At 40.6% G+C, this 51,321-nt stretch carries 50 protein-coding genes, 3 tRNA genes and 1 pseudogene; 21 read left to right on the forward strand and 33 right to left on the reverse strand.

The features are described 5' to 3' along the window. Nucleotides 1-196 precede the first annotated feature (196 nt). Entirely contained in the window at nt 197-487 is a 291-nt protein-coding gene (locus ACM0OP_RS10230) for a hypothetical protein (RefSeq protein WP_414528307.1), read from the forward strand. Nucleotides 488-718: 231 nt separating this feature from the next. Here the strand turns inward: ACM0OP_RS10230 and ACM0OP_RS10235 are convergent, their stop codons facing one another. The 3 genes from ACM0OP_RS10235 to ACM0OP_RS10245 form a co-directional block, all read right to left on the reverse strand. Then, a complete protein-coding gene (locus ACM0OP_RS10235; protein WP_414528308.1) occupies nt 719-841 on the reverse strand; it encodes a hypothetical protein in 123 nt (40 codons plus the stop codon). Nucleotides 842-861: 20 nt separating this feature from the next. Further along, entirely contained in the window at nt 862-1,725 is an 864-nt protein-coding gene (locus tag ACM0OP_RS10240) for a fructosamine kinase family protein (RefSeq protein WP_414528309.1), read from the reverse strand. A gap of 82 nt (nt 1,726-1,807) precedes the next feature. Beyond that, complete coding sequence (locus tag ACM0OP_RS10245) at nt 1,808-3,079, reverse strand: M16 family metallopeptidase (RefSeq protein ID WP_414528310.1); 1,272 nt, start codon at nt 3,077-3,079, stop codon at nt 1,808-1,810. A gap of 805 nt (nt 3,080-3,884) precedes the next feature. On the opposite strand from ACM0OP_RS10245, the gene ACM0OP_RS10250 reads away from it, so the two are divergent. The 5 genes from ACM0OP_RS10250 to ACM0OP_RS10270 all read left to right on the forward strand — a co-directional run bounded on the left by ACM0OP_RS10250 (nt 3,885) and on the right by ACM0OP_RS10270 (nt 10,208). Next, nucleotides 3,885-6,320 carry a dynamin family protein gene (locus tag ACM0OP_RS10250; protein WP_414528311.1) on the forward strand — a complete coding sequence of 812 codons (2,436 nt, stop codon included), beginning with the start codon at nt 3,885-3,887 and terminating at the stop codon, nt 6,318-6,320. Beyond that, nucleotides 6,313-6,792 (forward strand): hypothetical protein, encoded by a 480-nt coding sequence (locus ACM0OP_RS10255; protein WP_414528312.1) that lies wholly within the window; start codon nt 6,313-6,315, stop codon nt 6,790-6,792. Before ACM0OP_RS10250 ends, ACM0OP_RS10255 begins: the two co-directional genes overlap by 8 nt. A 14-nt stretch (nt 6,793-6,806) precedes the next feature. Next, nucleotides 6,807-7,979, forward strand: a complete 1,173-nt coding sequence (locus ACM0OP_RS10260; RefSeq protein WP_414528313.1) for a hypothetical protein — start codon at nt 6,807-6,809, stop codon at nt 7,977-7,979. Nucleotides 7,980-8,181: 202 nt separating this feature from the next. Further along, nucleotides 8,182-9,699, forward strand: a complete 1,518-nt coding sequence (crtD, locus tag ACM0OP_RS10265; protein WP_414528314.1) for a C-3',4' desaturase CrtD — start codon at nt 8,182-8,184, stop codon at nt 9,697-9,699. A 140-nt stretch (nt 9,700-9,839) separates the two neighbouring features. Beyond that, nucleotides 9,840-10,208, forward strand: coding sequence for a Dethiobiotin synthetase (locus ACM0OP_RS10270; RefSeq protein ID WP_414528315.1), 369 nt, complete (start codon nt 9,840-9,842; stop codon nt 10,206-10,208). Between the two features lie 52 nt (nt 10,209-10,260). Here ACM0OP_RS10270 and ACM0OP_RS10275 read toward each other — a convergent pair whose 3' ends face one another. From ACM0OP_RS10275 to ACM0OP_RS10285, 3 genes and pseudogenes are all read right to left on the reverse strand, one after another. Beyond that, nucleotides 10,261-10,872, reverse strand: a complete 612-nt coding sequence (locus ACM0OP_RS10275; protein ID WP_414528316.1) for a hypothetical protein — start codon at nt 10,870-10,872, stop codon at nt 10,261-10,263. An 81-nt stretch (nt 10,873-10,953) separates the two neighbouring features. After that, nucleotides 10,954-12,408 carry a class I SAM-dependent methyltransferase gene (locus ACM0OP_RS10280; RefSeq protein WP_414528317.1) on the reverse strand — a complete coding sequence of 485 codons (1,455 nt, stop codon included), beginning with the start codon at nt 12,406-12,408 and terminating at the stop codon, nt 10,954-10,956. Next, nucleotides 12,405-13,054: pseudogene (locus tag ACM0OP_RS10285) on the reverse strand (type II restriction-modification system restriction endonuclease). The gene ACM0OP_RS10280 and the pseudogene ACM0OP_RS10285 overlap by 4 nt, the downstream one beginning before the upstream one ends. A 119-nt stretch (nt 13,055-13,173) precedes the next feature. Here ACM0OP_RS10285 and ACM0OP_RS10290 point away from each other — a divergent pair. Continuing rightward, nucleotides 13,174-13,455 carry a hypothetical protein gene (locus ACM0OP_RS10290; protein ID WP_414528318.1) on the forward strand — a complete coding sequence of 94 codons (282 nt, stop codon included), beginning with the start codon at nt 13,174-13,176 and terminating at the stop codon, nt 13,453-13,455. After that, nucleotides 13,440-13,841 (forward strand): type II toxin-antitoxin system PemK/MazF family toxin, encoded by a 402-nt coding sequence (locus ACM0OP_RS10295; RefSeq protein WP_414528319.1) that lies wholly within the window; start codon nt 13,440-13,442, stop codon nt 13,839-13,841. The genes ACM0OP_RS10290 and ACM0OP_RS10295 overlap by 16 nt, the downstream gene beginning before the upstream one ends. 235 nt (nt 13,842-14,076) lie before the next feature. Here the strand turns inward: ACM0OP_RS10295 and ACM0OP_RS10300 are convergent, their stop codons facing one another. Both ACM0OP_RS10300 and ACM0OP_RS10305 read right to left on the reverse strand, forming a co-directional pair. Then, the gene (locus ACM0OP_RS10300; RefSeq protein ID WP_414528320.1) at nt 14,077-15,099 is read right to left on the reverse strand and encodes a zinc-dependent alcohol dehydrogenase; all 1,023 of its coding nucleotides are present in this window, start codon (nt 15,097-15,099) and stop codon (nt 14,077-14,079) included. 176 nt (nt 15,100-15,275) lie between these two features. Continuing rightward, a complete protein-coding gene (locus ACM0OP_RS10305) occupies nt 15,276-15,464 on the reverse strand; it encodes a hypothetical protein (protein ID WP_414528321.1) in 189 nt (62 codons plus the stop codon). Nucleotides 15,465-16,009: 545 nt separating this feature from the next. Between ACM0OP_RS10305 and xth the strand changes: the two genes are divergently transcribed. The 3 genes from xth to ACM0OP_RS10320 all read left to right on the forward strand — a co-directional run bounded on the left by xth (nt 16,010) and on the right by ACM0OP_RS10320 (nt 19,407). Beyond that, the gene (gene xth, locus ACM0OP_RS10310; RefSeq protein WP_414528322.1) at nt 16,010-16,792 is read left to right on the forward strand and encodes an exodeoxyribonuclease III; all 783 of its coding nucleotides are present in this window, start codon (nt 16,010-16,012) and stop codon (nt 16,790-16,792) included. A gap of 37 nt (nt 16,793-16,829) precedes the next feature. Continuing rightward, nucleotides 16,830-17,705 (forward strand): SDR family oxidoreductase, encoded by an 876-nt coding sequence (locus ACM0OP_RS10315; RefSeq protein ID WP_414528323.1) that lies wholly within the window; start codon nt 16,830-16,832, stop codon nt 17,703-17,705. A gap of 205 nt (nt 17,706-17,910) precedes the next feature. Continuing rightward, complete coding sequence (locus ACM0OP_RS10320; protein WP_414528324.1) at nt 17,911-19,407, forward strand: HlyD family efflux transporter periplasmic adaptor subunit; 1,497 nt, start codon at nt 17,911-17,913, stop codon at nt 19,405-19,407. A gap of 170 nt (nt 19,408-19,577) precedes the next feature. Here ACM0OP_RS10320 and ACM0OP_RS10325 read toward each other — a convergent pair whose 3' ends face one another. The 4 genes from ACM0OP_RS10325 to ACM0OP_RS10340 form a co-directional block, all read right to left on the reverse strand. Continuing rightward, nucleotides 19,578-21,038 carry a S8 family peptidase gene (locus ACM0OP_RS10325; RefSeq protein WP_414528325.1) on the reverse strand — a complete coding sequence of 487 codons (1,461 nt, stop codon included), beginning with the start codon at nt 21,036-21,038 and terminating at the stop codon, nt 19,578-19,580. Between the two features lie 295 nt (nt 21,039-21,333). Continuing rightward, nucleotides 21,334-23,961 (reverse strand): type I secretion system permease/ATPase, encoded by a 2,628-nt coding sequence (locus ACM0OP_RS10330; RefSeq protein WP_414528326.1) that lies wholly within the window; start codon nt 23,959-23,961, stop codon nt 21,334-21,336. Further along, complete coding sequence (locus ACM0OP_RS10335) at nt 23,910-24,668, reverse strand: peptidylprolyl isomerase (RefSeq protein ID WP_414528327.1); 759 nt, start codon at nt 24,666-24,668, stop codon at nt 23,910-23,912. Before ACM0OP_RS10335 ends, ACM0OP_RS10330 begins: the two co-directional genes overlap by 52 nt. Nucleotides 24,669-24,929: 261 nt before the next feature. Further along, entirely contained in the window at nt 24,930-25,739 is an 810-nt protein-coding gene (locus ACM0OP_RS10340; protein WP_414528328.1) for a TIGR00297 family protein, read from the reverse strand. A gap of 335 nt (nt 25,740-26,074) precedes the next feature. Here ACM0OP_RS10340 and ACM0OP_RS10345 point away from each other — a divergent pair, with 335 nt between their 5' ends. Next, nucleotides 26,075-26,506 (forward strand): VOC family protein, encoded by a 432-nt coding sequence (locus tag ACM0OP_RS10345; RefSeq protein WP_414528329.1) that lies wholly within the window; start codon nt 26,075-26,077, stop codon nt 26,504-26,506. Here the strand turns inward: ACM0OP_RS10345 and ACM0OP_RS10350 are convergent. Continuing rightward, the gene (locus ACM0OP_RS10350; protein WP_414528330.1) at nt 26,436-27,104 is read right to left on the reverse strand and encodes an esterase/lipase family protein; all 669 of its coding nucleotides are present in this window, start codon (nt 27,102-27,104) and stop codon (nt 26,436-26,438) included. The genes ACM0OP_RS10345 and ACM0OP_RS10350 overlap by 71 nt on opposite strands. A gap of 378 nt (nt 27,105-27,482) precedes the next feature. Here ACM0OP_RS10350 and ACM0OP_RS10355 point away from each other — a divergent pair, with 378 nt between their 5' ends. From ACM0OP_RS10355 to ACM0OP_RS10365, 3 genes are all read left to right on the forward strand, one after another. Further along, entirely contained in the window at nt 27,483-27,965 is a 483-nt protein-coding gene (locus ACM0OP_RS10355) for a hypothetical protein (protein ID WP_414528331.1), read from the forward strand. A gap of 342 nt (nt 27,966-28,307) precedes the next feature. Next, nucleotides 28,308-28,499: an IS200/IS605 family accessory protein TnpB-related protein gene (locus tag ACM0OP_RS10360; RefSeq protein ID WP_414528332.1), complete on the forward strand. Its 192-nt coding sequence runs from the start codon at nt 28,308-28,310 to the stop codon at nt 28,497-28,499. 88 nt (nt 28,500-28,587) lie between these two features. Next, a complete protein-coding gene (locus ACM0OP_RS10365) occupies nt 28,588-28,758 on the forward strand; it encodes a zinc ribbon domain-containing protein (RefSeq protein ID WP_414528354.1) in 171 nt (56 codons plus the stop codon). On the opposite strand, the gene ACM0OP_RS10370 is transcribed toward ACM0OP_RS10365, so the two are convergent. From ACM0OP_RS10370 to sir, 4 genes are all read right to left on the reverse strand, one after another. Next, a complete protein-coding gene (locus ACM0OP_RS10370) occupies nt 28,753-29,823 on the reverse strand; it encodes a tetratricopeptide repeat protein (RefSeq protein WP_414528355.1) in 1,071 nt (356 codons plus the stop codon). The two genes, ACM0OP_RS10365 and ACM0OP_RS10370, sit on opposite strands and share 6 nt — an antisense overlap. Nucleotides 29,824-30,095: 272 nt before the next feature. Beyond that, entirely contained in the window at nt 30,096-30,812 is a 717-nt protein-coding gene (locus tag ACM0OP_RS10375; protein WP_414528333.1) for a 16S rRNA (uracil(1498)-N(3))-methyltransferase, read from the reverse strand. Nucleotides 30,813-30,818: 6 nt separating this feature from the next. Continuing rightward, nucleotides 30,819-31,865: a TIGR00341 family protein gene (locus ACM0OP_RS10380; protein WP_414528334.1), complete on the reverse strand. Its 1,047-nt coding sequence runs from the start codon at nt 31,863-31,865 to the stop codon at nt 30,819-30,821. Between the two features lie 138 nt (nt 31,866-32,003). Continuing rightward, complete coding sequence (gene sir, locus ACM0OP_RS10385) at nt 32,004-33,920, reverse strand: sulfite reductase, ferredoxin dependent (RefSeq protein ID WP_414528335.1); 1,917 nt, start codon at nt 33,918-33,920, stop codon at nt 32,004-32,006. Nucleotides 33,921-34,010: 90 nt separating this feature from the next. Between sir and ACM0OP_RS10390 the strand changes: the two genes are divergently transcribed. Then, nucleotides 34,011-34,286: a hypothetical protein gene (locus tag ACM0OP_RS10390; protein WP_414528336.1), complete on the forward strand. Its 276-nt coding sequence runs from the start codon at nt 34,011-34,013 to the stop codon at nt 34,284-34,286. Nucleotides 34,287-34,351: 65 nt separating this feature from the next. Here the strand turns inward: ACM0OP_RS10390 and ACM0OP_RS10395 are convergent, their stop codons facing one another. Then, nucleotides 34,352-34,888 (reverse strand): outer membrane beta-barrel protein, encoded by a 537-nt coding sequence (locus tag ACM0OP_RS10395; RefSeq protein ID WP_414528337.1) that lies wholly within the window; start codon nt 34,886-34,888, stop codon nt 34,352-34,354. A 557-nt stretch (nt 34,889-35,445) separates the two neighbouring features. Between ACM0OP_RS10395 and ACM0OP_RS10400 the strand changes: the two genes are divergently transcribed. Next, entirely contained in the window at nt 35,446-36,393 is a 948-nt protein-coding gene (locus tag ACM0OP_RS10400; protein ID WP_414528338.1) for an ADP-ribosylglycohydrolase family protein, read from the forward strand. Nucleotides 36,394-36,471: 78 nt separating this feature from the next. Here the strand turns inward: ACM0OP_RS10400 and cutA are convergent, their stop codons facing one another. The 4 genes from cutA to ACM0OP_RS10420 form a co-directional block, all read right to left on the reverse strand. Then, the gene (cutA, locus tag ACM0OP_RS10405) at nt 36,472-36,798 is read right to left on the reverse strand and encodes a divalent-cation tolerance protein CutA (protein WP_414528339.1); all 327 of its coding nucleotides are present in this window, start codon (nt 36,796-36,798) and stop codon (nt 36,472-36,474) included. Between the two features lie 5 nt (nt 36,799-36,803). Beyond that, on the reverse strand, nt 36,804-37,805 hold the full coding sequence (locus ACM0OP_RS10410) for a transposase (RefSeq protein ID WP_414528356.1): 1,002 nt from the start codon (nt 37,803-37,805) through the stop codon (nt 36,804-36,806). A gap of 17 nt (nt 37,806-37,822) precedes the next feature. Further along, on the reverse strand, nt 37,823-38,674 hold the full coding sequence (locus ACM0OP_RS10415; RefSeq protein ID WP_414528340.1) for a hypothetical protein: 852 nt from the start codon (nt 38,672-38,674) through the stop codon (nt 37,823-37,825). Nucleotides 38,675-38,811: 137 nt separating this feature from the next. Beyond that, the gene (locus ACM0OP_RS10420; protein ID WP_414528341.1) at nt 38,812-39,471 is read right to left on the reverse strand and encodes an Npun_F0813 family protein; all 660 of its coding nucleotides are present in this window, start codon (nt 39,469-39,471) and stop codon (nt 38,812-38,814) included. Nucleotides 39,472-39,911: 440 nt separating this feature from the next. Between ACM0OP_RS10420 and ACM0OP_RS10425 the strand changes: the two genes are divergently transcribed. Then, a tRNA-Arg gene (locus ACM0OP_RS10425) sits at nt 39,912-39,984 on the forward strand. Nucleotides 39,985-40,321: 337 nt separating this feature from the next. Here the strand turns inward: ACM0OP_RS10425 and ACM0OP_RS10430 are convergent. The 10 genes from ACM0OP_RS10430 to ffh all read right to left on the reverse strand — a co-directional run bounded on the left by ACM0OP_RS10430 (nt 40,322) and on the right by ffh (nt 48,437). Beyond that, nucleotides 40,322-40,393 (reverse strand) — tRNA-Thr (locus ACM0OP_RS10430). 85 nt (nt 40,394-40,478) lie between these two features. Beyond that, a tRNA-Tyr gene (locus ACM0OP_RS10435) sits at nt 40,479-40,564 on the reverse strand. A 77-nt stretch (nt 40,565-40,641) separates the two neighbouring features. Continuing rightward, nucleotides 40,642-42,462, reverse strand: coding sequence for an ABC transporter ATP-binding protein (locus ACM0OP_RS10440; RefSeq protein ID WP_414528342.1), 1,821 nt, complete (start codon nt 42,460-42,462; stop codon nt 40,642-40,644). A gap of 86 nt (nt 42,463-42,548) precedes the next feature. Further along, nucleotides 42,549-43,328: a DUF6816 family protein gene (locus tag ACM0OP_RS10445; RefSeq protein WP_414528343.1), complete on the reverse strand. Its 780-nt coding sequence runs from the start codon at nt 43,326-43,328 to the stop codon at nt 42,549-42,551. Between the two features lie 48 nt (nt 43,329-43,376). Next, nucleotides 43,377-44,357, reverse strand: coding sequence for a hypothetical protein (locus ACM0OP_RS10450; protein WP_414528344.1), 981 nt, complete (start codon nt 44,355-44,357; stop codon nt 43,377-43,379). Nucleotides 44,358-44,586: 229 nt separating this feature from the next. Beyond that, complete coding sequence (locus ACM0OP_RS10455; protein ID WP_414528345.1) at nt 44,587-44,994, reverse strand: ChuX/HutX family heme-like substrate-binding protein; 408 nt, start codon at nt 44,992-44,994, stop codon at nt 44,587-44,589. A 108-nt stretch (nt 44,995-45,102) separates the two neighbouring features. Next, nucleotides 45,103-46,056 carry a PhoH family protein gene (locus ACM0OP_RS10460; protein ID WP_414528346.1) on the reverse strand — a complete coding sequence of 318 codons (954 nt, stop codon included), beginning with the start codon at nt 46,054-46,056 and terminating at the stop codon, nt 45,103-45,105. Nucleotides 46,057-46,211: 155 nt separating this feature from the next. Further along, nucleotides 46,212-46,670: a KH domain-containing protein gene (locus ACM0OP_RS10465; protein ID WP_414528347.1), complete on the reverse strand. Its 459-nt coding sequence runs from the start codon at nt 46,668-46,670 to the stop codon at nt 46,212-46,214. After that, nucleotides 46,633-46,893, reverse strand: coding sequence for a 30S ribosomal protein S16 (gene rpsP / locus ACM0OP_RS10470; RefSeq protein ID WP_414528348.1), 261 nt, complete (start codon nt 46,891-46,893; stop codon nt 46,633-46,635). The genes ACM0OP_RS10465 and rpsP overlap by 38 nt, the downstream gene beginning before the upstream one ends. 83 nt (nt 46,894-46,976) lie before the next feature. Further along, complete coding sequence (gene ffh, locus ACM0OP_RS10475) at nt 46,977-48,437, reverse strand: signal recognition particle protein (protein ID WP_414528349.1); 1,461 nt, start codon at nt 48,435-48,437, stop codon at nt 46,977-46,979. Between the two features lie 127 nt (nt 48,438-48,564). Here ffh and ACM0OP_RS10480 point away from each other — a divergent pair, with 127 nt between their 5' ends. Beyond that, nucleotides 48,565-48,687, forward strand: coding sequence for a hypothetical protein (locus ACM0OP_RS10480; protein WP_414528350.1), 123 nt, complete (start codon nt 48,565-48,567; stop codon nt 48,685-48,687). A 101-nt stretch (nt 48,688-48,788) separates the two neighbouring features. Further along, entirely contained in the window at nt 48,789-49,421 is a 633-nt protein-coding gene (locus ACM0OP_RS10485; protein ID WP_414528351.1) for a Uma2 family endonuclease, read from the forward strand. A gap of 23 nt (nt 49,422-49,444) precedes the next feature. Here the strand turns inward: ACM0OP_RS10485 and ACM0OP_RS10490 are convergent, their stop codons facing one another. Beyond that, entirely contained in the window at nt 49,445-49,912 is a 468-nt protein-coding gene (locus ACM0OP_RS10490) for a GNAT family N-acetyltransferase (RefSeq protein ID WP_414528352.1), read from the reverse strand. A gap of 295 nt (nt 49,913-50,207) precedes the next feature. Between ACM0OP_RS10490 and ACM0OP_RS10495 the strand changes: the two genes are divergently transcribed. Then, the gene (locus tag ACM0OP_RS10495; RefSeq protein ID WP_414528353.1) at nt 50,208-51,311 is read left to right on the forward strand and encodes an ATP-binding protein; all 1,104 of its coding nucleotides are present in this window, start codon (nt 50,208-50,210) and stop codon (nt 51,309-51,311) included. Nucleotides 51,312-51,321 lie beyond the last annotated feature (10 nt).

Raw genomic sequence — 51,321 nt, forward strand, 5'->3', positions numbered from 1 at the left:
TTGTTTCCGTAATTTCCCTGTCTGACAGCTAAGGGTGCGGAATGTGGGTTAAATATAATTCATTGAGTTTAACCAATCGACGTAGATTAAGTATTCTTATTAACAATAAGAATTAAAGTCTGGTCAACAAAGGGTGTTATTTACTACTGACTGCTTGAGTGAAGGGGTAAATTTACAGTCTCATTAAGCAAGTACAGTGAAAATACTAAGTATATTCCGAAATGAGCAATATCAAAAACTACTCTCACAACCTGACCACCACTCGGATTTTGAACGAGTAGTTTTACAGGAGATTTATCAACGGGGCTATAAACCTGATACCGCACAGGAATTAATTCCAGAGGCGAACTTTGACACTCCCCGCGATAAATCGACGGGGATTCTTGGTTCAACGAAACCACTTAACCTAGAGTCCTTGCGTCGTCTAAACCAGAGGTGGGATTCTCCCCAAGCGTTAATTCGGGTATGCCCTACCCTATTTGCATGAGTGCAAGTCCTGTTTTGTTTGAAACAATTTGTTTCAAAATGCTGATTCGTCTAGTCCCTATAAATCTTTTGCCTACTGCTAGGAGGAAACTAGAATAATGCAGTAGAACCGCATAGATGAGGCAGTGCGGTCTTGGGGTTTCCCCAATTAGAGCAACTGCCGTTTAATTATCAAGGTTCAGTGCTTTCTCTTTCGACGGCTAGGTTTTTTAAGTGGTTGATTACCTTTCCACTATGCTAAATATAGCAGCATACTGGTACAATAATGAATAAAAGCCGTCGTTCTACGACGGGGCTTTAAACCCAATTTTTCGGTAATAATTTGCAGCAGTGAATCAACCAATCGTGTGTTCATGCGTTTCTGCAATCCTCTACTTAGCGCAAAATCTGCTCAATCATCCGATTGGCTTGGGAACCGTAACCACCGCCAAATAAATTAAAGTGATTGAGAATGTGATACAGGTTATACAGGGTTTTTCTCTGCTCATAACCTGCATCTAAAGGAAATACTTCGTTATAACCTTGGTAAAACCCAACAGGGAACCCACCGAATAATTCTGTCATAGCAATATCAACTTCTTTATCCCCAAAATAGGTTGCTGGATCAAATATTACCGGTTCACCTGACACAGTATACCCAGCATTTCCACCCCATAAATCACCATGCACTAAAGATGGTTGCACTTGATGATTAGCTAATAATTCCGGAATAGCTGCAAGTAATTCCTCTTGTTTGGGAAAACTCCCCCCTCGTCGTCTAGCTAATTGGAACTGATAACTTAGCCGATGTTGAGTATAAAATTCTGCCCAGTCTGCTGTCCAGGTATTAATTTGGGGTGTGGAACCAATCGTATTATTAATTTGCCATCCAAAACCTTTGTTGCTAGTAACTTTGTGCATCGCTGCTAACTTGCGTCCCATTTCTGGGGAAGATTTGCTGTTACTACCTCCCATTTCCAGCCATTCCAAGACGATATAACTAGAATTACCAGCCGTACCCCAGCAAATCGGTTTGGGTACACGAATGGTATTTGTCGCCAGCATTTGGTTTAAACCCAGCGCCTCAGCTTCAAACATCGCAACTTTAGAGGCTTGATTGATCTTGACAAAGTAAGTCAAATTACCATCAGCAACAGCATAACCTTGATTAATACAGCCACCACTCACACTGCGTTTGTGCTGAGGTTGAAATTTTTCGCCAGTGACTTGGCTTATGTGAGTATCAATTTCAGTCCACATTTTTCAATTCGGAAATAAGGATGAGGATATTTATCTATTTTCTCATGCCCCACTCCCCACTCCCTACTCCCCACTCCCTAATTTAGGGTTTCAACACAACTACACCGTAAGCATCTGGGGAAAGATACTGTTGTGCGGCTTGCATTAAGTCTGTTGCATCTTGGGATTGAATATGATCTGGGTAATTAAACGCAGGTTCTAAATCTCCCACCATAGATTGATAATAACCGTATAAACCAGCGCGATCGCTTGGTGTTTCATTGCCAAATATAAACCTATTGGCTACCCGTCGCCGCACACGAGCAATTTCTGGTTCTGACACTAACTCTGTATGTAGTATACGGATATGTTGGGCGATCGCCTCTTCCACAGCCTGTAAATTTTCCACCGCACATTTAGCCGAAATATAAAACGTCCCTTGTAACTGATTAGTCATATTACTCACACCAATAGAAGTCACCAGTTCTCGTTCTTCCTGCAAATCTCGCACCAGTCTAGAAGTCCGTCCATGTGCCAAAACTCCCGCCAACACATCCAAAGCATAACTATCATCTAGCTGTTGCAACCCTGGAACCCGCCACACCATGACTAAACGAGCTTCTTGCAGACTATCATCCACAAATTCCCGCCGCACAACTTCTGTAAACGCAGGTTCAGGCTTAACCCCTAACTGTTGACTGTTAACTGTTGACTGGGGAATGTGACTAAATCCCTCAGCCACAGTTGCAATTAACTCTTCCACAGGTAAATTACCCACAGCTACAGCCGTAATTGACTGGGGTTGATACCAAGTACGATGAAAATCACGCATTTGCTGGGGTTGGAGTTGAGAAATTACCGCTTCTGGCCCCAACACCGGACGGCGATAAGGTAACTTTTCAAAAGCTGTCTCCATTGACCTTCTAAACGTTCTGCGCCGGGGGTTATCTTCCGAACGGCGAATTTCTTCCAAAACTACCAAACGTTCCCGTTCAAAGGCATCATCAGGAATGCTGGCATTACATACTACATCTATTTGCAGTGGTGCTAACTCAGCAAAATCCTTGGGAGCGGTATCTATATAGTATTGAGTATAGTCTTGGCTAGTAGCGGCATTAGTCACAGCACCCCGTTCTTCAATTTGACGCTCAAATTCACCGCTAGCTAAACGCTCGGTTCCTTTAAAAATCATGTGTTCTAAAAAATGAGCCATGCCATTAATCGCATCAGATTCCACAGCCGAGCCAATATTAACCCACAAGCTGAGATTTACAGCTTCTACTGGCATTTGTTCTGCAACTATGGTCAAGCCATTGGGCAATTTATGCACCGTGGGGGCATTTATCCGAGGAAATTTAAGCAGGGTTGAGGTCATGGGTAGTAGGGAGTGAATAGCTTTGTTATTCCTTTATTTTATAACTCTCTTGATGATGTGAACTTGAATAAACACGTTTAAAATAAGTCGGGTATATTTTTATCTGAATAATCCTAGAGAAATCAAACAGTCAAAAATTCATAGTTTTGAAAATTTAAAAACCTTGGCTGCGAATGCTTTACCAGTTTTGAGGTTGGAATAATTCATACTAATGGTAGATGTGACGAGTTGCTCTTTGTGAAAGTACCACAGTAATTAATTTGGCAGTATTGTTTTTATACTTAATGACTATCTGGGAAATCTCGAATTTATGCGGATACTCAACAGCGTTAATTAACGTATATATACTGACAATTATCGGCTGTTGCAGTGAAAGTTAAGTATTTGTACGTTTGTTAGCTATCAATTCTCGGTTGAAGAACCCCACCCCGCAAGGGAGTCTACGGCGCACAGACCAAGGCAAAGCTAGATAATGGCTAGGTGACAGGATAAATGATTAATATCGAAAATATGGTATTTTCTAGTAATTTTGCTCTGAATGCAGCCTACTAATTACAGTGATAATACGCAATTATCAAGAAGTGATATTGTGATTTGTTCAGGAATAACACTAATATAATTTATATAGATTTGTGCGTAAGATTAAAGTATATTTTGTATTTTTAGGCTGCCAAGGTGAAACATAAACTACTGAGTAGTATTATAACCACTACGGACGACAAGACTTGATGCTCAAAACTAGTTAATAAAAGTAGTTTAATTTCCAACCCCTTGCACATAACAACTGATAAATAGTAAAGCAAAAATGCAAATTGATATTGATTCTAGGTTAAATAATACCCGTAAGCTTTTAAATGAGTTAGGTAATTCAGTTTCTAACTTAGTTAACTCTTCTCCTGATATTTCTGAAGATCCAGGAATTAAATCTTGTTTAGCAGGATTTTTAACTGCGTATCAAGAAGCAGTCCAACGACTAGAAAATCCTAGTTTCCGCATTGCAACTATTGGGACAACCTCTTCTGGAAAATCAACTATAGTTAATGCGCTAATTGGTCGTAAAATTGCCCCAATTGAAAACGGCGAAATGAGTGGTGGTGTCCTTACCCTCAAACATTCACCCGCACAGAAATTAGTCATTGCAGAAACAGAGGATGCTGCTTGGGAGACTGGAGAATGGACAGGGTTAAATGATGAAGATTTATACCAGCGCATCAGTACAGTCATGCACTCCTATAACCATGCGCGTAAAAAGCGTGAGTATGTTGCACCACAAATAACGGCTTATGTTCCGCTTTTACCTGCTTGTGATCCTTCTTTGTTAGGTTTACCGGCAAGTATAGGAATAGAATTAATTGATTTACCAGGTTTGAAATCAATTCAAGACCGGACTAATTTAGCAACTATTCAACAGCAAGTGAATAAAGCTTTTAGTTTAGTGGCTTTGGACTATATGCAAGTGGATGATGACCACAGAAAAAGGCTGTTAGAAGAATTAAAAAAAGTTGTTGAATATTTACAGGGTCGCACAGACTCAATGATTTTTATTTTAAACCGGGTAGACCACCGAGGTGCAGATGATTTTCCTCTAGAAGTGCGAATTAATCAACTGAAAGCAGAAATTCAAGAAGTTTTATCACTTCCCGAACCTCCTGATGTTCTACCTTTTAATGCTCGTCTTTTATATTATGCTCAATGTGCTTGGGGTGCAGGTGCTTTGAATGAGCCTTCAATAGTAGATCCACAGGTAAGGTCAAGATGTTTAAAAGCAATGTTTCAAGACTGCGCTGGAGTAATTCGTTTAAACACCAAAGACAACCAGGAATTAAAACAATGGTTTCGTGATTTTGAAGATTATGTTGAAAATAATAATTTTGTTGATGATGAAACTATGCGGAAAATTCTCCGCTATTCTTTAGAATGGAGTGGAGGTAGAGAACTTTGGGATATTTTCCGTATCAGAGTTGAACATTCATTTACAGAATTGGTAATAAATCAGATTCTAGTCGAAGTTTTTACGAATTATCAAGCTTTGGTGAATCATCTTAATAATCTGGTTACTATCCTAAAAATAAACTCGAAGGAAACAATAGAACAAGAAAAAGTTAAAATTAATAAGCTAGGAGAGTCAATACATGAATATTTAACCAGTAAAAATCAAGAATTTCAGAATGATCTCAATAGATGGATAGCAGACCTAAGATGGATAGCAGACCTAAAAAACCCCAATACAACAAATTTCGACCAAATCGACAGTCGCATTAGACAAGAAGCAGGTAAGACTAAGGGGTTAAAATATTTTGACCAAGTTTTTGATACAGTTCAGATAATCGAAAAAGACTTAGTACAATCTTTAATTTTTCCGGTAATAGATGCTTTGCAAAATAATCAAAGTGCTTATGACCTTGAAGAAAAATTACGCGAATTTATTTCCCCGTCATTAGCTGAGAATATTGCTAGAGTATATGATCACCTAAGTCGGAGATTAGGCAAATTTGAAAAACAATCAGAATTTTTAGTTAAGAGTGTACGTTGTGATAATAAGCAAGAAGTTAGAGGACTTGAGCATGATGAACGCTATGTAAGGTTACTGTATGCCACTATGAGAAATGCTATAGAAGCTAGAAGTAACTTTTTAATGCAAGCTCAAGGAGAAATATTTATAAAAGCTTTGGATAATTTTGCCAATGTATCCTTGGTGCATTTAAATATTGATGATGAAATATTTGCATCTGTAATCAATATTGAAGATGCAGTGACAAGTAATTTTAAAAAGAAATTACCGCCAGCTTCAGCGAAATTACCGGAAGATTTTTTTGATATTCCTTTGAATATTAAAAATGAGCAAAAAAAGCAGCCAGAAAAAGTTGGTGAAGAAGATGGAAGTTGTGGCAAAAAAACTGATAAATTTGAAGATAGAGAATATAAATTTCTCCAGATACCAAATATAGATGTAATGGGGAAACAATGGTCAGATAGTATTAAACAAGCCAAGATGAATTTATGGGATATCTTCCGAAATTGGAGTATTTTACAATTAAATCAAACAAATGAATTGTTTCAAGAATCTGTTAAAGAAATTACTGATTTTGTTCAAGGGGCGTTAAACGAACAGTTAAATGCTATTGAACGAAATGAGTTGTTACAGCAGCAGTTTTGGCAAAATTTTGAAATTCAAAAAGACGCTGTTACAGAAATCTATCAAAATTTACAAGCAATATGCACAGGTGAAAAATATGAATAATACATTATGTCAAGTATTGCTAAGATTTTGGGCTAGTTTTTGGGATATGTTAAGGAATGAGAAAAACCCTACATATAGTGAACCCAGAACTCAAAAACCAACATCAAAAATTTTAGTTTTAGTAATTAATTCGCTTAATCTAGATTTGATTCAATTTTTACAAAAACAGGGGAAAATAGAATCAGATGATTGTGATCAACTATATCGTGCTACTCGATGTTTATGGCTGGGAAGTAAAACTGATTTATCTCCAAAACTAAATGAAGATACCCGTTTTCAAGCCAAAGAAGAATCAGAGTATGATGTTTATTTGATTACAATTACCTTAGAGGAACAAGTTAGTGGATTTGAACGAAATGCAGATCAAATGGCAAGGATTTATGCTTTTCGCAAATTAGCTGGTTTACCTGTTAAAGTTTCTGAAAGGTTAACAGTTGAAGTTTACGAAAATACTAATGTTTATAGCTGCTGAAATATCGAATCATTATGCTGATTGATACTACTCTTTTAGTCAACAGTCCTGAAATTATTCAGGGTTTATTAAATGGCTCCATGAAACGTTATGGTAGCGTTATTCGTTGGGCTGATGGTACAGAAAAATCAGGTCAAATTATCCGCCATTTAGCAGAAACGCCAGGAGCAACTAAGCAAATTATAGATGGAATGAGTTTTCACAAATTAATAGGTATTGAAAATACTCTATCCTCGGTCATGGGTTTAACACAAATTGCTGCGGGTGCAAGTGTTTTAAATCTTGGTATCAGTATTGCTGGTTTTGTCTATATGGGTTATAAACTGCATCAAATTCAAAACTCATTAAATTATCTACAACAAGCAGTAGATGAAGGATTTAAACGTATTGAAGGACAACTTGCCTATATTTACCTATTAGTAGAAGATAGCCGAGAGCAACAAATAAGCCTCGCTAAAGCAATTTCTCATCTGCATCAAGCAATGTTAATTAAAGAAATTGCTGCTTTAAATGCTGAACTACAAGATCGTTCTCGCTTTCCCAATGAATCACCCAGAGAATCGCTCAGAGTTGCTTCGAGAGTGCGGTTATTTTTAGCTAACCAAGCGCTACAAATTACCCCAGCATTAGACGCTGAATTAATGCTAAATACTGATGTTTCTATTCAAGGTTGGGCTGTAGCTACTGCAACCGAAGCAAATTTACTCTTAGAAATTGGTAAACATCAAGAAGCTAAAGAATTACTGGCTGTAGAAGTGCCGAAGTTTAAACAAGTAGCGCAAAGATGGGGTAATGAGTTAATTAGTCATGAAAAATCTCATTTATCTACAGCTTATCGGTTTACTAACTCTCGTTTTCATGATTATATCACCCCAGAAAGAGTAGAAAGAATTACCGAAATTTCTCCACGCGATCGCACGTTATCACCTGAGCAAATTAGTTGGCAGAAAATCAACGTTGATGTAGAGTTTGAAATGTCTTATAGCTCCCAATGGGATGAAGCCTGGACATATCGTCAAATTGCTGTGGCTGAATATTTAGATACTCTGAGCGAACTTTCTGCCAGGTTAGACAGTTTACAATCCTTTGCGGCTTTATGCGAAAGTCACAATGTTAAAAGTAGCCGTGATATTTTACCCAATGCTGATGCTGGGGTAGGCTTGTATATTTTACCTGCTCATGAATAGTTTTAGTAGGCGATCGCCTGATTTTTGACTGAAGTTTTTACCTCAAATTGACCCCAAAAATACCTCTGAGATCAATAAGATTCCTGCTCCTTCTCCTTAATAAGGCTACCGTGTACACAGAGGAGGGGAGTATGGCTCACCTTATCTAATCAGGAAAGGCTATAATAATTAGTAATATTAAGAATTATAAAGTTAATCATCAATGTCGAATATTTCTGGTAGGAAAACCAAGTCTCGTGTTGCTGTCATCGGTGCGGGGATAGGCGGACTGACTGCGGCTGCATTATTAGCCCATAGGGGTTACAGCGTTTTAGTCTTAGACCAAGCCTTGGTTCCGGGGGGTTGTGCTTCCACATTTCAACGGCGCGGATTTACCTTTGATGTCGGGGCGACTCAGGTTGCAGGATTAGAACCAGGGGGAATCCATCACCGGATTTTCTCAGAATTAGGGCTAGATTTACCAGCAGCGACACCTTGTGACCCCGCTTGTGCTGTATATTTACCTGGGGAAAATACACCGATTAATGTCTGGCGTGACCAAAAGAAATGGCGAGAGGAACGCCAAAAACAATTTCCTGGGAGTGAACCGTTTTGGCAAATGATGGCGGTTTTATTTGAGGCTAGTTGGCAATTCCAAGGACGTGATCCGGTTTTACCTCCCCGGAGTTTGTGGGATTTATGGCAATTAACTCAAGCGGTACGCCCTAGTACATTAATTACCGTCCCCTATACTTTATTTACGGTGGGGGATGCTTTACGGTTTTACGGACTGGCTAAAGACCATCGTTTGAAAACGTTTTTGGATTTGCAATTAAAGCTATATTCTCAGGTGGATACTGAGGAAACAGCTTTACTTTATGCAGCTACGGCGTTGAGTGTCTCCCAATTACCCCAAGGTTTATTTCACCTCCAGGGTAGTATGCAGGTACTGAGCGATCGCCTAGTGGAATCTTTAGAACGAGATGGTGGTAAGTTATTAATGCGCCACACTGTAGAAAAAATCCAGGTGGAAGATAACCAAGCTACGGCTGTAGTCATCAGAAATCAGAAAACAGGCGAAATCTGCACAGAAATTGTAGACCATGTAGTTGCTAATGTCACCGTACAGAACTTAGTGCAACTATTGGGAGAAAAAGCCCCATCTGGGTATAAAAATCGGGTGGAAAAATTACCCCAAGCATCGGGTGCATTTGTGGTGTATTTAGGGGTAGATATCAGCGCTATTCCCCCAGATTGTCCGCCGCACTTACAATTTCTCTATGATGTCGATGGACCGATTGGGGAAAATAATTCTCTGTTTGTTTCCGTCAGTCATTCCGGAGATGGACGCGCCCCAGACGGGAAAGCCACAATTATTGCTTCCTCCTTTGTAGATCCTGCACCGTGGTGGGAAACTAATAATTATCAAGGACTGAAACAGAAGTATACAGAAGATGCGATCGCCCGTCTAGGGGAATACTTCTACCTCAAACCAGAAACCATTATTCATCAAGAAGCAGCCACACCCCGCACCTTTGCTCATTACACAGGGCGCGATCGCGGTATAGTAGGCGGTATTGGTCAAAGAATACCCACCTTTGGCCCCTTCGGCTTTGCCAATCGCACACCCATTAATCACTTATGGTTAGTCGGCGACTCTACTCATCCCGGAGAAGGTACAGCAGGAGTGAGTTACTCAGCGCTGACAGTGGTGAGACAAATTGAGGCAAAATACTCGTAAACTATTTGTATCCATTTATCTACATCTGTGGTTAAATCTTAAAAATAGTTACTGTAGCAAGATATCTAGTAAAATCATATCCTCATAGTAATTTGTATGTAGGTACTCTTGCTGTGTATCAACTAACATAAGCTGGATACATGAATTACGAAACAGCTCGCAAACTCCTCATAGCCCAGACAGTGACAACAGAGGAAAATCCAGATGCATTATTAATGCGGATGAAACTGGGAAAACCACCAATTCCCGGTCAGATAACGTCGATTTTGTTAGCGTTGAAAGTGGTATTTGAAGCCATGAAAGACGCGCCCAACCTCGACCGAGAATTAGCCTTTGCTCTTTATCAGTTGGGTGTGAAGGCGCAACAAATATTTGTAGCGGGGCGCAAAGCTGGGGTTGATTGGCCCCCTCTGCTGAAAGAAGATTTGCTGAGAATTTCCCTAGCCACTGAAAGCATATTTTCTGGTGTTTGGCAAACCCCATCTCCGGTAGGATTAGGAGGTTTTTAGAGGCGAATTGCAGCAGGTTGGGTTCAACCGAACCCACAGCAAACGCCAACTATTAGCGATTTCGCAATTCAGATTCTAACTTATCAAGGTCGGCTTTCAGAAAAACCGTCATTTGACCTGTGAAAGCTTTACCTCCTGGGGGTTGGGCAATTTCTACCCAATAGGCATAGCGATCGCCTACACGTAATTCTCCCCGTAAAGCCTCCCTAATAGGCGTTGTAGCTAGACGCGCCGAATTAATTGCACTCTGGTTAGGATACTCATATATGACTTGAGCGCGGTTAAAATCTTGATAGATATCTAACCCATAAATTACCCGCAGAGATTCCTGAAGACGCTGAAAAGTCATACCATTAATCCCATCATACATAGTCAGGCGTTGACTCCGAATCCGCCCCCTGTCCTGGGGTAATCGCACCCTACCAGGAGGTAATACCGATGCTTGAAAAGTGAATCGCTGGGCTGCTGTATCACTTTTTTGGATAAATAAACGCTCACCAGGTCTAGGGCGCAGTGTAGGATGTGCTTTGATCCAAGTAGTTACTTCTTCTGTCGTTTGTCCCGGTAACGCCTCAGCTTTGGAATCAAACAACATTCCCACGCCCAGCCAGGGAACTAGAGAAAAAGGTAAAATCAAGAGGTTGAGCAGAGATTTTTTGAGCATTTTCCTATTGAAGACTTACATGGAAACTTCCCCAGCAGGGGATATTGATAGTTTTCCCATTTTTAGGTATGTTGATCAAGCCTAAGCATCAAAATTAACTTTCCCTTCCATCAAACCTGTAAGATTTAAGCTATTTAAGATACTGGACTTAATCGGGCGCTTTTCATCCCAAAAAATTAGAGATGAATAGAAGTTGATGACTGATGGAGAAGTCAAAACCTCAAAAGTTCTGTATGCAGTTTCCTCATTATCAAAACTTAGAAAGTAAACAGTATCATCAAAAACCACAGGTTTATCACTCAGATTACCAATGAATCTAAACTCTAACTTCTTATAAAGTCCACAAATCGCAATTTTCCAAGGTGCAAAAGTATATTTACCAACTCCAAAAATAGAAAACCTGGGTTGATTTTTATATATTTTACTCTTGCGATTATCTAAGTAACTTTCATGAGACTCTAAATAATCCCAAGTCTTAGGAGCTACAGATTTTATATTTTCAGTTGATTCACCCACAAAATTTTGAGTAACTAGAACATATCGCTCAGTACAGTTGATGCGATTTTGAGCAACATCAGCGCCTTTAAGCAAAGGAAAAAGATATGTTTCTTCAATATCAACTATTTCTCCGAGTTTATTAATAAAAGTATGATCAATTTTACGAAATTCCATGATATTTGAGCAATCATGTTTAATACCTGAGCGCCATTTTGTTTCAGTTTTGAGATCATACAATTTACTCAGATTTTCAAAAGCAGCTATATCTCTGATCAAAAAATTATTTCGATATCCGATTTTATAAGATTCTGAACTTTCTAGACTATTGAATACATCACAGTAGTAGTTTTTAGAACTTGAATCGAATTTACAGAATAATAGACACGCTTCAACAGAAGCATGAAAATACTTTTTTGTATCTATATTATAAGTTGCACATTCAGCTAAATTTAGATTATGAAAATAAAGGTAGTTCAATAACTTTCTAGAAACAGAAGTTTTACAAAGCATTGCTAGGTAAGCATCACGCCCCTGTAGCCATTGGATAGCCTGAATTAGCATCCATTCTGAAATATCAAAGTTACTCTTACCCGTAATTGCATCTAAACCGCTATAATTTTGAAAATTATTTTTATTGGGCAAGTTTTCGCCACCAATACTTCCTTGTTGTGAACTTGTCACCCAAGGAAAATTACCAAGGACTAGGAATTTACCATTTAATTTATTTAGATAGGATAACCAATCAAATTGAAAAAAATCTGCATTTTCAAGCTCAATTCTTCCATCTTGTAAGAATAGCTTCTTTGTTTTCACCTCTTGTAAATAATCTGGGTTCAGTTCTACTCCCATAATTTTGTTCGTTGATTTAAACAAACGTGAGGCTACCTGAATAAAATTACCTATTCCACAAGTTGGCTCAATGATTACATCAGGACATACACCCAGTTCGATTAACTTTGCACATACCTTGGTAGCCAGTTCTATGGGTGTTTGAAAGTCTCCATATTCTACTTTTGCTTTGTCAACAGTGCGAATCATTCCTTAGCCTTATAAACAGCAATTATCCCTGATTCTGATCCAGCACTCTCAATAACTCTTCTATATTGAAGTCGCCATTGCAAAGCGTTAGAAATAGTTAAAAATCCTTGCAATGGAGGGTTTAAGAGTATTTCATCTGCAATATTAGATGCTTCAATTTCATCAACAGGTAAATTACGGTCATACATAAAAGCAATTAAATCATCTTTATTACCTTCATTTTCCAAGATGCTGCGAATCCCGCGAGTCATCTGAAAATCAGCCGTTCTTTCTGCACTTACATAAAGTGTATGTAGAATGTTTAAATTTGCAGTCCGGTTCATACTTTGGTCTGTTTTATCATAAACAAAGATAATTAACGCATATCCCAGCCCAAAAATTTTTTGTCGTGCAGATTTAAAAGGACAAGATGACTGTGGCTGCTTAATGCTTGTTACCTTAACATCAACCAATAGACCTGGAAAATCGATACCACTGGCTGAATTACCCTCAAAAAAATCATACTTATTTTTGAGATACAGCCTAAATACGTGCCGATTGCTTTCCCATCAGTCACGCCATACAGTAAAGGTTCAGGGTGTCTAGACTCGGCGGCTGAAAATAGTGCAGCTTCATTACAGAGGGCTTCTATGGTCAAAATTGTCATATTTGAAGCAAAAATTAATGACAATTATCATACATTAGCTTGAGGTTACAGTTGTGCGATCGCTAAAAAAGCAAAATATTCCAGGTACAATTATAACAGAGGATAACTAATCAACAATTATGTATAACTCTGAAACCCAACCTCAAATCTTACGCGCAGCATGGGAGCAAGGTTTACAGCAAGGGTTAACCCAAGTTGCACTCAATATGCTCGAAGAAGGTATTGATTTAGCTCTTGTAGCAAAGCTAACGGGATTATCACTAAGAAGAGTCCAGAACTTGCAAGCCAACGATGATGATAATTCCCAAGTATTAGTTAAAGATTTTTTGGAATTAAGTGAGTCATCACTGAGCAAAGTTTGGCTGGATTCAGAGGAAGATGAAGCTTGGAAAAATCTATAGAACACTTGACAAAAGGCGATGTTATCTCAGTGCCGTTTCCATTTTCTGATGCATCTGCGACTAAAAGACGACCAGCTTTAGTAATTGCACAATCAGATAATAACAATATCATAGTCTGCCCTATTACGAGTAAACCAGGGAGAGACTATGAAATTAAGTTAGAAGATACAGATTTCAAAATTGGTAAGCTAAACATAAGCCCTTGCTATATTCGTCCTAACATTATTGCAACGGTTGACATAAATAACGTGATTCGACGTGTGGGTAAACTGAAGGGTGAAAAAGTCAATAAAGTTATTACTGCAATTATTGATCTCCTTCAAAAATCGCCCGAACCTCCACCACCAGGATCAAAGGCTTTCGAGCGAGGTAAAAAACCAACATAAAATAGTTATGAGTTTACCATTGTTATCAATCTAAATAAATATACATAAAATACTCTATGAAAATGGTATAAAATATTAAGATATGTGTTGTGTAGGTTTAGAAATTAACAACCAGCAGGCTAACAAATGGCTACACTGGAACTAGTATATTAACTATCATAAAGAAAAAGTAATCGCTTGATTTTTATTTCTACCAAATAGTTTATACAGAGCGTGCTAATTGGCAGCCACAAAATTAAGGAATCATCGCCACCTTAATGACTTTACGCGCCTTCATATCACAGAATACCTGTTCTAAATCCTGGAGCGATCGCACTTCACTAATCAATAACTCAAAAGGTATTTTACCACTAGCGATCAATGCCAACGCCGCTCTTACATACTCAGGCGTATTATGAAACACACCCTTTAAAGTCAATTCACTGTAATGTAACTGCTCTGTATTCACAGTAATTGTGGTATCTCGTGGACAACCACCGAATAAATTTACAGTAGCCCCAGGACGAGCGCAAGCGATCGCAGTTTCCCAAACACTAGGTACACCAGTCGCTTCAATGACCACATCAGCACCCCATCCCTGAGTTAATTCTTTCACCACACCGGGAATATCGGGAATTTGATGATAATTAAAAGTCTTTGCAGCACCAAGTTTTGCACCAATTGCTAGCCGATGGTTATTACCTCCCCACAGCAAAACTTCGGTGGTTTCCGCCAAAACAGCGACAAACATTAAACCAATCGCCCCATCTCCCAACACCACGACCCGATCTTCAGGTTTAATATCAGAACGAGCGACACCATGCAACACACAGGCTAAAGGTTCGGTCATTGATGCTAATTGCAACGGTAACTCATCGGGAACCCTCAACATATTATGCTGGACAATTGCCGCCGGAATCTTTGAGTATTCTGCAAAAGTGCCGTTATTCCAGGTAATATGGGGACACAAAGAATATTCTTGACGTTGACAAAAAAAGCATTTCATGCAAGGGGCAGAATTATTAGCGACGATGCGATCGCCTATTTGCCAATTTGTCACCCCCGCACCCACAGCCACAATTTCCCCCGCAGCCTCATGACCAAACAGAGTCGGTAGTTTGAGCATTTTCGCATGGCCACCACGCCGCCACACCTTCAAATCTGTGCCACAAGTTGTGGCTACACCCACTTGAATCACAACCTCACCAACTCCCGGAGTGGGGTCAGCTACCTGTTCTAAGCGTAAATCTTCCTGACCGTAAAGTAATGCTGCTAACACAGCCTTTAACCTAAATAATTAGCTGCATTTGATTTTATCAGACTGCCGAAATCAGGAAGAAAAATTATCTCTCGTCTCCCTAATCTCTTGTACAGCCAGGCGTAAATAGCACAACCCTACGGGTTCACCATCTTGAATCAAGTTTTTGACTTTTGGCTTCCATATCCAAGGCGGAACTACTCTCTTAATGCTGTCTGACGGACTCCTGAATTTTGATTTTCTCCACGAGAATTAGGCACACGAATCACAGTCAAAAGAGGTACTTCTTGTCGGCAAGATGTGCAGAACCAATACAGTTCACCATAACGGACATGGCGTAGGAGGGAACCACCACAACACAGACAGGTGTTGGCTCTCATATTCATAGCAATAGTCTCCTCAAACAAAGTTGTTAATTAAATTTTTGAAAAAACTTGTTAATTAAAACCTGACTTTAGCCGTATCCAAATAACGTTCTAAATCAATGTATATCTTGATAATTTATTGCCAAACTGCTGTGTATGTATTAACCAGATTGCTCACCATAAATTGCTTTTTTATATATTTGGAGCAGAATTGATAATTGAGTAATGACAATCTTGGATAAACTGGAATTTCTTACCTCTACCTAGTTTATTTTTACATCTAAAATCTCGGTTTAAAAATGTCATTTAGCACTTGTATTCTTCTATTATAACCTATGTACCAGTAGTTTCATCTGCCTTGGGGATCATCGAAGTATGAGAGTTTTTTGTAGCTAAATTGACAAAATAATGAAATTTGTAGCTCAGAATACTAAAATTATGAGATATAAATCACTTTTTCTAACCGCAAGTTAACCAAAATGTGTATATTAGGTGAATGTTAAATTTTTGTAAAAAAAATAACGCAGTAAAAATTAATATTTATTTTTAATACTCAAAACTAAAAAATGAAAATAGCCACTTGGAATGTCAACTCAATTCGCACTCGCCTAGAACAGGTGATATTTTGGTTAAGTGAAAATCCCATTGATATCCTCTGCTTGCAGGAAACAAAAGTTGTAGATGGAGACTTTCCGCGATCGCCCTTGGAAGAACAGGGTTATCATGTCTATGTCTCCGGTCAAAAAGCCTATAACGGCGTAGCCCTAATTAGTCGCCAACCCCTCACGGATGTCAGCGTTGGTTTCACCGCCCTTTTACCCAATATCGACCCCGCATGGGATGAACAGAAGCGAGTCATTACAGGGGTAATTGACGATATTCGCATTGTAAATTTATATGTCCCCAATGGTTCCGCCGTGGGTAGCGAGAAATATGAATTTAAGCTGGGCTGGCTAACAATCCTACGAGAGTATTTACAAACCCTTTTACTCACACAACCTGCAATTTGTATGTGTGGTGACTTCAATATCGCCCTAGCAGCCGAAGACATCCACGAAAGCGCCAATATCGAAAATCATATAATGGCATCGGAACCAGAGCGCCAAGGCTTAAAAGATATTCTAGAACTGGGATTTGCTGACGCTTTTCGCAAATTTACCACTGAAGGGGGACATTATAGCTGGTGGGACTATCGCACCGCCGCTTTTAGGCGCAATCGGGGTTGGCGCATTGACCATCATTATCTCACCCCCATACTGTATGAACGGGCTAAAAGTTGCATTATTGACATTAACCCCAGAAAATTACCCCAACCCAGCGACCATACCCCAGTAATCGTCGAATTTTAGATTAGTGTGTAGATGGAATCCATCACCCAAAATCCTTATGTTTCTGGTTACTGGAGCAACGGGAGCAATAGGTCGCCGAGTTGTGCGACTTCTACGCCTAGAAGAAAAGTCAGTGAGGTCATTTGTCCGCCTCACTTCGCGTTATAACGAGTTAGAACACCGAGGAGCCGAAATCTTCATTGGTGATTTGCGCCGAGACAAAGATATTGAAAAAGCCTGTCGGGGAGTCGAGTACATTATCTGCGCTCACGGTTCTGATGGTGATTCCTTATCTCTGGACTATCGGGCTAATATTGAACTTATTGATCAAGCAAAAGCTCATCAAGTCAAGCATTTTGTGTTTATTTCCGTATTGGGAGCAGAACGGGGATATGAAGATGCTCCCGTATTCAAAGCCAAACGAGCCGTAGAGAAATATCTAGAAGCTAGTGGCTTGAATTACACAATTTTACGCCCATCTGGATTAGCATCCAGTTTATTACCATTAGCAGAACGGTTTCGGGAAACAGGTTTGTATTTGCTGATTGGTGATCCTAAAAACCGCACTTCGGTAGTCAGCACGGATGATTTAGCGAAAATAATAGTGGATTCAGTCACAGTTGCAGGCGCACGCAACCAAATATTACCAGTGGGAGGTCCGGAGATTTTATTACGTGAGGATATCCCTCACGTTTTTAAGCGCATTTTTAACAAAGAACCAATAATAATTAATTCACCTTTGTTTGTTGTGGATGGGTTACAAAATGTATTTGGTTTATTTAACCCCCAAGCACAAAAAGCTGTAGGAACTTATCGGACATTACTGGCCAATGAATTTTTCTGTAGAAAAGAGGAAATAGTGAATATCGAAAGGATTTTCAATTTGCATTTGGAAACCTTAGAAAATTTTCTGCGCCGCTATCTTGCGGTTTGAATAATTGGGGAGTGGGGAGTAGGGAGGTGTGGGGAGTGTGGGGGGTGTGGGGAGTGTGGGGAGTGTGGGGGGTGTAGGGAGAAAGATTTTTAGTTTCCAATACTCGATACGCAATACCCATTCCCTAATCCCCAGTCCCCAATACCCAATACCCAATACCCAATCCCCAGTCCCCAATCCCCAGTACCTAATAATCTCAGGTTTTATGAAATATTCTTTACTTGCAAATGCAGCTCAAGCACGTCAGACAAAAGAACAATTTGCTAAACCAGAAGATCAACTATCTTATGAGGTGGGTAAGGCTGTACAGGAATTACCGCCGTTATATACCAGAGTTTTAGCAGGAACACTGAGCTTAGTGGTTTTTGGCGCGATCGCCTGGGCAAATTTCTCTCAAATCGATGAAGTGGCGATCGCCCCAGGGGAATTAATCGCTTCCACCAAAGTTCGACCTGTAACATCCTTAGATGGTGGCTCTATTTTAAACGTCAAAGTTGCAGAAGGTGATCATGTCACTGAAGGTCAAGTATTAATTCAACGTGATCCAGACCTTAAACAAACAGATGTCAACCGCCTCACCCAATCAGCCAAATTAATCGCCGAAGACTTGCAGCGTTTACAAGCAGAACGTATTGGGACGACTAGCGCTGGAACAAAACTACAAGATGAACTTTTAGAATCCCGCCTTGCAGATTACCAAGCCCGTCAAAGTGCAGCCACAGCTGAAGCCAATCGCCAACAAGCGACTATTGCACAGATTAAAGAACGCCAGCAACGGTTAAAAGAAAACTTAGTAAATGCTCAAACCAGCTTGCAAAATGCCCAAACTAATATAGTCAACGCGGAAAATGTTGTTGTCCAAGTAGAAAAAAATGTGGCGATCGCCCAAGAAAGAGAAAAAAATCTTAGCACCCTCATTGCTCCTGGTGCATTACCCAGAATAGATTACCTAGAAGCCCAGGAAAGATTAAATCGCGCCAACACAGACATGACCAGGGCAAAAGATGAAGTGGTTAACGCCCAGAATAGATTAAACGACATTAAAGACAGAATCGCATCCTTAACCAGAGAAATTGCCGCCCAAGACCAAGAAATTCGCCAAGCAGAACAAACTTATCAAGGAATCCGCCAGCAGACACAGCGTTTAGCATCTGAGCGCCAAAGTGAGATTTTAACCCAAATCAAACAGCGCCAAGAAGAACTCAGCAACATTAACGGTCAACTAGAACAAGCCAGGAAACAGCAAGCCGGCGAAACCATCACCTCCCCAGTCGCAGGGACAATTTACAAAATTAAAGCCACCCCAGGGCCAGTACAACCAGGTGAAGAATTGCTCTCAATTTTACCTGCGGGGGAAGAAATATTATTAGAAGTCAAAGTCCGCAACCGCGACATTGGTTTTATCCGTCCAGGGATGACCGCAAAAGTAAAAATGGCCACATTTCCCTTTCAAGAATTTGGCATTGTTGATGGTAAAGTAGTACAAGTCAGTCCCAACGCCGTTGTCGATCAAGAATTAGGTTTAGTTTTCCCTACTAGAATCCAACTAACTGAACACTCAATGAATGTCCGGGGTGAAGAAGTTCCCTTTACTCCCGGAATGGTTGCTAATGGTGAAATTGTCACCCGTCAAAAATCAATTTTAACTTTCATCATTGAACCTGTAACCCGCCGATTCAGTGAAGCCTTTTCAGTTAGGTGATATGAGGCAGGGGGCAGGGAGAGTGTGGGAGGTGTGGAGAGTGTGGGGAGTGTGGGGAGAAAGATTTTTAGTTTCCAATACCCAGTCCCCAGTCCCCAGTACCCATTCCCCAGTCCCCAGTCCCCAGTACCCATTCCCCAGTCCCCAATCCCCACTCCCCATCTATAAAATTAGAAGCCAGGAAAAAATCTTCTAAATTCCTCCAACTGCTGCTGTAATTGATTGATAATTCTTTCGATATCTGTAACACCTTCATTATTATCATTAACAGCATCATTGTTAAAAATGTTACTACTAACGATCTGGTTGAAACTATTAACAGCACTATTGGAATACCTAACCAAATCGCTGGGATTTAGGGAAAATGAAGTAGTGGGTAGTAATTCAGAAATTGTTGTCTGACTATCTGTAAAAATTTTCACATTTATTTCTACATTAATCATTGTATCTGATGTACTATTATCTGCTATTTGTGCGATCGCCTGAGAAACCATAGGCAGAAAATTCACCGCATTAAAACTTGCTCCCGATGTACTATTTTCCGCAGTTTCTATGATAATTTGCCTAATTTCTGCATCAGTTAAATTAGGATTAGCACTCAGCATTAAAGCCACCACACCAGCCACATGGGGAGTAGCCATAGAAGTGCCATTATAGGTAGCATACTGATTACCCGGAACTGTGGAATAAATCCCTACTCCTGGAGCGGTGACATAAGGAAAAGCATTCATCCCCGCCCTATTAGAGAAGTTCGCCAGATTATTATTCTGATCCACAGCCCCCACAGCCAATCCCCAATTATTGGCATAAGTAGCCGGATATCCAGTAAATGGGTAGCCATTATTACCTGCTGCCATCACCACCACAGTGCCTTTACTGCTAGCATATTGAATGGCATTTTCAATACTGCTGTTAGGAAAATTACCACCCAAGCTGAGATTGATCACATTAGCGCCATTATTCACAGCATAGTAAATCCCATTGGCTACAGAAGTGCTACTACCTGAACCCTGGTCACTCAGCACTTTCACGGGCATAATTTTGGCATCATAGGCAATACCGATCACTCCAAAGCCATTATTTCCCCCAGCTATGGTTCCAGCTACATGAGTACCGTGACCATTAGCATCTATGACATTGTTACTATTGTCAGCAAAATTCCAGCCTTGGGTATCATCAATGTAACCATTACCATCATTATCTATGCCATTACCAGGAATTTCTCCGGGATTAGTCCAAATATTATCCTTTAAATCTGGGTGAGTATAATCAACGCCAGTATCCAGCACAGCAATTACCACACCTCTTCCTGTATATCCCTGCGCCCAAGCTGCGGGAGCTTTGACTAAATCTGCTCCCCAATTCCTCCCACCCAGATTAGGAACATCACCAAAAGTATTCATCCCCGCAGCTCTAGCTACGGCGGCGGCGGCGTTAATTAACCCATAGCCAGAAGTAGAATTAAAATTAGCCGTGCGGACAGAATTTGCATCTATATCACTAGCTGCATTCCAGCTACTACGACTAGTAAAACTATATTCATGCGGGGTAGAAAAAGTATCTCGTGAGAAGCTAGAGTTATTTAGCCCGTAATGAGGAAACAAATTCTGACTAATATCGTCAATTACCATAGATATTTTATCCTCAAACCAAGTATTTTTTTTGGCAACACTAACTGTTAAAACCTGTCCCCAAGGTTTTAGTATGTGATTTTACTTCCTTTGAAAAAAATACTATGAAATGAAATAGGAAAATGACACTTTTTTAACCAAAAAGTTAGCTAAAAGTGTAATCTTCCCAAAGAATATTGGTAATTTTTAATTGGTTAGATGGCGGTCAATGATTTTTTGACGAGCAACCTTTCCGTTGTCACCCACCGCAACATCCCCAGTCCCCAGTCCCCAATCCCCAATCCCCAATCCCCAGTTAAATATTCGCTTGTTGGCGTTGATACAATGACCAGTACAAACCTTTTTGTTGTAACAAATCTGGGTGAGTACCCCGTTCAGCAATGACACCTTTTTCTAAGACTAGAATTAAGTCAGCCCGTTTGAGGGGAGCGAAGCGGTGAGCAATGAGAAACACTGTTCGGTGAGCAGAAACCTTTTTTAAGTTTTCCAAAACTTGCTGTTCTGTTTCCGAATCTAAGGCGCTGGTAGCTTCATCTAATACTAAAATTGGGGCTTGGGACAGAAAGAGTCTGGCTAAGGCGATGCGTTGTCTTTGTCCCCCTGATAAGGCTGTTCCCCTTTCTCCCACGTTGGTTTCATAACCGTAGGGTAGTTGACTAATAAAGTCATGGGCGACAGCTAGTCTGGCTGCTTCTACTACTTCCTCTGCACCAATATCAGGATTACCAAGGGTGATATTCTCTAAGACAGTGCCGTTAAATAAGAAGTCTTCTTGGAGAACTACGCTAATTTGTTGTCGTAGTGAGGCTAAATCGGCACTCTTAATATCAAATCCATCAATTAGAATACGTCCTGATTCAATTTGATAGAGGCGTTGTAAGAGCTTGGAAAGGGTACTTTTCCCAGAACCACTGCGGCCGACAATTCCCACAAATTGCCCTGGTTCTACTTTAAAGGAGATGCCTTTAAGAACTGGTTCTATGTGTGGTTGGTAACGGAAAAAGATTTGCTCGAAGCTAACTTGACCTTTGAGGGGTGGTAAAACTAAACCTGTACCTAATTCTGCTTCTGGGGCGATGTTGAGAATATCACCAATGCGGTCTACAGAAAGTAAAACTTGTTGCAGATTTTGCCATAACTGCACTAATCGCAGTAGTGGCCCGGTAACTCTCCCGGATAACATTTGAAAGGCGACTAATTGCCCAATGGTTAGGTTTTGCTCAATGACTAATTTGGCTCCAAACCAGAGTATGAGTAAGGAGGAAAAATTTGTCAGAAAGTTACCAATATTACTGCTAATATTCGATGTGGTAGATGCTTTAAATCCTGTACGGACGAAACGGGCAAATAATCCTTCCCAGCGATCGCGCGCCACTGGTTCGGCTGCATGAGCTTTAACTGAGTGAATCCCGGTGACAGTCTCTACTAGAAATGATTGACTGTCGGCACTGCGATTAAAGGTTTCATTCAGCCATTTACGCAGAATTGGGGTAGAAATAATTGTTAAAGCGGCAAATAACGGTAATACCGCTAAGGCGACAAAGGTGAGTTGGATATTGTAGTAAAACATTAATACCAAGTACACCACTGCAAAGATACTGTCTAAAATGACAGTTAATGCTGTCCCTGTGAGAAACTGGCGGATTTGTTCTAGTTCTTGCACTCTGGCTATGGTGTCTCCCACGCGCCGCGACTCAAAATAAGCTAATGGCAAACGCATGAGATGGCGGAATAGTTGCGCTGATAAGCTTAAATCTAAACGCCTGGCGGTATGAGTGAAGATAAATAGCCGCAGTATACCTAGTATAGATTCAAAGGAGGCGATTAATAAGAGGGCGATCGCCATGACATCCAAAGTCGGCAAACTCTGCTGCACCATGACTTTATCAATCACAACTTGGGTAATTAAAGGTGTACCCAATCCCAAAATCTGCAAAGTGAAAGACGCAAGTAGTACTTCTCCTAGAAGTTTGCGGTACTTCCAAACTGCTGGAGTAAACCAACCCAGGTTAAATTCTTCTTGTTCTGATACCAGTTCCACTTGCCAGAGTCTACCATCCCAAGCAGACTCAACTACAGACTGAGGTATACTTTCACAGGCATAATCCTCGTTGAGGGGATTAGCAATAATCAAGTTAGATCCTTTCATTCCATAGGCTACCACCCAAGAAGCCGGCGGAGATGAATCAGGTTGCCATTGTAGGATTGCGGGAAAAGATAACTGTCGTAAATCAGCCCAATTAACTTGCAACCTGCGTAACACTAACCCTAACTTTTCCCCGGCTTCCACTAGATGTTTCGGGCGTTGTCCCCGGAGTTGGCGTTGCACCCATTCCAACTTCACAGGATGTTCTAATTGTTGCGCCACCATTGTTAAGCAAGCCGCAGCTGTATTCACATGAGAAAGGAAGGGATAACCGGATGTGACAACAGTGGGGGATGGCATCAATTTCTGTATATTTTCTTCCTTTTCCCCCTCCGCAGCTACCCAAAACTCAGCAAGTTGGGGCGTGGAAAATTCTTTCCATAGTGCTGTATTCCAGCAGACTACTACAACCTCCTTGCTTGCAGCTACCGCTTTACAATCTACAGTCAGATGATATAAGTTACCAAACCAATCTCCTGGTTGTAGAGCGGCTAAAGGCTTACCTTCTCCTACTTCTTCCCGCAAGCGTACTTTACCAGTAACAATGAAAAACTGATAATTATCTGCGGCGCTGGACCAAATTTTTTCTCCCAAACGATACTGACGGATTTCTGCTTGATTTTGCAGTTGGGATTTTTGTTCGGGACTCAAAGAAGATAAAGGCGGTTGATTCCAACGGATGGAAGCGAGGGCGTTGATTTGTAGAGATTGATTATCCAGAGATTTTAGCTCATTTGTAATTTGACCGTCAGCGTTTGAATTTTCTCGACTAGCCATTTCTCAAATAATTCATTTTGTAGTGCTTGTTTGAGTTGCATATCTTCTAAAGACGCTGGCAAAAATTGTTCTAATCGAAATAAGCCATAACGTCCCTCGATTTCTATAGGGCCAAGAATTTGTCCAGGAGTAGCTATATCAACAACTGCTCTTAATTGATCGGGGATTGTACCTCGACTAACTGGTCCCATCATCCCGTTAACCATGCGGTCTTCTGATAATGAATATTCTCTGGCCAGTTGCTCAAAACTACCTCCTTCTTCAATTTGAGTTTGTAGTTCTTCAGCTACTTCTCGATTATCAACAACAATCCGGGAAACTATCACCCGATCTAGAAAAATTTTGCGTTCAATAAAGTATTCTGAAAGCTTTGGTTCTGTAATCAAAACCTTGAGTTTTTCTAATTTAAAGTTGAAACCGATGGATTCGGAAAAAGTAGCGTAATCTGTAGCATTGTTCTGTAACCATTGTTGAAAAGTTTCCGGATCATTAAGTTGATTTTTGAGGCGAAAATCTATGATTGTTTGTTCGGTTAAAGCGGGACTAATCTCGATATCATCTCGCCTTTGGATTTCCTGCTCAATCACATAGTGTCGGAGAATGTCGCCAATGAAATGTGCTAACTTTCCAGAGGCTTGCAGATATTTTACAGCTTGATTGATAAAAATTGGTTGGTCATTTACTGTCAAAAATGATGAAGATTTCATGAATTAAATTAATAAAGAACAGTTAAAGATTGATATATTACCAACTATATATTTGTCAATGGAAAAACCCACGAATAAATAATAGACATCTTGTGTAAATAGTCATGTTCGCAATTCATGGGCATTAATGGGTGGGAAATATAGCAACCTCCCAAAAAGTGAGGACATAAACGAATACTAAAACCGAGTCTCCAGTTATAGACAAACGGAATTTACATCACCAAAGTGATGTGTAAAAATACTTGTGTTTTTTTTGAATAATTAGCTAGGGAATGAAGCTAAAAAAATCGTCCAAAGTAGAGCAAAAATGATAGATGTGATCGCGCCAATTAAAGTATTGAAAATATTCACTATTTCATTAGTTAGCCAATCATATTCAGATTGCAAAGTTGCGCCAATCACACTTTCTAAATTGGTAGCAATAAATGCAGCCAATATGCACCAAACTATCCCTAATAAATCTATTAAACCTACAGCCCAACCTAAACAGGCGATCGCAATCGAAGCCACCACACCCGCAATTGTTCCCTCTAAACTCACCGCACCCTCTGTACCACGAGATACAGGTTTTAACGTAGTAATCAAAAAAGTACGTCTACCATAAGCCTTACCCACCTCACTAGCAGTAGTATCAGAAAGCTTCGTACTAAAACTCGCCACATAGCCTAACAAAAGCAGAGATTGCAGACTGTCAGCAATAGATTGGGTACTGGGTAAAATTAATCCCCAATCAAACATACCTACACCCAACGCACACACAGCCGCAGTTAAAGCCGAACCCCAAACATTTTCCGGGCCTCTAGCGCCAGAACGCTTTTCAGCTATTCCTGCTGCTTCCTTTTGTGCCATACCAATACGTGTTACACCAGAACCAACTAAAAAATAGCACCCCACCACTAAATAACCTTCCCAACCAAGAGTTCCCCAAATGAGTACACCCAACAACCAAGCGTGAAATACTCCTGCTGGGGTAAGTAACTTTTTAGGCGCAACCCATACCAAACCCAATAAAATCGTGTTCAATACTATGGCTAGCAACCAGGGATTTACAGAGTCAATAAAAGATAACATCAGCAACGAATCATAAGTAGTTTTGCCAGAATAACAACAGAATAACCAATTTTAGAACCGGGGTGCTGTTTGAACTCTGCCACTACCTAACACCATCTCTGTACAAAGTTGCGCTAAATTTCTTTCCTTCTTTCTTGATGTGTTAATCGTATTAGAACTAACTCCACAAACATCTTCACTAAGATATAAGCTGAAATTATCTAAAACTGTGTGCAAATTGACCACAAACAATATTTGGGTCAGAAATTTATATATAGCAGTGTGAAAACTTTTTAAAGTTAAAGCGGTAGTATGATCTACTAGATTGAAGTGCATACCGCCATATCAATATAGCTATGAGCCAAACTTTATTTCATCTGGCGTTTCCCGTCACAGATATCCCCCAAACCAAAGCATATTACGTGGATGGACTCGGCTGCATTCCGGGGCGTGAAAATCCTCAAGCTTTGATTCTGAATTTCTACGGTAATCAATTGGTAGCCCACGTCACCAAGGAAAATTTAGTACCCCAACGAACTATATACCCTAGACACTTTGGGCTAATTTTCACCCAAGAATATGAGTGGGAAGACTTGCTACAAAAAGCACAACAGCAGAAACTGGGTTTTAGAGAATCACCTAAACACCGCTTTGTGGGTTCTGCGTTAGAACATCGGACTTTCTTTTTAGAAGATCCCTTTTACAACCTGATGGAATTTAAATATTACTCCCACCCAGAGGCAATTTTTGGTAGTTCTCAGCATACCCAAATTGGCGACCAGACCTAACTGGTTCAGCTAAAGTAGATGCTACTGCTGCCAAACATCTAGCATCGGTCAACATCCAAGAGTGCAGCACAACTGGTATTACTATTTCTTTTCCCAGTGGCATTTGTGAACTAGCTGGCGGAACTATCATCAAATCATAGGGTGTCCAGATAGAGGTAAAATTTAAATCCTCTAATATCATGGCATCAGCATTTAAATTTTGGATAAATTCACTATGGCGGCGCATTTGCACACATCCAGGACGGGGAGAAGCATAAGCTGTCACAGTGCCATGATGAGGAGAGGAAATGGTGATAAATCTCTGGACACGGTTAACTCCTCCTAGTCGTTGAACATAGTAACGAGTCACAATTCCGCCCATACTGAAGCCAATCAAATCAATATGTTTGTCTGGGGGAAAGGTGTTAACAATATAATTAGCTACTTGCTGTGCCAAAATATCCAGACCCACAGCACCATTATTAGGAACCAGATTCAAAGTATGAACAGACCAACCTAATTTCCGTAAATAAGCGGTCATCTGGTTAAAAACCGCTCCTGTATCATCAATACCATGTATTAATAACACGGAATTGCGCTGTTGGTTTTGAGTATTCATTTGCCAATTGTGCCTGCATTAACAAGTCTGTCATATATCTAACTGAGTATGATGATGGCTGGAGAATCCGCTATGACAGTTCTCTCACTGGTTGAGAAATTAGGAAAATAACTTTCTATGTTAATTTTAATTAAGCAATATCTCAGAATCTTGCTCTTAGACACCATAAAATTTCATAATTAACTCTTGATCTCTAACGGTTGCGCGTGCTTGCGTTCAAGAGTTAAGACTATTTACCCTGTGGTTTTAGTACAATATTAATTAAGTAGGTAATTATAACGTTTGTCACCCCAATATCATAGTTGGTGCAAAGAAATGTAATATACTGCCTTTTTTGTACGCCAGGGTAAAAAATATATAAATACGGGAGAAATTCTGATGTTCGGTTTTATCAAAAAGTTAATCACAGGTATTTTGGGTTTCATCACTGGGTTGTTACCAAGAAAGAAAGATAATAGCTATTATTTGCAGTTAGATGAATCTGGGGATAAAGTAGCACCAGTAGCACCTGCGCCAAAGGTTGTAGAAAAAGAGGTATCCCCAGCACCCACAAGCAATGGAACAAAACCTGCAACTGCAACAGCAGTGGAAGCGCCTGCGACTAAACTGAGTCAAGTCAAAGAGTCCAAAAATGGCAAAGCATCCAAAAATGGCAAAGCTGCTAAAAATGGTAAAGCTCCTGAAGCTCAACCTGCTACAGCACCAGCCGCAACATCCAATGGTGTAAAAACACCACCTACTGAAACTACATTTGCACCCAAATATCTGATTCCTTCTGCTTCTGGTTCTAGTCGTCGTCGTCCAGGTGCGAATATGACTTCTTACCTAGATATGGCTCGTCAAATGAAAACCTCTAACTAAGGTAAAATTAGGGAAGTTAAGTATGGAAATTTGTACTTAGCTTCCCGGAGAGTGATTAATGGGGTTACTAAACAACACTAAATACTCTAACAATTACTCACTTTTCCTCACTTTCTTTGACAATCCGCGAATCAGCTCACGCATGACATCGGTCTTAGTCCTTGATACTTGCTTGCAGTAAGCCTCTAGCCAATCTAGTTCTTCCTGCGGAATCCTTATTGTTAATCTTCTTTCGTCTTTCATTGTCTGCTAATATGCTGTACAATAAATCCATGATAATAGGATTTAAGACAAAACTCAAATTAAACAACAAGCACCGCACTGAACTTCCGTAAAGATACATTGCATAAACTCACTACTTATCTAGCCAAGAACCACGGCACGGTAGCAATCGAGGATCTAAATGTGTCTGGAATGATGGCGAACAGGAAGGTGGCTAAAGCAATTGCTGACATGGGGTTCTACGAGTTTCGTCGTCAGCTAGAGTACAAAACCAAACTCTATGGGAGTGAATTGGTGGTAGTTGACAGATAGTTCCCCAGTAGCAAAACTTGCTCCCATTGTGGAGTCAAGGTGGAGTCAAGGTGGAGTCAAGAAAGAATCTCTGTCCCTCAAAGAGCGTGTGTTCATCTGTTACCATTGCGGGTTTGAATGCGACAGAGACTTGAACGCAGCGATTAATCTCAAAAACGCGGCGAGTCATGCCGTGTCAGCTTGTGGACTGGTTAGTGCCGACACTGCCAGGATGAAGCAAGAAAATTTCAGTTTGTTTGCAAACGTTGGTAAATTATGAACGGTTCAAAAATAATAAGCCACTATATAAATGAAATGCTGGGTCCCAATTAGTCCTTTCCCTTCTAAAGAGGGTAATATGAGGCTGAATGTTCTCCAGCACTTCTATTTGGTCTAAGACTGTCTCTGCGAAAGATGTGAAATTTGACCAATTTTGAACTTGTGGGATTTGTGATGACATCCATTCCATTAAGCTATTCCAATTAATTGTGATCGTATTTTCGCTAGATTTATCTGTCATTTCTATACCTTCCTGAAATTCATAGCCGTGATCATAAAGTCGGAGAATGCAATTTCTACTGGGTAAATGTAAATCACAAAATTGAGCATAGTCTTGGGTTTGAGTTTTTCGTTCTAATCGACGACGATTGTCAAAGTCTACAACTTGCTCAAAAATGGGTAAAAGTCCTAGCACTTTGGCTGTGACTTCTGACCAGTTAAAGGTGAGGGAACCGAGTTGATTTTCTGGGTTGCTACAAACGATGGTAGGTTGTGGCTGTGCTGCGGAAAAATATTTGATTTGAAAAACTTGGATGGGCTTGATTGCTGCTATGCTCATCCAAAAGCAAGGAATCCCGGCTTTTTGTAGCTGTTCTCCATAAAATTGCAGTTCTCCTACTGGTCCACTACGATATACTCGCCAACTGCGACTGGGTAGCACTAGTCTGGCGCTGTAGCCATCTATTTGCATGATCTGAGCAAATTTTGGCGCTAGGAGAGTTTTTAACTCGGTGGTTAAGGGTTCTAGTATTAATACCCCTAGCTCGGCGCTATGGGGTGCGGATGTGGCTTGAGATATGGCGCGTTGTCGTTCTTCTTGCTCGATGTCTTGGAGTTGTTGTAAACCTTGACGAGCTTGGGTGAGTATTTTGGTGTTGTTGGTATTTCTGAGCAGTTGACGATAAACTTTTTCGGCTGCTTGGCGTTTGTCTGATACTTGATGCAGTTTTCCTAAATAAAGTTGCACCCAAGGATTTTCTGGGGTTGTTTGTAATAGTTGTTTGAGTAGTTTGGCGGCTGTGTGATAATCTTTACGCTCAAAGGCGCTGGCAAGTTCTTCTATCATGGCACGCTGGGAAGATGATGGATAACCGATAACCACATCAATAGTAATTCCTAATTTGGTGGTCAGGAACGGTGGAATTTCTAGTTTATTTATAGCAACCGCCAAGAACGTTAGGACATAAACTGTTAGACACCGAAAGGCTTTTTCCCCACTCCCCATAAGAAGCAAGGGAGCAGGGAGCGGGGGGGAGTTAGAAATTACTGGACACGGACGGCACTTAACAACCTTTCCTCTTCTCCCTTGCACCCTGCCCCCTGCCCCTCTACCTCTTCCTACTCCCCAACTATATTTTCTGAAATTGCGGAAATTAGTGTTAATGCTACGACTGGTGCTGTGACTGCTCGCAAGATGCGACGACCAAGGGATACTGGTTGAAATCCTGATGCGATCGCATTTTCAATTTCTGCTTCAGTCCATCCCCCCTCTGGGCCTGTAGCAATGACAATTTCTCTACTGTCAGATTTGACTACGCTGTGGAAATGGGGATAATGGCCACGGGCTTCACAAATATAACGGTGAGTTGCTGTACTGGCTGTGATAGCAGTGTTAAAGGCTACGGGTGCTAATATTGTGGGGACGAAAGCTCGTTCTGATTGTTCGGCGGCTTCTGTGGCTATACGTCGCCAACGTTCCAGCTTTTGGGGACTGGGATTTAGTAAGGTGCGATCGCTCAATACTGGCGTAATACAAGTTACACCTAATTCCGTAGAATACCTGACTATATCATCAAAGCCGTTTTTAGGTAAGGCGACTATAAGGTTAATTCCTAAAGATAATTCCGTTTCTACGGTGAGGGGTTCTAATATCTCGGCTTGTTCTATTTGTAACTGAGACAACCACCATTTACCCTGGCCATCCATAGCAATGAAGCGATCGCCTGGACGTAACCGTAACACTCTGGTGAGATAATGTTGTTGCTCTTGTGTCAGGGTAATCAAATTTGCTTGAATTTGAGACGGTGCGATCGCAATTCGTTGTAGTTGCGCCATACTAATTTAACTACCTAAATTCGGGGCTGTAAATTCTTGGATAGGAATTACCCGTACATTTAAGGTTAACGGTTGTTTTAAACTTTCCTCCAGAAAATCCCTGACCAGATTTACCTGAGTTTCAGAAATTGAACCAACCGGAGCTGCTACTTCTAGTTCAACTATCAAGAAATCTTCCTGTCGCTCCACTTGAATGCTGCGGATATCTTGACTAGAAAATGTCAAAGTTCTGCGATAGAGCAAATACTCAATACTGCGACGTGTGCGCTCTTTTAACAGCAGATTTTCTAAAGAAAATCCCAAGGGTAAGCCCAAAATAATGATTGCAGCGATTGATAAAATTAAACCTTGACGCGCCCTTTCTACAGAACCATAATTCTGTGCTAGAAAGACCAGCGCGCCACTAAAAATAATTCCGATTAAATTTGTCAAAAATAATAAAGCAGCACCAGTTGTAACCGACTGTGAACCTATAGCAATGCCAATTCCAGTTACGCTCAAAGGCGGAACTAGAGCTACAGCGATCGCCACTCCCGGTAAAGCATCAGCAACACTACGGCGTGATTTTGCATAAGCACCAGATGCACCGGCGGCTAGAGCTACGGCTAAATCTAGTAAAGTGGGAGTCACTCTACCCCAAATTTCTGTACCAAAAGTTTTTATCCCAACCATTCGCGCAATCACTATTGCGGTGACAACAGTTAAAATAATTCCGGTGATGAGAGTAAAACTGGAACGTTTTAAAAGACGCTGATTTCCTACAGCCATACTATAGGCGATCGCAATTATCGGACCCATCAAAGGCGCAACTATCATCGCTCCAATAATAGTAGCCGCACTGTTTGCCAGCAGTCCCAAAGTGGAGATAATCCCAGATAAAAACAACAAGATGTAAAAGTTTTGAGAAGAAACCGCTACTCGCCACAGGCTGCGATTCAGTGCAGCTACAGGAATGGGTTTTTCCTGTAACCAATGCCACTCACCAGAGTTACTCTCCTTAAGATTGGTGAGCCATTTTTTTCCCCAACTACTAATTTGATTAATTAACCACATTTAGGGAATAGGAAATAGTTGATTAACCAAACATGATATCAATAGAATCTGATACTTTCCCCAAGTAATCAATAAAATAGAACCTACTCCCGATATTACAATAGAGAGTAGGGGAAAATGTCGGCAAAAAAGTGGGATTTAGGAAAGATTCTGGAAGTACGCTTCTAGGGCTGCATTCACCAACTCCGTCATGGGTCGGTTTTGCTCATTGGCTGCTTCTTTGAGCTTGAGATATACTTCATCCTTAATACTTACCCGATGGCGAGATTTACTGATAGCAGTGGTTTGGGGTTGATAAGTCGCCGCAAATTCCCGCAGAGCATCAAAACCCAGGCGATCGCAAAAATCACCAAAGCTTTCCTCTAATTTACGAAAATTCTTAAAGTAAACAAAAATTGGCTCTAAGAAACTTTCTATGTCGTTATGATGTAGCTTTTCTGTATAGGGTTGGGCTAATCTTGTCTGATCTGGGGAACCTCCCAGCCAAACTTGATAAGATTCAGGAGCGCTACCCACAAAAGCTAATTCTGCCATGTAAGGACGAGCGCAACCATTTGGGCAACCTGTCATCCTTACCACAAAATGCTCATTCTGTAAACTAAGTTTATCTAACAAGGTGCGAATCCGGGCTAAAATCCCTGGGATAGCTCTTTCTGATTCAGTAATAGCCAAGCCGCAGGTAGGTAAAGCGGGACAAGCCATTGCATAACGTACTAGCGGTTCAATGGTATTGGGGTCATCAACGATACCGCAACGCTGCAAAATCTCTTGAATGGCTGACTTGTTTTCTGGTTCGATGTCGTAAAAAATTACATTGTGGTGGGGTGTTAACCGGATGGGTAAGTTAAATTGCTCAACAACTTGCCGTAAAGCAGTTTTCAGTTGGAAAGAACCTTCATCTTTAACCCGACCATTATCTACAGAAATTCCTAGAAATAACTTACCATCACCTTGTTCCTGCCAACCCAGGAAATCTTGATATTTAAACTCTGGTAATGGTTGGAAGAGGGCGAGTGGTTTACCGAAATAATCTTCTACTTGAGTGCGGAATTTATCTACACCCCATTCATGAATTAAATATTTTAACCTAGCATGACGGCGGTCAGTGCGATCGCCATAATCCCGTTGAGTAGCGACAATGGCTTTGACTAAATCGTAAACATCATCTTTATCCACATAGCAAATCTCGTCAGCTATTCTGGCAAAGGTTTCTTCTTTATTATGTGTTCTGCCAAAACCACCCCCAGCAAACACATTAAATCCTGATAGTTCTCCCCGTTCATTAGTCATCACCACTAAAGTCAGGTCTTGGGAATATAAATCTACAGAATTATCACCGGGTACTGTGACGCTAACTTTGAATTTGCGGGGCATATAGTGAGTGCCATAAATCGGCTCTTCACTGTTATGGATAATTGTACCTGTACCGTTGCGCTGTCGTGCAGCCTTTACTTCTGGGCTTTCTTCGCCACTAATTATTTTTTCCCCATCTAACCAAATTTCGTAATATGCACCGGTTTGAGGTGTGAGCAAATCAGCGATATTATTGGCATATTCCCAGGCGTACTGGTAATCACGGCGATTTTTAAAGGGAGCGGGTGGAGCCATGACGTTACGGTTGAGATCACCACAAGCGCCCAAGGTGGAACCCATATTTTTGACTATAGTGGCGATCGCCGCCTTGAGATTCTTTTTCAAAATCCCATGCAACTGAAAACCTTGGCGTGTCGTGACTCGTAACGTGTGGTTTCCGTGTTCATCAGACAACTTATCTAAAGCCAGATACAGCTGCGGTGGTATAAAGCCACCAGGATTTCTTGTCCGCAGCATAAACTGATAATCTTTCTCCTGTCCCTTAAGACGATTATCGCGGTTATCCTGCTGATAGGAACCATGAAACTTCAGTAGTTGTACTGCTTCTTCCGTAAAATGAGTTGTATCCTCCAGAATTTGGGTCGCTACAGGTTCCCGTAAAAAATTACTTTTTTCCTTGATACCTTCTACTTTAGAAGGCTTGTCACGATTGGCGATTGGGGCAGGAGCAGATTTAACCATCAGAATTGTTATATTATTCTCAATAAGGAGTCGGTGAACGCCAGAAGTAGTGTCCGGCTAATGATTTCCGGTTATCCGGTCGGAAATAAGATGAATAATTTAATTTTAACACGCCAAAAAGCCGGCTTTATCAGTGATCTAACACTTCATAAAACCGACTTTTATATATTATGCCTTATGGCGAGTTCTAATTCGGGCTTGCTGGAAAAGTCTTCTGGTAGGGAACGGGGAACGGGGAACAGGGAACAGATGTTAAATACCAGATTTTTTAGCCTTATAGCCCTCCTTGCAAATTTTTTACAAGGTAAAAACCTGAAAACATCAATAAATCTAGGTTTTTCCTTTATTCAGCAAACCCTAATTTAGAACCAGAGGAGAAGTTTGCATCAACATAAGCGGAACTTCACTCTCTCCTCTGTTCTAATTTTTGTCTAACGGAAGCGATAGCCGACACCACCATTAATGCTGACAGCAGAAGCGGGGCTATTTTCGTAGGCGCGGATTCCCACTTTTGCATTGGTATAGAGTAGGAAATTATTAGCAACTTCGGATTCTACCCCAGCACCCAGTACCACACCATTTTTGTTACCAAGAGGAGTGGGTGAGCCATTTTGCTCTACAAAAGAATAACCACCAGTCACATAAGCATTAGTGCGATTGGCAATGGGTATGTCATAGGAAACTTCTGGAATAATAGAGGTGGTCTCATCACTCCACAAAACATTACCCCGTGCAGACACTGGTGTATTGCCTAATTTTAGACGACCAGTAAGATTACCACCAAAAGTAGCAGCATCACCGTTTTGTCCACCATTAGTCACACCAGCCGCCACACCAGCGCCAAAATAACTAGCATCTGTACCTCTTTGTACTTGAGCAGAAGCTTGACCTGCATTCATCATCAGAGGCAGAATTACTAAAGAAGAAAATGCAGAGATTCTGAGTAAAGACTTGAGGATATTTTTCATAACTTTGAACCAACTTTTTAAGTTTTGCTTTATAGATTCAATGTCGAAAAGAGTATAAAAAGGTTCCAGATAATTTTCTAATTTTTTTTTGCAACCTTGTGATCATTAATGCCCATATTTTCAGGTGTATTAAAGTCACTTATATCTGCAAAAAAGTTCCCATACTACATATATAGGACTACTATTTGATTATTGAATAAACACGTAGGGTGTGTATAGCGCAGCGTAACGCACCATCATTAAGGCTTTGGTGCGTTACGGATTCATCCTAACGCACCCTACGATACTGCAAAAAAGTTCCAATACCACATATATTGCAATAATCAGAGGATTTATTCTGTGCAGATAACAAGCTGATCATTAAAGTGGTCAGTTAAAAAAGTGGCACAAACCTAAATGTCAAGTTTCCCGAATATATCACAGATAAAATGGGGCATTAATACCCGTTATTATGCCCTTTCACCTATGATCAAATAAAAGGCTGTAGCAGCTATGGCAACAAGCTTGAGAGGGAATCTATAAAGTTAAGTTTGAGTAATTCTCATGGAGAGTGAATAATGCTAACCGCTACAAAAACGTTATCTGGTTTGATGGGTTTATGTGTCGGTGATGCGTTGGGTGTACCAGTTGAGTTTACTAGCCGAGCGGAAAGAGTCAAATCTCCGGTAACGACAATGCTAGGTTATGGTACATGGAATCAACCGCCGGGAACTTGGTCAGATGACAGTTCGTTAACATTTTGCTTGGCAGAAAGCTTGTGTAGAGGATATTCTTTGGATGCGATCGCCAATTCTTTCTGGCGCTGGTATAAGCAAGCCTATTGGACTCCCCGTGGCCAGTTATTTGATATTGGTCATACTACTCATGAAGCAATTATGCGCGTCAAACAGGGGATTGTACCTCATCAGGCAGGGGGTAAGGTAGAAAATAGTAATGGTAATGGTTCTTTGATGAGAATTTTACCGATGGCTTATTGTCATCAAAACATAACTTTTCCGGAGTTAATCGGACGAGTACATGATGTTTCTGCTATTACTCATGGTCATCCGCGATCGCAAATGGCCTGCGGCATTTATATTAGTATTGCCGTAGCCTTACTAGAGGGCGCTAACCTAGAAACAGCTTATTTACAAGGATTAGAAAAAATTCAATCAATTTATTCTCAGCAGGAATATATTTTAGAAAAGCGGCACTTTCGCAGAATATTCAGTGGTGAAATAGCCAACATCCCAGTGGAAGAGATTAATTCTGGTGGTTATGTGATTGATACCCTAGAATCATCGCTGTGGTGTTTGTTAAATAGCTGTTCTTACTCAGAGACAGTCCTGAAAGCCATCAACTTGGGTGGAGATACAGATACCACTGCGGCTGTGACCGGGGGACTAGCAGGAATTTACTACGGAGTAGAAAATATTCCCCAAGAATGGATCAACAAAATCGCCCGTAAACGAGACATTATTAACTTAGCTAAACGTTTTGCCGCAGCCATTAACGCTAAAATTTAGCCCACCCCCTCCCCTAGTCAAATTAAAAGTTGTGAAACTTGTGTTGACACCGTAGGTAGTTAGGAGGGGACATAAGGGCTAATGCTTAACTTGTTCAGAAATCCATTGCAAGTAGGCTTGCGAACCTGCCACAATCGGTAAGGCGATAATTTCTGACACTTCGTAGGAATGGAGTTCCCTGATTTTTGCTTCCAAAGCCGAGAATATTGCCAAATCAGTCTTAATTAGCAACTGCCATTCATACTCTTTGTAAATTTCTCCTTGCCAAGCATAAATGGAATGGATGGGTAACAAACTCACACAAGCAGCTAATTGAGCTTCCACAAGGGCATTGGCAATGGTTTCAGCCTCCTGCTTGTTGGCAGTTGTCACCAGCACTACACCATAATCAGCAGGTATCTCCATAACTTTTAAACCATAGACAGAGAATAAACCTGACCATCAATCAACAATCGCGTAATGCCCTTAGCTTGCAGATGAGTACTAGCTTTTTGTAGCACTTTACTGTCAGGAACCTTAATCACGCGATCGCGCTTAGTTGAAAACCGCTTTGCAACTCGATGGTTATCAAAAATTGGCAAAGTTTTTTGCAGAGTTTCCAAATTAGGAATTTGTCCCAAGTCACCAAAATCCTTCAGTGGTCGAGTAATTAACTCTGAGGATCTATCGATTACCAAATAGCAACTTTTCGGTAACTGTGCAGATGAGAAAGGTAAGACTTGAACTGGTGCTTCACTCACCGTGCGTCTTGTAACTAAAGGTGTGGCATCATCTAAGTCTTCTTCCTCGTCCTCGTAATCATCCTCGTAATCGTCCTCGTCCAAATCATCCTCCAAATCTGACAAGTCTTCTGACTCATCTAGCAAGTCTTCTCCCAGGATGTGGGCGATAACATTTGCTTCCGGATGCTCCTCTTTTAAAATTGGCCCAGAAATACCAGCAACTTCTGGCGGATTAGGTTCGACTATTTCTACGCGTTTAACTGCACGTAACTTGGGTTTTTCCTCTGCGGAGGAACGTCGCCGGACTCTTCTGATCGAGTCCCTCGATTCCTCCTCTGACTCTGCCTCCTCTGGCTGAGATGCTGTCACCACTGGCGGCGGAGGTGCAATGTCTGGTAGCTTTAAGCGAGGAGTGACTTTTTCCGGCTGTGGCGGCGCTTTCTCTGGCTCTAGTTGAGTTAACAAAGGAACTTGGTCATAACTAACCTGCGCCCTGCCTTCAGGAGTCCTAGCGGCACGTTTGAGAGAAACGAGATACTCGTATTCATCTTCTGGTAAAGTGCTTTTGAGCAGGCGACTAATTGTTGAGTTACTCACGCCATAGCGTTCTGCCAAAGTTGAGGTTGTTTCGGCAGTTTCTCGATATAACTTCAGAATTTCTTGTTTGTCAGGATCTGTTAATTTTCTCACGGTAGACACCAAATTTTCTAAGCTCGTTTGCGCCCGCGCTCCCGCCGAGTTCGGCTCAATGATGCCTCATGTTCTAAGACAGCGCCCATACCAAATAAAACTCCACTAAATACCCAAAACACTTCTAGTATCTCCCCACTTTGATAGTTTGGCCCTTGAGCATATTTAAACCACATATCTGCAATGTAGAGCGAAAATGCGGCCGCTGCAATCATTCTCCAAGACTGGGCAACTCTTCCCCCCCAAAAAGCTAGTAACAAGGTGGTAGCAATAATTAGCAAAACTACATCGCTAACTACGTAAAACCAATTCAAGCCAGCAGCTAGCGGATCAGGATTCACCTCTTGCTGCTTAGAAATCCACCATGCTAACAGGCTACCGAGTACAGCAATTGCCGATACCACCAGCAATTGCCATTTTTCTAAATTTAGTCGTCTGGAAGCTACAGCTAAAATCATGCCTACGCCAAGGGAAATATAAGTCAGGACAAAAAAGATATCGGCATAAGACACATCTGGTTCTTCATCTAAAATGATTTCTGTGTAACCGAAAACTATCCCTCCCAGCAGATAAGAAAACATCCCAATCGCAATTGCGAGCCAAATATTGCGGCTACTGATAATTTGTGGGCTACGCCAATTCCTCAAGCATAAAACACCAGCACCCAAGTAAGCTAAACCTTCAAAAATATTTGTACCAAACACATACCAGTCGGCACGGCTTTCTACACCATCTGCTCCAGGAACTTTGGCACTAAATAATAGAAAGTATAACAGTGCCAGCACAGCCCAGCCAATGCCAGCTAAAATTAGGTTGCGATTACTGAAAATCGATTGATCACGGTAGGTTTTGTCGTAGGAACTACTCATAAAAACTGACTATGTAAATGCACTCAACAGTATTTTTGTGTTTGGGACTGTGTAGGAAGCAGTTTATCTATCCAGTGATACATTTGTTAATCATGAGCATCACGGTCAGTAGGGGTACTTTTCCCACACTTGTCATGCTATTGCCACAGTTTACTCAGTGATGATTCATTTAGCCAAGTTATAAACAGCGATCGCTCTGCTTCTGGCATATCTTGTAATGTATCAGTAACTTCATGGGCAAAGTTGGTATTACCAAAATATGTTTTTCCCAGTTTATGTAATTCTTCCAAGAAAATAATTAGTTGATTTTCTGGCCAAGGAGGAATTTTCCCTGAATTTAGGGGATTGTTTGTGAGCAAATTCTGGACTGCTTCGAGGGAAGATGTCTCCGGAAATTGTCTCTGTTGTAGAAATTCAGCAATTTCTTTCTCAAATAGTGCTGCTTGGCGATTACCTAATAACTCCTCAATGTCGAAATAGACTGCTTGCAGTAGCAAAAGACTTCCTTGAATATAAATTTCTTTCTTACCATGGCCACCTGTGTCATGATCTATTTGGTCTAAGCGAACTTTCCCCCAGACGCTAAAGCGATCTGGTTCTTCTAGTAAGACACAAGCTTTACCCCGATTATCAGTTAATTCTCTCCACAACGCTCTAGCATCTTCTTCTTCGCTAGCTTTGAAGACGCTAATCAAGCGAAAGGTTTGCCCCTGATAATTGAGGATCGGCACTTGCTGATCCCGTTTTGGGTGCTGAATACTCGATATTTCAACATCCTGCCGTTTGAGAATAAACATGGCACTAGCAAATAACTCCTCACAGGGGCTTTGTGGATAATGCGATCTTATAGTCGTGATTCAGTCACATCGCTAAGAGTGCGATTACTTAGTGTGTCATAGAGTTGAGCGTTGCGATCGCCACAAGCTCACATCTAGTAAAACCCCAGAGGCATTTATAGCAACCGCTAGGTTGATTAGGACAGAACCAGATAATGAAACTTTTACAGTTAGAGAGTTTCCAGACTGTTCCCTGCTACATATCAACACACAAATCACCTACTGAGAACACAATATAGCTAATCAATAGCCCATTTACTGCCTTTTTACTGTAAATCAATTAACTAGCGACTTGAATCATACCCTTGCTAGTGAGCAATCTGCAATTTTTATTTGCTTCTTAGGACAAGATCAGGGTATAATTGATTAGATATCCGGTTAAATAACCATGATATTATTTTGGGCGCGTAGCTCAGTGGATAGAGCCACGGATTTCTAATCCGTTGGTCGCAGGTTCGAACCCTGCCGCGCTCGTTGAATCTTGATTAAATTCCCCAGATAAAGCACTCAACTCTATCTGATCACGGTTATCTTTTGTTATACGGTGAATTTTTCTGCTATCAGCTACGTATATAGTCAGATAGTTTTGTTTACCTGCCCAAAGTGGTATTGGTAGTCTCATAGTTAATCTACCTTGAAATTATTTAACACTGGTTTATCCTTCAGATGCCTTATTTAGCCTATTCATCTCTTTTGACTACTTAAAGTATTACATTTTACCAGAATAATAGTCAAAACAGAAACCAGTAAGTGCATCCTTCCATCTACATCAAAGAATGAAAATTTAGATGCAATTCTAGTTAAAAAAATAAGCCCGTGACGAGGATTGAACTCGTGACCTCACCCTTACCAAGGGTGTGCTCTACCACTGAGCCACACGGGCGGAAACAAGATTTATTTTTGGAGTTATGAGCTATAAAGCAGTGAATTTACCGATCACCAAGAATTATAGCTCATGACTTGAGAAGTGGTGGGCCGGGCTGGATTTGAACCAGCGTAGGCGCTAGCCAACGGATTTACAGTCCGTCTCCATTAACCACTCGGACACCGACCCATTTGTTTCACGATTACTAACGTTAGCACCAACTTTTAGAAATTGCAAGCTTTTTCCTAAAAATCTTTTGATTTAATCTAGATCAGTAATTCTCCCGTTTCTTGGAGGGAGTGCAAGCGGCGGTAAATTCCCTCATGAAGCAAGAGTTGATCATGGCTACCCACTTCCGCAATTCGGCCTTGATCGAGAACTACAATTTGGTCAGCTTCCCGGACAGTACTTAAACGGTGAGCAATGATAATTGTGGTACAAGTCCCCTGAATTGAGCGCATAGCTAATTGAATAGCCCGCTCAGACTCGTAATCTAAACTAGAAGTAGCTTCATCAAAAATCAGCACATCTGGTTGTACTAGCAACGCCCTAGCAATTCCTAAGCGCTGTCTTTGTCCTCCAGATAACCTCACACCACGTTCCCCTACAACGGTGTAATAACCTTGGGGGAGGTGTGACATCACTTCATCTACTCTGGCGATTCTACAGGCCTCCTTGACCTGTTCTAGAGTTGCATTTGGTCTGCCATAGGTAAGGTTATCCAATATCGTACCGTTAAAGATATCCACTTCTTGGTGAACGATCGCCAGCCTGCGCCTATATTTACCTACATCCAAAGTGCGAATATTTTGACCATCAATCAAAATTTCACCTTCTTGGGGTTCAAAATACCGCAGCAGCAGTTTGACTAAAGTAGACTTACCAGAACCGGAACGCCCAACTAACGCCACGGTTTGATATGGTGAAATCACCAAGTTAATATCGTGCAAAACTTGACGGCTATGATCATATCCAAAACTGATATTTAATAACTCAATTTTCCCCGTAAATTTATAAGGTAATTCTCCTGGCTTTGGTTCCTCTAAAATATCAACGCTATCTGCTGCAATTGGTGCTTGCAAAAATTCGTGAAACCTTAACATTGAAGAATAGCGACGGGCGAAAACTTCTGCTAATGTGCTAATCGGTTCCAATTCGGCATAAGCCATGCTAGAAAGAGTTAAAGTCATGACAAAGTGACCGAGAGTAATTCTTCCATCCACCGTAGCGGCTAAAGTTAAACCCAAAATTGTAAACACACAAAACTGAATTACAGCCTTTTGCCAAGTCACCAATCTGACATAACCTTTATGGATGCGATAATCAACAACAGTAAACTCCCTGTCTAAGCGTTGCTTTTGTCCCTTGAGTTCCTGAAATTCTGTAGCAAAGGCTTTGACTGTTTTGATATTGGTAATCAATTCTGAAGTGCGGCTTTCAGTGCTTTCCATATATTTATCCAAGCGACTTTCGTGCCAAATTATCCGCCGTAAAGTCTTTAAACTAAAGGCGAGGATAAATACAAAAGAAATCAGATATAAAACCGCAATTCGCCATTCAATCAATAAGATAAATCCAAAAATTCCCAGTACACGAAATAGTTTAGGAATCAACTGTCCAGCAATTTCAGGATATGTCCAAGTATGATTAGCCAACCCTCTAGCTATTCGCCCAGAAATGCGTCCGGGGTTATTTTCATCATAAAATTCTAGAGGGAGGGTGAGAATTTTAGCTATGGCTGCTTGGGCTTGATTTCGACGCGCCCTTAAGGGTATATCCCAGTGGAACCACACGGTTAGCCAAGGCTGTGTAGGGGCTTTGACGACAGTAACTAGGAATATTAAACCCAACAATACACCCAATGATATAGTTTGATTAACTGGGTAATTGATCAGGTTTGCTATGGTGGCGATCGCACTTTGTAATGGTTTATCCAGAGGTTGATTAGACAAAACATTTAAAATTTGCCCAATCCCGTAAGGAACAACTAAATCAACAATTTCATAAATGCTAGAGACAGCAATACTAAAAAAACTCAGCTTCCAGTCAGAATGAAAGTAATTAACAATATCTCTAAATTTGGCCATGATGCACACTGTCCAAGAGCGCAAACTTAACTTGGAATCTACATACTACATAAATACTACAAAATAGTCAAGGACTGGCAAATAAATCAATCTTCAGAAGTAGGTGAAAATTCCAAGCGATAGCGATAGAGGGCGACTGGATGAGAACCTGCACTAAAGTAATCTGGATCTTGGGGTGATAAATAAACAGCAGTTACTTGATCTGCAATAATTGTTGGATGAGATGTAAAAAGGTGATGATATGCGGTAGTAGATTCAACTACATTGAAATAAGGACGTGTACCGCCTTTAAATAATTGTTGAAATACTTCGGCGGTGATGAATTGGCTATTAGAATTAGTTTCAGTAGCACGTGCAGTAATGATAGAAACTAATTGGCGATCGCCAGGTAAAAGGGTAATTTGTCGATTAGGTGATTCTGGATCTACTTTGACTGATAATACACCTGCTTCACCTAAATAAGCTCTAGCTAAATTTAAACTATTAAATACTCTATCTGCGACTAAATTGGACTTAGCAATTTTAGGGATGAGTTTTAACCCAGTAATCAGGGGTTTTTCTGGAATAAAACGCACTAAAAAACTCACAGGTTGATTTAATTGTTGGCGATTGGATTCAAATCCAGGGGTGACAATATCCGGTGCTAAAGGTGCAACTAAATCTACCAATGTGCTTGTCACTTCCCATGAACCACTAAACCAGTCAGGATAAACTAAATCGCCTTCAGCAGGTTGTACGGAAGTGAGTTGTTCCCACTGGGGAAAATTTGCTAGGCGTTCGGATAATTCTCCGGCTTGTGCTTCTCCATTTACTAGGAACAATATAAGTATTAAGAAAAAACTCCAAAGTCCTGTGATATAAAACATAAAATTACTGTTTAAGTTTGTCCAAAACACAACTTGGGACAGATATGCCTATTGCACAACAGGGAAATTCATAAACTGACGTAAGCGATCGCTCACTAGGTTAGCCCGGATTTCAGCGCAAGTAGTCTTATTTACATTTAATTCTTCACTCAAAAACTGAGCAACGGGTAGTCTCTTACCATTAATTGTCACTAAGTTAACTCGATAACAGTATGTTCTCTTGGCATGATCTTCTTCCATAGTTTCTGTTTCTACAGTTGCAATATCTTTAAATGTGTATTCTCCCAAACATTTACCTAATCGATGGGTGGTGATTTTACCGTTTGATTCAAATTTCCAAACGTCTAACCCCCAATCGGTGAGAACTAAATTTTCAGGTAGATTCAGTAACTGACTAAGACTAACTAACAGATCGTCAATTTGGGTTAATTGGTCATAAGTTTGGTAGTAAAGAAGCACAAATTTACCCGAAGGAGTTTTTAATTTTATCTTTACTAAATCAGCAAAAGAACTTTCAATTGCGACACTAGCACTACTGGGAAGTGTCAGCATCAGTTCTTGCACTTCTGATATCAGGTAAGTAGCCACGCGCTGACCAAGAGCAGTCTTTGTGCAGATAGAAATCTGATTTGTTGCTTGCTCAATGCTGCAAGTCGTCAGAGTCACCGTCAGCCAAGCGGACAAAAACAATATTGAACCCAATCCGCCAATCCAAGCAACTCCAATCGACACTAGCAGGGTATTTCCTGGTATGACTTTAGTGGTAGACTGAGGCTTTGATGTTGTTTGGTTGTAGGATTCACTATGAATGGGAATACCTAAAAATGCTTGCTTTTTTTCACAGTGAAGTAAAGTTAAACCTAGAGGCTGACAAGCAATCGTCTGAGGTAAAATTGGTATCCCTAACCAAATTGGTACTAAACCGGGAAGCAGCATCAGCAAGGGAGGTATCCAACTTCCTTTGCGGCGCAAGTCTTGCTGAGTAACAATTTTGTTAGGCAAAGATGCAATAATTTTCCATTCGTCCATATAACTCTACTTTTGGCGGAGTGAGTAACTAACTTTACTTAAATTACCCAAAATCTTTGCCTAATTACCAAGATTAAATTTCTTTATTCAGAGATTATATTTTCTTAATCAGGTTCCGTGGACACTACCTTTTAACACAAAATATCAAGATTATAAACCTTTGCCGTTGCTAACCCGCTTTTACATTCAGGCAAATTGCCATATAAAATAGGGAAAATTAGCCATTAAATCACATGGTTTCTATGGGTATGGGTTGCCAAATTTCTCCATACTCTTGCTTTAAATTTTGCCAAGCTTCGACTTGTCCGGGTTCATATTCTCCGGGTTTACCCCATTGCAAAAATAAACTTAATGCCACTTCTTGTTGTTCATCTAAAAAGCGAATAGCATAAGTAGTGAAATTACCTCTTTTGGCTTGACCTAGTTCAAATTTCACTTCAGTAATTTTATCCATATTAAAGTGAAATTCAAAGCCTTCTGTGTGCAGATTGGCATATTTACCTTTTAGCAATTCGGCATAAAATAGTTTTTCTATTTTGCCCCGGGCTTCTAATACAGCAGCGCTGCTAGTAACAATGATGCGTAAGGTTCCTAAGTTTTCACAAGCTTCTAAAAAGTCTTTCAAATTCTTAGTCATAATTATTTATTCCTGGTTTATTTATAGTTGGGGTCTGGGTATTGGGTATTGGAAACTAAAAATCTTCTCCCCCTGCACCCTGCACCCTGCTCCCCTACCTCTTCTTAACTATCTTTCATATCTTTCATAAGCGGCGACAATGCGCTGAACTAAAGGATGGCGAACCACATCTTTTTGGGTAAATTCACAAAAGCCGATACCTTCAACGTTTTTGAGAACTTGTAAGGCTACGGCTAGTCCGGATTTTTGGTTTATGGGTAAATCGGTTTGTGTGGTGTCACCTGTAATTACCATCCGGGAACGGAAACCCAAACGGGTTAAAACCATTTTCATTTGGGCGGGTGTGGTATTTTGGGCTTCATCAACGATGACAAATGCATGATTGAGGGTACGTCCTCGCATATAGGCTAGGGGCGCAACTTCTATGACACCACGTTCCATTAAACTGGGGACTTTTTCTTGATCAATAAATTCATAGATGGCATCATAAAGGGGGCGGAGATAGGGATTAATTTTCTGTTGTAAATCTCCGGGAAGAAAGCCGAGTTTTTCCCCTGCTTCTACAGCTGGACGGGTTAATATGAGCTTTTCTACTTGATTATTCAGCAGTGCTTGCACAGCAAAAACTACGGCGAGATAGGTTTTACCTGTTCCGGCTGGGCCTATGCAGAATGTGAGATCACGCCTGCGGATATCGTTAATGTATTGTTTTTGGCGAAAGGTTTTGGCACGGATTTCTTCCCCGCGACGAGTTTTGGCGAGGACATCTCGCTGTAGTTCCTGAAGTTCCTGTTGGCGATCGCTATCTAGGGCTTGGCGAGCTGTTAAAATGTCAGCACTGGAGATAGTATTGCCCTTAATCCAGATAGCTTCCAGCGATCGCACTAATTGACTAGCTAGATTAATTTGGGCTTCTGTACCACTAATATGTATTTCCTGTCCACGCAAAACTAAATTAGCCCCTGTTTGTTGGGACAGGAGTTTAAGATTTTCTTCTCTATCACCGGCGAGAGCGATCGCACTGGGAATATGAGGCAGCTGAATAATTAAGGCATCTGCCATAAGTATTTATGAATAAATTTCTGTAGTACAGTTTTTGACAACAAAGCTAATTTCTGATCACAACTGTTTAATAATTGGCTGAAATATCTGAGCGGGAATAACCACAGCAATTCGGTGTAGCTTAGTGTCCACCGCTCAGACTTTCTCTTGGTTAACTATCGAAGTCGGGGTTTAACAACAGGTCTGGGTATATCTACAGTTTTGTCACGAGTTTTGGGTTCTGGCGATGGCATTACCCTTACTGGTGTAGGCGATCGCTCTTCCTGGTCGTCATCAGAAGAAATTCCCTCTCGTCCCAAAGTATTACTACCGTACATATCCAGATATACTGATTGTCCAGCGACTTCAGCAGCAGCTGCAATTACCGTTCTGATAGCCTGAATATTGCGTCCCCCTCGACCAAACACTTTCCCCTTATCTTTGCTTTCAAAGGCGATGCGAATCCAAACTCGTTTAAGTGTGTGAGAAAATTCACAATCAATACTTAAAGTCTCTGGAGATTCTAAAAATGGCTGCATCAAAAACTGCACTAGCCCAATGTAGTTAGGACTAGCTTTTGGGGATACGATACTGGTATTAAGATGCGTTTGTGGCACGGACCTGTTCAAAAACATTGGCTTTTACTAAAATGCTGCGGACGGTATCAGTAGGTTGAGCGCCTTGTTGTAGTCGCTTGACAATACCGGGAACATCTAGTCGTACTTCATCAGTTCTGGGGTTGTAAAATCCCAACTCTTCTAGGGGACGGCCATCGCGGCGAGCCAGATTGTTAATAGCAATAATGCGGTAACTGGCTTCCCGCTTTTTGCCGAATCGCTTCAAACGCAATTTAATCATGGTTGATGAATAACTCTCCTACTGGTTTTTTGGTACTGAAATGCTCATTCTAGCACTTGCCTAGCATTTGCTGCTATCAATCATTAAAGAGTTCCGAAACCCTTCTTTTTCTTCTCTTTGCTCTTTTTCTTTTTGGGATTAACGGGGGTATTGTAGCCGCGCCATCCTGGGGCTGAGGGACGATTATCACCGCCAAAAGGATTACCCATACCGCCGCCAAACATTCCTGGCATTCCCGCCGGCATTTGACCTTGACCCATTTGCTGCATGAGAGTTCGCATTTTTTGGAAGTCGGCCACCAATTTACTCACATCTGTCTCTCTGTAACCAGAACCTTTAGCAATGCGCCGCCGCCGACTGGGGGAACTGGCTAATAAATCTGGGTCTTGGCGTTCTTGGCGGGTCATGGAGTTAATCATGGACTCGCAGCGCTTAAGTTGAGTTTCTCCCTGCTTCAATTGGTCATCAGAAATCTTGTTCATGCCGGGAATCATCTTGATGATGCCGCCCAGGGAACCCATATTTTTCAGCATCCGCAGCTGTTTGACAAAATCATTAAAGTCAAACTTAGCGGAGAGGATTTTATCCTGCATTTTTTCGGCATCAGCCAGATCAAATTCTTCCTGGGCTTTTTCCACCAAGGAAAGCACATCACCCATGCCCAGAATCCGGGAGGCCATGCGATCGGGATAAAAAGGTTGTAGAGCTTCGACTTTCTCGCCCACACCCACAAACTTAATGGGCGCGCCTGAAATTTGTCGGACTGACAGCGCCGCACCACCACGGCTATCACCGTCTAATTTGGTCAAAATCGCCCCGGTAATGCCGATTTTATCGTGAAAGGTGCGAGTAAGATTTGCCGCCTCTTGACCAGTCATAGAGTCAACGACTAGCAAGGTTTCATGAGGCTGGACAGTAGCTTTAATCCGGGCTAATTCCCCCATCATCTCTTCGTCAATTTGCAGACGACCAGCCGTATCAATAATTACTGTATTTACACCTTCTGCTCTGGCACGTTCTACACCTTGGCGGGCAATTTCTACAGGGTCGGCATCGCTGCCCAAATCAAACACTGGGACGTTAATTTGCTTTCCTAATGTTACCAGTTGGTCAATAGCGGCGGGACGATATACGTCTGTTGCTACTAACAAACAGCTCCGATCTAATTTGCGTAAATGTAAGGCTAATTTAGCTGTGGCTGTGGTTTTACCAGTACCTTGTAACCCAGCCATTAAAACAATTGTCGGCTGTTCTTCAGCTTCCGCCAGGGGAACGTTTTCTTCCCCCATTACCTGTACTAATTCATCGTGAACAATTTTGATAAATTGCTGGTCAGGGCGGACACCAGCCAAGACATCGGCTCCTTGGGCTTTGATTTCGACTTCGCTAATAAAATCTTTAACTACCTGGAGATTAACATCTGCTTCCAATAAAGCCCGCCGCACTTCCCGCAAAGCGTCTTGAATATTGGATTGAGAGATTTTGTCCTGTCCCCGTAGTTTCTTCCAGGCACTTTCTAAACGATCAGATAAAGCATCAAACATAATGTAATTACAGGTAATTCGCCAATGAGTCAGCCGGAAGCGCCCAGGCTCAAAGTTTCTGGGGCGATTCAGAATTTTCGGTAAAATTTTAACGTGCTATTTACAGCTTAATAGTTTTCAACGCGAGTTGAGCAACCAGATACCGACGATATCTCAATTTATGGTGAGGTTAATTGGTAGAGGTTTTACTTTTAGCGATCGCCAAGCCCGTGATCAACTAGATTATGTACCAATTATAACTCGTAGATAAGGGTTAAAAGAACTCAGTCATAGTCACACATAGTAAATTACCACAGGCATTTCCCTCATTGATCAATTACAGTGAGGGTAAAAAGAGATTATTAAATAGCTATGATTAGTAACACTCTGATTCAACCTACAGAAATCGTGCATTTATCAGGTATTAGTTGGCAAACTTATGAAAATTTACTCACCGAACTTAGTAGTAGTCGCCGTCTACGACTTACATATAATCGTGGGAATTTAGAAATTATGGTTCCCTCCCCTGAACACGAAATTTACAAAAAAGTCTTGGGTCGATTTGTGGAAACTCTTGCTGAAGAATTAGAAGTGCGGATTGAACCCCTTGGTTCTACTACTTTTAAACATCCAGAATTAAGTGGTGCTGAACCAGATGAATGCTTTTATTTAAAAAATGTCAATTTTATTAAAGGTAAAAAGAGAATTGATTTACAGCAAGATCCGCCACCGGATTTAGTAGTAGAGATTGATATTACCAGCAGTTCTAAAAATCGCTTAGAAGTTTATGCTTATATGGGTGTTCCGGAAATCTGGCGATATGATGGCAATGATTTTATCATCAATATTTTGCAAGATAAAGAATATATAAATGTTGCGCAAAGTTTAGCATTTCCTAATCTCCCATTAACAGAGATTTCTAAATTTTTATACCAGGTGGGAGAAAAAGATTATTTGGAATTAATTAAAGATTTTCGTGACTGGGTTAAAAGCCACATTCAATAAAATACTTTAGGAACATCAATCTATTAAATTTTCATCAGCATTTCCATAATGCTTACCCGAAAACCACAGGATTTAAATAACTGTCTGGCGCTGTCATTAGCTGCTACTGTATCTAGTCGAATTTGCTTAATTTCCATTTGTTTGTAGAGTTCAACAGTCAACTTGATTATCTGTGGTGCAATTCCTTTTCTGCGATACTCAGGTTCCACCCAGATATCATGAATAAAAGCAAATTCCTGTAAACTATAAATTGATATTTCTGGTTCTACTGTTGCTGCTAGAAATGCTACAAGTTTTCCTTCATCTTCAGCCACCAAAAATACGCTACGCTCTTTATGCAGCAGTCGGGTTAACCATTTTTCATAATACTGTTCTGGATGCAGTCGTAAACCATATTTAGCAGCATCCCAAGACTCATGTAAAGCACAAGTTTTGGCTAACATTGGTAAAACTGCGGGGACATCATCTATTGTGGCAGTGCGGATCAGCATCGGCTTTACTCTCTATGCTGGAAAATTGAATTTTTGCGAATTTCTGCCAGAGTTGCATCTGCCAAAAGGAGTTTTCTAATTATCAAGATAAATCTTCTCTGGCGATCGCGTCAAAACTTCACCAGGGTAGTGAGGAATTAGGTTCTGTAATAATTATAACTCGTCAATCAAGATTAAAATAACTCAGTATAAATATTTTAGATGCCTTTGCCTTGTATACTATTTTCTTTAGTGGTTTTCACAACAAGTAACAATAGTGTAATTTTGTGGCATCAAATCAAAAAAGAGGATAAATATGGCAGTTACCCTCAGAGCATCTCAAGAAGGCTTAAGAATTGTTGATTTAGCGAGAAAAAAGAAAAATTGGACAGCCAAATCACTGGTATGGTGTGAAATAGCTGACACATCAGAAGGAACATTAGGACGTTTTAGATGCGGAAAAGCAGTCAAGCAAGAGATTTTTATTAAAATTTGTGAAGCTGTAGGTATAAAAAATTGGGAAGATATTGTTGATAGCAACTGTTTAGCCATAGAAATTGATGATGATGAAGATGAAACAGAAACAACATCACATCTAGTCACTTGGAAACTAGAAAAAAAATATCAACAATTTATTGGACGTAGTGATGATTTACAGGAAATTCTCCAAAGACTAACATCAGAATATCAGCCCAAAATATTTAGTATTACTGGTATTGGAGGATTAGGTAAAACTGCTTTTTGTCATCAGTTAGTTACACAAGCTTATCAAGCTAACATATTCAATAAAATTGCTTGGGTGAGAGGAAAAATATATCAATACCAATCTGATGGTTTAGGAGCAGTTGAATTTAATCGTACTTTTCGTTTATCATTTGAAGATGCATTAAAAGAGATTGGTAAAGAAATTAAGTTACCCAATCATATATTACTACAACCAGATTTACTAAAGCAAGAAATTACTAAAATTTTCAACTCTTATCCTTGGTTAATAGTTATTGATGGGTTAGAAGATGCAGAAAGTCCCAAAATATTAGCACAAGAATTACAAACTATTTTAGGAAAAAGTTGTCTAATTATCACCAGTCGGCGAAAAATTGATGCTGATGTACAAGAATTAGCACTATCTAAATTAAATAAACAAGTATCACGGGATTTTATTGAAGTCGTTTCTCAAGAAAAGTATTTACCTAGTAAAAATCCTATATTAAAAGCAACATCAGGTGAAATTGATGCTCTTGTCAAGATTACGGATGGTATGCCTTTAGCCATGAAATTAGTAGTCAGTCAAGCTGGAAAATTAGATATAGATAGAATTATTCAACGTCTGCAAAATTTGTCGGAAGAACAACAATTATATGATTATTTATTCGAGGATACAGCGTTTCCGGCTGTTATGAGGTACAGTAGCAGCAATTAGCAAACCAGTT

The organism is Nodularia chucula CCY0103, from assembly GCF_963923915.1.
Taxonomy (GTDB): domain Bacteria; phylum Cyanobacteriota; class Cyanobacteriia; order Cyanobacteriales; family Nostocaceae; genus Nodularia; species Nodularia chucula.

Excerpts from the sequence above, each read along its gene's own strand:
- ACM0OP_RS10235 (WP_414528308.1), bottom strand. The coding sequence starts at position 841 with ATGAACACACGATTGGTTGATTCACTGCTGCAAATTATTACCGAAAAA.
- ACM0OP_RS10240 (WP_414528309.1), bottom strand. The coding sequence starts at position 1,725 with ATGTGGACTGAAATTGATACTCACATAAGCCAAGTCACTGGCGAAAAA.
- ACM0OP_RS10245 (WP_414528310.1), bottom strand. The coding sequence starts at position 3,079 with ATGACCTCAACCCTGCTTAAATTTCCTCGGATAAATGCCCCCACGGTG.
- ACM0OP_RS10250 (WP_414528311.1), top strand. The coding sequence starts at position 3,885 with ATGCAAATTGATATTGATTCTAGGTTAAATAATACCCGTAAGCTTTTA.
- ACM0OP_RS10255 (WP_414528312.1), top strand. The coding sequence starts at position 6,313 with ATGAATAATACATTATGTCAAGTATTGCTAAGATTTTGGGCTAGTTTT.
- ACM0OP_RS10260 (WP_414528313.1), top strand. The coding sequence starts at position 6,807 with ATGCTGATTGATACTACTCTTTTAGTCAACAGTCCTGAAATTATTCAG.
- crtD (WP_414528314.1), top strand. The coding sequence starts at position 8,182 with ATGTCGAATATTTCTGGTAGGAAAACCAAGTCTCGTGTTGCTGTCATC.
- ACM0OP_RS10270 (WP_414528315.1), top strand. The coding sequence starts at position 9,840 with ATGAATTACGAAACAGCTCGCAAACTCCTCATAGCCCAGACAGTGACA.
- ACM0OP_RS10275 (WP_414528316.1), bottom strand. The coding sequence starts at position 10,872 with ATGCTCAAAAAATCTCTGCTCAACCTCTTGATTTTACCTTTTTCTCTA.
- ACM0OP_RS10280 (WP_414528317.1), bottom strand. The coding sequence starts at position 12,408 with ATGATTCGCACTGTTGACAAAGCAAAAGTAGAATATGGAGACTTTCAA.
- ACM0OP_RS10290 (WP_414528318.1), top strand. The coding sequence starts at position 13,174 with ATGTATAACTCTGAAACCCAACCTCAAATCTTACGCGCAGCATGGGAG.
- ACM0OP_RS10305 (WP_414528321.1), bottom strand. The coding sequence starts at position 15,464 with ATGAATATGAGAGCCAACACCTGTCTGTGTTGTGGTGGTTCCCTCCTA.
- xth (WP_414528322.1), top strand. The coding sequence starts at position 16,010 with ATGAAAATAGCCACTTGGAATGTCAACTCAATTCGCACTCGCCTAGAA.
- ACM0OP_RS10315 (WP_414528323.1), top strand. The coding sequence starts at position 16,830 with ATGTTTCTGGTTACTGGAGCAACGGGAGCAATAGGTCGCCGAGTTGTG.
- ACM0OP_RS10320 (WP_414528324.1), top strand. The coding sequence starts at position 17,911 with ATGAAATATTCTTTACTTGCAAATGCAGCTCAAGCACGTCAGACAAAA.
- ACM0OP_RS10325 (WP_414528325.1), bottom strand. The coding sequence starts at position 21,038 with ATGGTAATTGACGATATTAGTCAGAATTTGTTTCCTCATTACGGGCTA.
- ACM0OP_RS10330 (WP_414528326.1), bottom strand. The coding sequence starts at position 23,961 with ATGGCTAGTCGAGAAAATTCAAACGCTGACGGTCAAATTACAAATGAG.
- ACM0OP_RS10335 (WP_414528327.1), bottom strand. The coding sequence starts at position 24,668 with ATGAAATCTTCATCATTTTTGACAGTAAATGACCAACCAATTTTTATC.
- ACM0OP_RS10340 (WP_414528328.1), bottom strand. The coding sequence starts at position 25,739 with ATGTTATCTTTTATTGACTCTGTAAATCCCTGGTTGCTAGCCATAGTA.
- ACM0OP_RS10345 (WP_414528329.1), top strand. The coding sequence starts at position 26,075 with ATGAGCCAAACTTTATTTCATCTGGCGTTTCCCGTCACAGATATCCCC.
- ACM0OP_RS10350 (WP_414528330.1), bottom strand. The coding sequence starts at position 27,104 with ATGAATACTCAAAACCAACAGCGCAATTCCGTGTTATTAATACATGGT.
- ACM0OP_RS10355 (WP_414528331.1), top strand. The coding sequence starts at position 27,483 with ATGTTCGGTTTTATCAAAAAGTTAATCACAGGTATTTTGGGTTTCATC.
- ACM0OP_RS10370 (WP_414528355.1), bottom strand. The coding sequence starts at position 29,823 with ATGATAGAAGAACTTGCCAGCGCCTTTGAGCGTAAAGATTATCACACA.
- ACM0OP_RS10375 (WP_414528333.1), bottom strand. The coding sequence starts at position 30,812 with ATGGCGCAACTACAACGAATTGCGATCGCACCGTCTCAAATTCAAGCA.
- ACM0OP_RS10380 (WP_414528334.1), bottom strand. The coding sequence starts at position 31,865 with ATGTGGTTAATTAATCAAATTAGTAGTTGGGGAAAAAAATGGCTCACC.
- sir (WP_414528335.1), bottom strand. The coding sequence starts at position 33,920 with ATGGTTAAATCTGCTCCTGCCCCAATCGCCAATCGTGACAAGCCTTCT.
- ACM0OP_RS10390 (WP_414528336.1), top strand. The coding sequence starts at position 34,011 with ATGAATAATTTAATTTTAACACGCCAAAAAGCCGGCTTTATCAGTGAT.
- ACM0OP_RS10395 (WP_414528337.1), bottom strand. The coding sequence starts at position 34,888 with ATGAAAAATATCCTCAAGTCTTTACTCAGAATCTCTGCATTTTCTTCT.
- ACM0OP_RS10400 (WP_414528338.1), top strand. The coding sequence starts at position 35,446 with ATGCTAACCGCTACAAAAACGTTATCTGGTTTGATGGGTTTATGTGTC.
- cutA (WP_414528339.1), bottom strand. The coding sequence starts at position 36,798 with ATGGAGATACCTGCTGATTATGGTGTAGTGCTGGTGACAACTGCCAAC.
- ACM0OP_RS10415 (WP_414528340.1), bottom strand. The coding sequence starts at position 38,674 with ATGAGTAGTTCCTACGACAAAACCTACCGTGATCAATCGATTTTCAGT.
- ACM0OP_RS10420 (WP_414528341.1), bottom strand. The coding sequence starts at position 39,471 with ATGTTTATTCTCAAACGGCAGGATGTTGAAATATCGAGTATTCAGCAC.
- ACM0OP_RS10440 (WP_414528342.1), bottom strand. The coding sequence starts at position 42,462 with ATGGCCAAATTTAGAGATATTGTTAATTACTTTCATTCTGACTGGAAG.
- ACM0OP_RS10445 (WP_414528343.1), bottom strand. The coding sequence starts at position 43,328 with ATGTTTTATATCACAGGACTTTGGAGTTTTTTCTTAATACTTATATTG.
- ACM0OP_RS10450 (WP_414528344.1), bottom strand. The coding sequence starts at position 44,357 with ATGGACGAATGGAAAATTATTGCATCTTTGCCTAACAAAATTGTTACT.
- ACM0OP_RS10455 (WP_414528345.1), bottom strand. The coding sequence starts at position 44,994 with ATGACTAAGAATTTGAAAGACTTTTTAGAAGCTTGTGAAAACTTAGGA.
- ACM0OP_RS10460 (WP_414528346.1), bottom strand. The coding sequence starts at position 46,056 with ATGGCAGATGCCTTAATTATTCAGCTGCCTCATATTCCCAGTGCGATC.
- ACM0OP_RS10465 (WP_414528347.1), bottom strand. The coding sequence starts at position 46,670 with ATGTTTTTGAACAGGTCCGTGCCACAAACGCATCTTAATACCAGTATC.
- rpsP (WP_414528348.1), bottom strand. The coding sequence starts at position 46,893 with ATGATTAAATTGCGTTTGAAGCGATTCGGCAAAAAGCGGGAAGCCAGT.
- ffh (WP_414528349.1), bottom strand. The coding sequence starts at position 48,437 with ATGTTTGATGCTTTATCTGATCGTTTAGAAAGTGCCTGGAAGAAACTA.
- ACM0OP_RS10485 (WP_414528351.1), top strand. The coding sequence starts at position 48,789 with ATGATTAGTAACACTCTGATTCAACCTACAGAAATCGTGCATTTATCA.
- ACM0OP_RS10490 (WP_414528352.1), bottom strand. The coding sequence starts at position 49,912 with ATGCTGATCCGCACTGCCACAATAGATGATGTCCCCGCAGTTTTACCA.
- ACM0OP_RS10495 (WP_414528353.1), top strand. The coding sequence starts at position 50,208 with ATGGCAGTTACCCTCAGAGCATCTCAAGAAGGCTTAAGAATTGTTGAT.